Consider the following 57,671-nt stretch of genomic DNA (forward strand, 5'->3'; position numbering starts at 1 on the left):
TCGTCGGGCGTTACTACGAAGAGAGCGGCATCGGCTTCGTGGTCGCCGACAACCCGAAGATCCAGCAGGAAGTGCTGGTCACCCCGGGGCGCACCGCCGGCGCGCGCATCGGCCAGTTCGTCGAGATCAAGATCACCCATTGGCCGACGCCGCGCTTCCAGCCGCAGGGCGATATCGTCGAGGTGATCGGCAACTACATGGCGCCGGGCATGGAGATCGACGTCGCCCTGCGCAGCTACGATATCCCGCACGTCTGGCCCGAGGCGGTGATCAAGGAAGCGCGCAAGCTCAAGCCCGAGGTGGAGGAGAAGGACAAGGAGAAGCGCATCGACCTGCGCCACCTGCCCTTCGTCACCATCGATGGCGAGGACGCCCGCGACTTCGACGACGCGGTCTTTTGCGAGAAGAACAGCAGCCGCTGGAAGCTGTTCTCCGGCGGTTGGAAGCTCTATGTGGCGATCGCCGACGTGTCGCACTACGTCAAGGTCGGCTCGGCACTGGATGTCGAGGCCACCGAGCGCGGCAACTCGGTGTACTTCCCCGAGCGGGTGGTGCCGATGCTGCCGGAGGAGCTGTCCAACGGACTGTGCTCGCTCAACCCGCACGTCGACCGGTTGGCCATGGTCTGCGAGATGAGCATGTCCAAGAGCGGCCAGTTGGTGGACTACCAGTTCTACGAGGCGGTGATCCACTCCCATGCGCGGCTGACCTACAACAAGGTCAGCCTGATGCTGGAAGATCCCAAGAGCAGCGAGGGCAAGGCTCTGCGCGGCGAGTACAAGGAGGTCCTGCCGCACCTCAAGCAGCTCTACGCGCTGTACCAGGTGCTGCTGGCCGCCCGCCACGAGCGCGGCGCCATCGATTTCGAGACCCAGGAAACCCGCATCATCTTCGGCGAAGGGCGCAAGATCGCGGAGATTCGTCCGACCCAGCGCAACGATGCGCACAAGCTGATCGAGGAATGCATGCTGGCGGCCAACGTCGCCACCGCGCAGTTCATGCAGAAGCACGAGATTCCCTCGTTGTACCGGGTGCACGACCGTCCGCCGGAAGAGCGCCTGGAGAAGCTCAAGGCCTTCCTCGGCGAGCTGGGGCTGTCGCTGCAGCGTGGCAAGTCCAAGGAGGGGCCGTCGCCCAAGGACTACCAGAAACTGCTGGAGAGCATTCGCGAGCGGCCGGACTTCCACCTGATCCAGACCGTGATGCTGCGCTCGCTGAGTCAGGCGGTGTACAGCGCCGACAATCACGGCCACTTCGGTCTGAACTACGAGGCCTACACCCACTTCACCTCGCCGATTCGCCGCTATCCGGACCTGCTGGTGCACCGCGCCATCCGCAGCGTGATCCGCTCGAAGGTGGACACTCCGCACGTCAAGCGTGCCGGCGCGGTACCGATGCCGCGGGCGCGCATCTACCCCTACGATGAGGCGGCGCTGGAGCAGCTGGGCGAGCAGTGCTCGATGACCGAGCGGCGTGCCGACGAGGCTACCCGCGACGTGGTCAACTGGCTCAAGTGCGAGTTCATGAAGGACCGCGTCGGCGAGACCTTCGCCGGGGTGATCACCGCGGTGACCGGTTTCGGCATCTTCGTCGAGCTGCGCGACATCTATGTCGAAGGCCTGGTGCACGTCACCGCGCTGCCGGCCGATTACTACCACTTCGACCCGGTGCACCATCGCCTGTCCGGCGAGCGCAGCGGGCGCAGCTTCCGCCTCGGCGACAGCGTCGAGGTCAAGGTCATGCGCGTCGATCTCGACGAACGCAAGATCGACTTCGAACTGTCCCAGGCCGCCGAACGCGAGGCGGTGGGGCGTGCCGGGCGCACGGCCAAGGCGCCGGGCATGGGCAACACCGACGTGCAGAAGAGCCGCGAGGTGAAGAAGGCGCTGCTGGCCGGGGCCAAGGGTGGCAAGTCGGGCAAGGGCGCTGCCGCCAAGCCCGGCGGCAAGCCGCCTGCCGCGGCGCGCAAGGGCGCGGGGCGCAGCGACAGTGTGCCGAGCTCGGCCGGCAAGCCGCGCAAGCGTAAGGCCAAGCCATGAACCAGTTGGAAAAGGTCTACGGCGTGCATGCCGTCGAGGCGCTGCTGCGTCACCATCCCAAGCGGGTCAAGCAGCTGTGGCTCGCCGAGGGCCGCGGCGAGCCGCGCGTGCAGGCGCTGGTGGCCCTGGCCGAGCAGGCGCGGGTGAGCATCGGTCAGTGCGAACGGCGCGAGATGGATGCTTGGGTCGAAGGCGTGCACCAGGGCGTGGTGGCCGATGTCAGCCCCAGCCAGGTATGGGGCGAGGCCATGCTCGAGGAGCTGCTCGACCGTGCCGAGGGCCCGCCGCTGCTGTTGGTGCTCGACGGCGTCACCGATCCGCACAACCTCGGTGCCTGCCTGCGCACCGCCGATGCCGCCGGCGCGCTGGCGGTGATAGTGCCCAAGGACAAGTCGGCCACCCTCAACGCCACGGTGCGCAAGGTGGCCTGCGGCGCCGCCGAGGTGATCCCGCTGGTGGCGGTGACCAACCTTGCGCGCAGCCTGGAGAAGCTCCGGCAGCGCGGCCTGTGGCTGGTCGGCACCGCCGGCGAGGCCGAGCAGGAGCTGTACCAGCACGACCTGACCGGACCGACCGTGCTGGTCATGGGCGCCGAAGGCAGGGGCATGCGCCGCCTGACCCGCGAGCACTGCGATTACCTGGTCAGGCTGCCCATGGCCGGCAGCGTCAGCAGCCTCAACGTCTCGGTGGCCGCCGGGGTGTGCCTGTTCGAGGCGGTGCGCCAGCGGCGCGGCGGCAAGCGCTAAGCCATAAGCGGCGAGGCGTAGGTTGGGCTGAGCTCCGCGAAGCCCAACGCTGACGCAATGACCGTCGGGCGGAGCGCTATGCGCTCCCTGTTGGGCTTTGGCGCTGCGCGCCTCAGGCTGCGCGCCCAGCCCCAACCTGCCGCTGTTCAAATAATCGCCAGTCCGCCTTGCGCGCGGCAGGGGGCTTCTCTAGAATGGCGCCCCTTGCTGCGACGGCAGGCCTTTTCGCGCCTACCGCCCGGCAAGCTCATCACGAGAAAAACCCACTCCTTGCCTGACCACCTTAGTTGGCAGGCTACAACCCGTAAGGAGCATTTATGCGTCATTACGAAATCATCTTTCTGGTTCACCCGGACCAGAGCGAGCAAGTCGGCGGCATGGTCGAGCGTTACACCAAGCTGATCGAAGAAGACGGCGGCAAGATTCACCGCCTGGAAGACTGGGGCCGTCGTCAGCTGGCTTACGCCATCAACAACGTCCACAAGGCCCACTACGTGATGCTCAACGTAGAGTGCACCGGCAAGGCCCTGGCCGAGCTGGAAGACAACTTCCGCTACAACGACGCCGTGATCCGTAACCTGGTCATCCGCCGCGACGAAGCCGTTACCGGTCAGTCCGAGATGCTCAAGGCCGAAGAAAACCGCAGTGAGCGCCGTGAGCGTCGTGAACGTCCTGAAAACGCCGAGTCCAACGACGGCGATGACAGCGACAGCAACGACAGCGACAACGCTGACGAGTAATCCACGGATCTATTGAGGAGCCAATCACATGGCACGTTTCTTCCGTCGTCGTAAATTCTGCCGCTTCACCGCTGAAGACGTGAAAGAGATCGATTTCAAAGATCTCAACACCCTGAAGGCCTACATCTCGGAAACCGGCAAGATCGTTCCCAGCCGTATCACCGGTACCAAGGCCCGTTATCAGCGTCAGCTGGCCACCGCTATCAAGCGCGCCCGCTTCCTGGCCCTGCTGCCCTACACCGACAGCCACGGCCGCTGAGATCGGATAGTCGACAAAAGTTAAGGAATAGATCGCATGCGCGCCCTGGCTGAATTCATCATGCGCGGCCGTATGCAGGCCACCCTGGTGGTGGTGGGATCGGCAGCGATGCCGCTGTTGTTCTGGTTGAGTGCCGCCGCTGGCAGCCTGGTGCTGCTGCGGCGCGGAGCCAACGATGCCCTGGGCATCCTGGCCTGGGCCATGCTGCCGGCGATTGCCTGGTGGTATTTCGGCGAACCGCGCACCGCTCTGGTGCTGGTCGGTGCGCTGGGGCTGGCGTTGTTGTTGCGCGCCGGCTGGACCTGGAACCGCATACTGCTGTGCAGTGTGGCGCTGGGCCTGGTGTATGGCCTGGTTCTCGGGGCGGTGTTCCGCGAACCCATAGAGGCCATGGCCGGCGAGCTGCACAAGCTCTTGCCGACCATGCTCGATGGGGTTCACCAGCAGATGTCGGTGGACGAACGCGCGCGTCTCGAGGCCTTGATCGCACCGGTGCTGACCGGATTGCTGGCGGCCTTGCTGCAGATCCTCAGCTTGCTGAGCCTGATCCTTGGGCGTTACTGGCAGGCGCTGTTGTACAACCCCGGTGGTTTCGGTCGCGAGTTCCGCGCGCTGAGGCTGCCACTGCCGCAGGCGTTGTTGCTGCTGGCGGGCATGCTGCTCGGTCCCAACCTGGGCCCGCAGCTGGCCATGCTCACGCCGCTGTGCAGCGTGCCGCTGCTGTTCGCCGGGATCGCCCTGGTGCACGGCCTGGTGGAAAAGGGTGGGCTCGGCCGCTTCTGGCTGGTCGGGCTGTACATCACGCTGTTGCTGTTCATGCAGCTGATCTATCCGTTACTGGTGGTCTTGGCCATCGTCGACAGTCTGTTTGATTTTCGCGGTCGCCTGGTGCGCAAGAACGGCCCGGGCTCCGCGAACGGTGAAGGTTAAAAGTTAAGAGGTAAGACCCAAATGGAAGTCATCCTGCTGGAAAAAATCGCCAATCTGGGCAACCTGGGCGACAAAGTGAACGTCAAGGCCGGTTACGGCCGTAACTTCCTGCTGCCGCAGGGCAAAGCCACCGCCGCTACCGCTGCAAACGTGGCTGCGTTCGAAGCCCGCCGCGCCGAGCTGGAAAAAGCCGCTGCCGAGAAGAAGGCTGCTGCCGAAGCTCGCGCCGCTCAGCTGGCCGAGCTGGAAGTCACCATCACCGCCACCGCGGGCGATGAAGGCAAGCTGTTCGGTTCCATCGGCACCCACGACATCGCCGACGCCCTGACCGCCTCCGGCGTGGAAGTGGCCAAGGCAGAAGTGCGTCTGCCCAACGGCACCATTCGTCAGGTTGGCGAGTACGACGTTGCGCTGCACCTGCACACCGACGTCGAAGCCACCGTCAAGGTGGTCGTGGTCGCCGCCTAATCGGCAGCTGCCAGGCGGGCTTGCACTCCGGTGCGGGTCTGCTGACAATCGGGCACGGTATCGCCTCGGCGATCCGTGCCCTTTGTTTTTCTATCGCCGTATTTTTTCCCCGAGCCTATGAACGACATCAGCATCCCCGAACAATACGACCTGCAGACCGCCGCGCTGAAAGTGCCGCCGCACTCGATCGAGGCCGAACAGGCGGTGCTGGGCGGCCTGATGCTGGACAACAACGCCTGGGAGCGGGTGCTCGATGGGGTGTCCGACGGCGACTTCTACCGGCATGACCACCGGCTGATTTTCCGCGCCATCTTCAAGCTGGCCGAGCGCAACCAGCCCTTCGACGTGGTCACCCTGTCCGAGCAGTTGGACAAGGAAGGCCAGCTGTCTCAGGTCGGCGGCCTGGCTTACCTGGGTGAGCTGGCGAAGAACACCCCCTCGGTGGCCAACATCAAGGCCTACGCGCAGATCATTCGCGAGCGCGCCACGCTGCGCAAACTGATCGGCATCAGCAACGAGATCGCCGACAGCGCCTATGCCCCGGAAGGCCGTACCGGCGAGGAAATCCTCGACGAGGCCGAGCGCAAGATCTTCGAGATCGCCGAAGACCGGCCGAAGACCGGCGGCCCGGTGGGCATCAACGACATCCTGGTCAAGGCCATCGACCGTATCGACACGCTGTTCAACAACGGCGATGCGATCACCGGCCTGTCCACCGGCTTCGACGATCTGGACAACCTGACCAGCGGCCTACAGCCGGCCGACATGATCATCGTCGCCGGTCGTCCGTCGATGGGTAAGACCACTTTCGCCATGAACCTGGTGGAAAACGCGCTGATGCGCAGCGACAAGGCGATTCTGGTCTACTCGCTGGAAATGCCTTCGGAATCCATCGTCATTCGTATGCTCGCCTCGCTGGGGCGCATCGACCAGACCAAGGTGCGTGCCGGTCAGCTCGACGACGACGACTGGCCGCGGCTGACCAGCGCGGTCAACCTGCTCAACGACCGCAAGCTGTTTATCGACGATACCGCCGGTATTTCGCCGAGCGAGATGCGCGCGCGTACGCGGCGCCTGGCCCGCGAGCACGGCGAGATCGGCCTGATCATGGTCGACTACCTGCAGCTGATGCAGATTCCCGGCTCCAGCGGCGACAGCCGGGTCAACGAGATTTCCGAGATCTCGCGCTCGCTCAAGGGCCTGGCCAAGGAATTCAACTGCCCGGTGATCGCCCTGTCGCAGCTCAACCGTGGCCTGGAACAGCGCCCCAACAAGCGCCCGATCAACTCCGACCTGCGCGAATCCGGCGCGATCGAGCAGGACGCTGACATCATCCTGTTCGTCTACCGCGACGAGGTCTACCACCCGGAGACCGAGTACAAGGGCGTGGCCGAGATCATCATCGGCAAGCAGCGTAACGGTCCGCTGGGCACCGCCCGCCTGGCCTTCCTCGGCAAGTACTCGCGCTTCGAGAACCTGGCGCCGGGCAGCTACCAGTTCGACGACGAATAAGCCGGAGCTCTCGGGCCGATTTCCCGGATTGCATCCGGGCTACCTCGCGCGGCCAAGGCCTGGATCAATAAAAACGGGCGCCCAGCGGTTAAGATGGGCGCCCGTTTTCCGTTCAGGCCCTGCCATGCGTCCGCTTGCCGCCATCGTCGATCTCGCCGCCATCGTCCACAACTACCACCAGGCGAAGCGCTGCGCGCCGGGGCGCCAGGCCTTCGCGGTGGTCAAGGCCAACGCCTACGGGCATGGCGTGCGCGAGGTGGTCACCGCGCTGCACGAGGTCGCCGACGGCTTCGCCGTGGCCAGCCTGGAGGAGGCCGCCGAGGTGCGCGCCATGCACGGCGAGGCGCGCATCCTGTTGCTGGAGGGCTGCTTCGAGGCCAGCGAGTACCCCATCGCCGCCCAGCTCGGCCTGGATCTGGTGGTGCAGAGCGCGGCGCAGGCCGGCGCGCTGCTCACCAGCGAGCCGTCGCGGCCACTGAATGTCTGGCTCAAGCTGGACTCCGGCATGCATCGCCTGGGCTTCGCCGCCGCCGAGTTGCGCGGCTGGCATGGGCGTCTGCGCGCGGCGCCGCAGGTGGCCGAGCTCAACCTGCTCAGCCACTTCGCCTGCGCCGACGAGCGCGGCCACCCGCTCACCGAGCTGCAGGTCGAGTGCTTCCTCGAGTTGCTCGATCTGGATTTCGAGCAGCGCTCGCTGGCCAATTCGGCAGCGGTGCTGACCATTCCCGCCGCCCATATGGACTGGCTGCGCCCCGGTATCATGCTCTATGGCGCCAGCCCCTTCGCCGAGCTCGGCGCCGCTGAGCTGGGCCTGCAACCGGCCATGACCCTGGCCGCGCGGGTGATCGCCGTGCGCGAGGTGGCGGTGGGCGAGAGCGTCGGCTACGGCGCGACCTGGGTGGCCGAGCGACCCTCGCGCATCGCCACGGTCAGCTGCGGTTATGCCGACGGCTATCCGCGCCATGCCCCCAGCGGCACGCCGCTGCTGGTCGAAGGCCGGCGTGCGGCGCTGGCCGGCCGGGTGTCGATGGACATGCTGACGGTGGATATCACCGACTTGCCCGAGGCCGGTATCGATTCGCCGGTGGAGCTGTGGGGGGCGAACCTGCCGGTGGACGAGGTAGCGCAGGCCTGCGGCACCATCGGCTACGAGCTGCTGACCAAGGTCACCGCACGCGTGCCGCGGCGTTATATCGGCTGAGGGTCAGGCCAGGCCGCTGGGGATCTTGAGCACATCCAGCTGCAGGCAGGCCTGCTCGCTCAGCTCGCCGCCTTCGCCGTGCACCTGCGAGCCGGAGCGGCCCAGTTCCTTGGCCCGATACAGCGCCTGGTCGGCGGCCTTGTACAGCCCGGCGAAGTGGCGGGCGTGCAGCGGGTAGAGCGCCACGCCGATGCTGATGGTCACCCGCAGGCGCTCGGCGCCGTAGTGCACCGGCTCGGAGAGGTCGGCCAGCAGGCGCCCGGCGATGTCGCGGGCCTGGTTTTCTGCGTCCTGGCCGCAGATCAGCACGGCGAACTCGTCGCCACCCAGGCGCGCCACGGCATCGCCGGCGCGCACGTGTTCGCGTAGACGCTTGGCGATCACCTGCAGCATCAGGTCGCCGGCGGCATGGCCGAAGCGGTCGTTGATCGGCTTGAAGTGATCCAGGTCGATCAGCAGCAGCGCTACGCTTTCGCCGTGCCGCTCGGCATGGGCCAGCGCCGATTCGCAGCGCTCGACCAGGTAGCGGCGGTTGGGCAGCTCGGTCAGCGGATCGTGGAAGGCGGCGTGTTCCAGTTCGCGTTCGCGCAGGCACAGGCGCGCGTTGGCCGCGGCCAGTTCGGCGGTGCGCGCGGCTACCGCGGCCTGCAGCTCGTCGGCGCTGGCCTGCACCTGGGCCAGGCGTGCGGTCTTCTCGCGGTCGGCCTGCTGCAGCGCCTCGGCCTTTTCCTGCTTGAGCATCTGGATGCGGTAGGCCAGGGCGAAGGAGAACAGGATGGTCTCGGCCGCCACCGAAATGGGGAACAGGTAGGCGGTGAAGTTGCCCGGCTCGATCAGCCCGGCGGCGCGCATCACCAGCACCAGGGTACTGGCCAGCACGGCGCCGTAGCCGAGCAGGTAGAAGCGTGCCGGAAAGAAGCCCTGGTAGACGCGCATGGCGGCGCTGAACAGCGCGGCGGGCACGGTGACGATGGGAGTCAGGGCAATGATCAGCGCGCCTTCGGCGCGGTAGCCGAAGGCATTGACGAGGATGGCGACGACGTACAGCGCGCAGCCGGCATTCAGCAACTGGTGCGGCCAGCGCAGGCCCCGCTTGGTGTAGAGCAGCTCCTGGGTGAAGCGCATGACGAAGATGCCCCAGAGCGAGGGCAGGGTGATGCGATCCAGCCAGAACGGCACCGCGCTGCCGGGCCAGAGGTACTGGAAGCCGTGGCCGGTCATGCTGAGGATGAACACCAGCACGCAGGCGGTGGCCAGCACGTACCAGAGGTAGGCCTTGTCGTGCAGGGCGATGAGGATGAACAGGTTGTACAGCAGCAGGGCGAGGATCACCCCGTAGATCAGGCCGAAGCCGAGGTTCTCGCGGCTGGCCTGCTGCTCCAGGTCGGACAGCTGCCAGACCTTGAGCGGAAAGGAGTTGCCGCCGGGGTCGAGGCTGCGAAAGTACAGGGTCAGGGGCTGTTCGCCGAGCTCCGGCAGCTTGAACAGCATGCGCCGGTAGGGGTAATCGCGACCCTCCGCGTAGGGCACGGCGTCGCCGGTCTGGCGCTCGTGCCAGCCGCCCTGGCCGTCCGGCAGGTACAGCTGCAGGCGGTAGATGGTGATGCCGGCGTTTTCCAGCCACCATTGGCGCGGGGCGTCGGCGCTGCGCTGCAGGCTGACCTTGATCCACCAGGGGTTACGGCTCTGGCCGACGGTGGCGCGGCCCTCGGCGGGCACGAAGCGCGCCTGCACGGCGGGATCGGCCATGTCGGCTATGCTCAGCTGGCCGCCGACGTCTTCCAGCAGTTCGATCCGGTCGTTGAGCCACAGGCCGCTGCTGCCGGCGTCCAGGGTAATGGGCGCGGCAGTGGCCCAACCGCAGCAACAGGCCAGGATCAGGATCATCAGTCCCGGAGAGAGAAAACGCCCCACCCGCTTACCCCTTGTGCCGGGCCGTCTGGCGGCCGCCGGATTTGGTCTCTGGCTCCGAGTATAGCCATTGGCCAGGGTCGTGATCACAAAAGATTTGGCGCCGCCGGGGTGGGTGGGTTGATCACTTTTTATGCTATGATCCGCGCCCCTTCGAGAGCCCGATCGATCAAAAAACATGCAAGCCGCCAAGCCGCTGTTCGACTATCCCAAGTACTGGGCCGAGTGTTTCGGGCCCGCACCCTTCCTGCCGATGAGCCGGGAAGAGATGGATCAGCTCGGCTGGGACAGCTGCGACATCATCATCGTCACCGGTGATGCCTACGTCGACCATCCCTCGTTCGGCATGGCCATCATCGGCCGCCTGCTCGAGGCCCAGGGCTTTCGCGTCGGCATCATCGCGCAGCCGGACTGGCGCAGCAAAGACGACTTCATGAAGCTCGGCGAGCCGAACCTGTTCTTCGGCGTGGCGGCGGGCAATATGGACTCGATGATCAACCGCTACACCGCCGACAAGAAGGTCCGTAGCGACGACGCCTACACCCCCGGTGGCCTGGCCGGCAAGCGCCCGGATCGCGCCAGCCTGGTCTATAGCCAGCGCTGCAAGGAGGCCTTCAGCCATGTGCCGGTGGTGCTCGGCGGCATCGAGGCATCCCTGCGCCGCATCGCCCACTACGACTACTGGCAGGACAAGGTGCGCCGTTCGATCCTGATGGACGCCACCGCCGACATCCTGCTCTACGGCAACGCCGAGCGCGCGGTGGTCGAGGTGGCCCAGCGCCTGTCGCGCGGCGAGTCGATCGAGACCATCACCGATATCCGCGGCACTGCCTTCGTCCGTCGCGACACCCCCGCGGGTTGGTTCGAGGTCGACTCCACCCGCATCGACCGCCCGGGGCGCATCGACAAGATCATCAACCCCTACGTCAACACCCAGGACACCGCCGCCTGCGCCATCGAGCAGGAGAAGGGGCCTGTTGAAGACCCCAACGAAGCCAAGGTGGTGCAGATCCTCGAAAGCCCGCGCATGACCCGCGACAAGACGGTGATCCGCCTGCCGTCCTTCGAGAAGGTGCGCAACGACCCGGTGCTCTACGCCCACGCCAACCGCGTGCTGCACCTGGAGACCAACCCGGGCAACGCCCGCGCCCTGGTGCAGAAGCATGGCGAGGTGGACGTCTGGTTCAACCCGCCGCCCATCCCCATGACCACCGAGGAAATGGACTACGTGTTCGGCATGCCCTATGCGCGCGTGCCGCACCCGGCCTACGGCAAGGAGCGCATCCCGGCCTACGAGATGATCCGCTTCTCGGTGAACATCATGCGCGGCTGCTTCGGCGGCTGCACCTTCTGCTCGATCACCGAGCACGAGGGCCGCATCATTCAGAACCGCTCGCACGAGTCGATCATCCGCGAGATCGAGGAGATGCGCGACAAGGTGCCGGGCTTCACCGGCGTGGTCTCCGACCTCGGCGGGCCGACCGCCAACATGTACCGCATCGCCTGCAAGGACCCGGAGATCGAGAAGCACTGCCGCAAGCCGTCCTGCGTGTTCCCCGGCATCTGCGAGAACCTCAATACCGACCACAGCTCGTTGATCGAGCTGTACCGCAAGGCCCGCGCCCTGCCCGGGGTGAAGAAGATCCTGATCGCCTCCGGCCTGCGCTACGACCTGGCCGTGGAGTCGCCGGAGTACGTCAAGGAGCTGGTCACCCACCACGTCGGCGGTTACCTGAAGATCGCCCCGGAGCACACCGAGCGTGGCCCGCTGGACAAGATGATGAAGCCGGGCATCGGCAGCTACGACCGCTTCAAGCAGATGTTCGAGAAGTACTCGAAGGAGGCGGGCAAGGAGCAGTACCTGATCCCCTACTTTATCGCCGCGCACCCGGGCACCACCGACGAGGACATGCTCAACCTCGCCCTGTGGCTCAAGCGCAACGGTTTCCGCGCCGACCAGGTACAGGCCTTCTATCCCTCGCCGATGGCCACCGCCACCGCCATGTACCACTCGGGCAAGAACCCGCTGCGCAAGGTCACCTACAAGAGCGACGGCGTGACCATCGTCAAGAGCGAGCAGCAGCGCCGCCTGCACAAGGCCTTCCTGCGCTACCACGACCCCAAGGGCTGGCCGCTGCTGCGCGAGGCGCTGACCAGCATGGGGCGCAGCGACCTGATCGGTCCCGGCAAGCACCAGCTGATCCCGGCGCACCAGCCGCAGGTCGACGAGTACCACAGCGCGCGGCGCAAGAACTCGACGCCGGCCGGCAGCAAGAAGGTGGGGGCTGGCGGCAAGATGCTCACCCAGCACAACGGCCTGCCGCCGCGCGCCAGCGACGGCAGCAAGCCCTGGGACAAGCGCGAGCAGGCCAAGGCGGCGGCCTTCGCCAAGCTGCAGGAGCAGAAGAAGGGCGGCAAGGCCGCGGGCGGCGGCAAGAAGAAGCCGCGCCCGGTAGCGCCGCGCTAGCATCGCAACGCCAGCCTCGTGCTGGCGTTGTCCTATCTGCTGCCTGGGGTCTGGATTCGCGGCTAAAGCCGCTCCTGCCCCGCGACCGACTTGGTTTGCGCTCTATTTGGAACTATAGTTCCAAAATATAAGAACAACACCGGAGTCCGCCATGCGTAGCGCCGCGCCATCCCTGCTCGCCCTGTCCCTGCTGCTCGCCGCCTGCAGCGAGTCGCCGCCGCCCGCGGCCGATCTGGACTTCCAGAAGCAGCTGCAGACCCGGCTGATCAAGGCCAAGCCGGGCGAGGTGATCGAGATTCCCGCCGGTACCTTTCAGCTCGATCGCGGCTTGAGCCTCAAGGTCAGCGGCGTGACCCTGCGCGGCGCCGGCATGGATCGCACCATCCTCAACTTCAAGGGGCAGAAGTCCGGCGCCGAGGGGCTGCTGGTGAACGCCTCGGACTTCACCATCGAGGACCTGGCCCTGGAGGACAGCAAGGGCGACGCGCTCAAGGTGGTCGGCGGCCGGAACATCATCATCCGCCGCGTACGCACCGAGTGGACCAACGGCCCGGCCACCGAGAACGGCGCCTACGGCATCTACCCGGTGCAGACCGAGAACGTGCTGGTCGACGGCGTGGTGGCCATCGGCGCCTCGGACGCCGGCATCTACGTCGGTCAGTCGCGCAACGTGGTGGTGCGCAACAGCCGTGCCGAGCGCAACGTCGCCGGCATCGAGATCGAGAACACCATCGGCGCCGACGTCCATGACAACCTCGCCACCGGCAATACCGGCGGCATCCTGGTGTTCAACATGCCCAACCTGCCGCAGCCGGGACACACCACGCGGGTCTACCGCAACAGGGTCGAGGGCAACAACCACAAGAACTTCGGGCACAAGGGCACGCCGGTGGCGAGCATCCCGGCCGGCTCGGGGGTGGTGATCAACTCCAACGACCAGGTGGAGATTTTCGACAACGACATCGGCGAGCACCGCACCGCCAACGTCATCGTCAGCAGCTACTTCAGCACCGGCTACAGCGACCTCTCCACCGAGGCGGATTTCGATCCCTATCCGGAAGCCATCCATATCCACGGCAACCGCTTCGGCCCCGGCGGCGACAGCCCGGACAACCTCGAGCTGAAGGCGCTGAAGCTGGCCAAGTTCGGCCTCAACGGTCGCCTGCCCGACATCCTCTGGGACGGCTACGTCAACCCGGACAAGCTGGTGGACGGCAAGCTGCCGGCCCAGCTGGCGATCTGCATCGACAATGGCGAGGCCGGCATCGTCAACGTCGATGGCCCTGGCGGCTACAGCAACATCAGCACCGACATGGCGCCGCACCGCTGCGAACTGCCGCGCCTGCCGGCGGTGGAGTTGCAGGCGGCGCTGGCCGAGGCGGGCGAGGACGCATGATGCGTGGCTGGCTGGTGATCGCCGCACTGCTGCTCGGTGCCTGCGAGCAGCAGCGGGCTCCGCTGCACCTGCCCAGCGGCGAGGACTATCCCGAGCGACTCAGCGCCTGGGGCGTATTGGAGCAACGCGACGGCCGGCTGCAGCCGGCCGCCGGCGTGCTGCCCTACGACCTCAATACGCCGCTGTTCACCGACTACGCGCACAAGCTGCGCACCCTCTGGATGCCCGCGGGCAGCCAGGCGCAGTACGCCGAGGCGCGCTTCGACTATCCCGTCGGCACCGTGCTGAGCAAGACCTTCTACTACCCGCGCGACACCCAGGGCCGTCTGCTGCGCAGCGAGCAGCAGGGCGCCGAGGCGGTCGAGCTGAAGCGGGTGCGGCTGATCGAGACGCGCATCCTGCTGCGCCAGGAGCAGGGCTGGGTGGCGCTGCCCTATGTGTGGGACGCCGCCCAGCGCGAGGCGACCCTGGACTGGGCCGGCGCCAGCTTCGATCTGCAGCTGCATGACGAGCGCGGCGAGGTGCTGGCGGTCGACTACCAGGTGCCGGACGCCAATCAGTGCGCCGGCTGCCACGAGGAGCAGGCAGGCAAGGGCGTGGCGCCGCTGGGGCCGAAGGCGCGCCAGTTGAACAAGGATTTCGCCTACGCCGAGGGGCTGGCCAACCAGTTGCAGCGCTGGCAGGCCGCGGGCCTGTTGCAGGGGCTGCCGCGCGATCTGGCCGAGGTGCCGCAAAACGCCCTGTGGGGCAAGCCGCGTACGGGGGAGGGGGTGCAGGCGCAGGCGCGCAGCTATCTGGACGCCAACTGCGCGCACTGCCACAACCGCAAGGGGCCGGGGCGCACCTCCGGGCTCTATCTCGACCCGGATACACCGCTGGGCATCGCCTATGGCCTGTGCAAGCAACCGGTGGCGGCGGGCAAGGGCTCCGGCGACCGCCTGGTGGATATCCACCCCGGTGCGCCGGAGAAATCGGTGCTGAGTTTTCGCCTGCACAGCACCGACCCCAGCATCATGATGCCCGAGCTAGGCCGCTCCAGCGCCCATCGCGAGGGGCTGGAGCTGATCGACCGTTGGATCGCCAGCCTGGACGGCGAATGCTGAACCGCTACAGCTGGCCGGCCTGCCACTGCGCCTCGCGGCTGGCCAGGGCCGCGGCGATATCCTCGATGCGGTCGGAGGCGATGCTCTCCGGCAGCGGGTCGAGGCCGACGCTGGCGAACAGCTGACCATAGCTGTTGCGCAATTCGGCATAGGCCAGGTCGCGGCGCAGGTCGGCCTGCAGGGTGTTGAGCTCGCCCTGGATCAGCTCCAGCTCGCCGATGCCCTGAGCCTGGTAGCGGTTGCGCAACTGCTCGACGATCTGCCCGTCCAGGCCGGCCAACTGCTGGCTGGTCTGGAACTGGCGCTGGGCCTCGCGGAAATTGGCGTTGGCCACATGCAGTTGCGCCAGGATGGCCATCGACATCGCCTGGCGGCGGGCATCGGCCACGTCCTGACCGGCCTTGGCCACGTCGATGGCAGCCGGCGCGGAGAGCACGTTGAACAGGTTCCAGGTGACCTTGACGCCATAGTCGGCCCAGCTCTGGTTGACCAGGAAGGAGTTGCTGTCGTAGTGGCCGCCGGCGGAGAACTCCAGGCCCGGCAGCAGGCGCAGCATGGCCTTGCGCGTTTCCGCGGCGCTGATGCGTGCCTGGTAGTCCTGTTCGCGCAGCTCGGGGCGGCTGGCCAGGGCCTCCTGCTCGAGCAGGTCGAACTCGACCTTGAGCTCCGGCACCTGATAGCCGGCATCGGGGGCCAGTTCGACCTCGGTGCCCAGGGGCAGGTTGATCAGGGTGGCCAGTTCGGTCTTGGCCAGCGACAGCGCGCGGCGCTGCTCCTCCAGCTGGCGGGTGGCCTCGATCAGGGCGCGCTGGTAGCTCAGTGCCTGGATCGGATCGCCGATGCGCTGCTCGCTCAGGCGCTGGCTGTTGTCGCGGGCCTGGGCCACGCGGGTCATGAGGCTGTCGATCTGACTCAGCAGGCGGTCAGCGGCCACGGCGCGCCAGTAGGCGGAGCGCACGTCCTGGATGATGGTGTGCACCACCTTGCGCCGGCGCTCCTGCACGATCAGGCGCTGGTCGCCCTGCTGCTTGGCGCTGACGTAGCTGACGCCGAAGTCCAGCACGTTCCACACCATGGTCAGATCGGCGACGCCGCGGTCGCGATCCTGCGAGGTGGAGGGTTCCAGCGACTGGGTACCGGTCTCGACGCTCTGGCTGCTGGAGGCGCTGACGTTGCTGCGCCCGGCATAACCGGCCGACAGCGCCATGCGCGGCAGCATGTCGAAGCTGGCCAGGTCGACCTGGCGCTGGGCCATGGCTTCTTCCATCAGCTTCAGGCGCGCCTCGAGGTTGTACTTCACCGCGCGGGCCATGGCCTCGTGCAGGGTCAGTGGGCCGCTGAGCGGCTCCTGATCGGCGAACATGGCCTGTAGGTCGCTCTGCGCCCGCTGCTCGCTGGCACTGCGTTCGATGGGCTGGCTGGTCACTGCGCAACCGCTGATGGCCAGGCTCAGCAGGCTGACCGCGAATAGTGTGTGGCTCTTCTTCATCCTTGGGCCGCCCCCTTGTTACGGCACCGACTCACTGGTTTGTCGTTGTTATGCGTTGTGGATCAGGCCGGCGGCTGGGCCGCCGCGACCTCTTGCAGGGCATGGGCCAGTTCGCGCAGCTGACGCTGTTCGCCCTCGCGCAGGTCGTGCAGTTGCTGGCCCAGCGTCGGTGCGCCGAAGATGGCACCAGCGCTGCCGCCGCCCCATTTCTTGCCGTCGAAGACTTCCAGCGGCTCGCTCTCCTGCAAGGCGTCGCTGCCGAAGATGCTGGACAGGCTGCTGGAACCGAACACGCCGCCATCACCGCCGCCGAAGCCGAGGAAGCCTCTGCCCGAGCCGTCGCCGCCAGCATCGCTGGAACTGGCGAAGACCTGTGCGATGTAGCTGGGTGCCAGGACGTTCTGGTTGATGAAGATATTGCCCAGGGTCGGAATGCCGCTGCCCAGGGTCGGTACCTCGAACAGCGGCGGCGGCAGCAGCGGCGAGGTGCTCAGCGCCGGCGGCAGGCTCGGCAGGACGGGCTGCGGCGACGCGCTCGGGATATCGACGACGTTGCTCGGCGGATTGACGCGGAACTCCGGATCGCCTTCGCTTTGCGCCAGGCTGTAGGCCTGCCCGACCAGGCCGGTGACGAGCAGGTTGCCGGCGGCATCGGTGATGGCGCTGCCGTTGGCGTTCAAGGCCAGCGCCAGGGTGCCGCTGCCGGCCACGTTGGTGACGGTGATCTGGAAGGTACGGCTGTCGATCTGCACCAGGCTGCCCAGGGTACCGCTGGCGTTGCCGCTGGTGACCAGGCTGAAGTCGCCGAGATCCACGCCGCTTACGGCCTCGTTGAAGATGACGGTGTAGCGCAGGCTACCGGCATTGGTCGGCGCAGGGTCGACCGCGATGATGGCGCTGGGCGCGGTGGTGTCGACGATCACGCCGCTGCTGTCGCCGACATTGTTCAGCGCCAGGTTCAAGGTATTGCCGCTGGCGTCGCGCAGGGTCGCACCATTGCTGAGCAGGCCGCTGACGGCGATACCGTCGGCGTCGTTGTCCCCGGGCCGGACGCTGTACTGGAACACCAGGGTTGCGCTGCCTGAGCCGGCCACGTAATCGGCGAACACCGTGCTGCCGCCCATGTCGATGGCCAGGCGCGGGGTGCCGTTGACGATGACGGTTTCGCTGACGCTGACCACGAAGGTCAGGGTGTCGCCGGCGTTGTACTGCACCCCCACCGGCACGCTGACGCTGGCGACAGTGGGGACCACGCCGTCGACGACGATGTCGTGTTGCCCGGCGATGGAGTCGACACTGCCGGTGGCCGGCAGGCTGAGGATCGCGTCGCTGTTGCCGGCGTTGCGAATGCTGCCGCCGTTGAGCGTCAGGGCCGCACTGGACTGATAGTTCAGGTCGGCGCTGAGATTGCCGGCTTGCACGGTGTAGCGGAAGGTCAGGGTGTTGCTGCCGGAGCCGGAGACGAATACCGCGGTGCGGTCGATCAGACCGGTTTCCAGTAGCAGCGTGGGCACGCCCCCGGCAGTGTCGACGATCACCGCCTGGTCAAAGGTGACGGTCAGGTTGATGACATCGCCTAGCTTGTAGCTGCCGTTCGGGTTGAGCACGGCGATATCGGTGATCACCGGGTTGATCGGGGTGACGGTGATGGCCAGGGTGTCGGTATCCGTCTGGGCGCCACCTGCTCCGCTGTTGCCCAGGTCGCTGGTGCTGATCTGGATGCTGGCCGGACCGCTGAAGGCGGCGGTGGGGGTGAAGAGCAGGCCGTTCAGCGCATTGTTGATCGCCGTCAGGGTACCGGTGAACGTCAAGGTGGCATCGGCCGTACCGTCGCCAGCGGTGAAGCTGAGTCCGGCGAGGCTACCCAGGGTGAGCAGGCCATTGCTGGCGGTCAGGGTGACTTGCAGGTTGCCGCTGCCGGCGTCCACGTCGCCGATGCTGATGAGGTTGCCGTTGCCAGCGTTGAAGACCAGGCTGCCGCCCTGAGCGAGGCTCTGCGGAGCGGGCAGGTTGTTCACCGGCGCGTCGTTGCTCGCGGTTACCGCCAGGGTCAGCGTGGCGCTGTCGGTTTGCCCAGCGCCGCTGCCGCTGTTGCCGCCGTCGTCAATAGTGACGGTCAGGGTAACGTCGGCGGTGGCGTTGCCGGCCGTGGTGAAGCTGACGCCGGCGGCGGCGATGAAGGCATTGATATTGGCAATGCTGCCGGTCAGGGTCATGGCGCTGGCGGTACCGCCGACGCTGACGCCGCTGACGCCGCTGCCGCTGGTGGCGCTCAGGCTGCCGCTGGGGACCGACAGGGTGACCGTTACCGGCGAGGTGCCGGCATCGACGTCGCTGAAGCTGATGCCGGTCAGTGCGCTGGGTACGTCTTCGCTGATGGCGATGGAACCGGAAGCTGTGATCGTCGGTGCATCGTTTACCGCCACGACGGAGACGCTGGCCGCGATGTTGCTGGCGCTGGTGTCTACGCCGCCATTGGCGGTGCCGCCGCTATCGGTGATGCTGGTCAGGGTGACCACGCGGTTGCCGCCGCTGGGTGCCTCGCTGCCGTTGCGGTAGCTCATGCCATCGATCAGCGCCTGGGCGTTGGCCGCGCTCAGGCCGCCTGCCTGGATGAGGGTGAGGGTGGCGGTGCCACCGCTCAGGCTGACGCTGTAAGTGATCGAGTTGCCGCCGCTGGTGATGCCGCTGTTGCCATTGCTCAGGCTGATCGCGGTGCCGTCGATAATCAGGATCTCGCTGGCACCGTTGACCAGGTTGGCGACGGTCAGGGTCAGACCGGTGATGCTCTGGCCGGCCTCGATAGTGTCGATGATCACGCCGCTGAACAGGTCGACGGCGCTGCCGTTCTCGGTATAGGTGGGCGTACCACCGGTAGCGACGAGGCTGGGCGCGTCGTTGATCGCGGTGATATTGAGGCTGGCGGTCTGGGTGGCATTGGCGCCGGCGCCATCGTTGAAGCGGATGTCGAGGTCGACGCTACTGGTCGGGGCTTCGCTGGTCGAGCGGTAGGTCAGCTGGCGCAGTACTGCATTCACGTCGGCCCGGGTCGGAGTTTCGCCGTTGGCGTTGGTGAAGGCGATGGTCAACTGGCCGGCCGTGGCGGTATTGAAGCTGGCGATGATCTGGCCATTTTTCACCAGGTTGTTGCCGGAGAGGCTGATGCCGTTGCCAGCGTTGAAGCCGAAGCTGTCGCTGGCCAGGGCGCCGCCATTGCGCACGATCACCAGCGAGGCGCCGTGGTAATCGCCGTTGCCGCCATTGAGCAGGTCGAGGTCGTCATCGCTCATGCTGGCATCGCTATCGATCACGATGGCGCTACCGTTCTCGACAAAGGTGCCGCCGCCATTGACGCCCGTCAGCACCGGTACGGCATTACCTTCTACCGCGCCGATATCCACGGTAGCGCTGACGCGCTGATCGCCATTGGCATCGACTGGCAGTGCCTCGGTGGTATTGCCGTCGCCGTCCAGGTCGAAGGCATCGGCGGGCAAATTGGCATTGCTACCGGCTTCGAGCAGCGCACTGCCGGTTTGCGGACGGTGGGTTTGTATGGCACTGCCGTTGTAGTTGGCCAGGTTGCCCAGTAACAGGTTGCTGGTGCCCTGGTTGTTCAGGCTGCTGTTATTGGTAGCGATAGCAACGTTGCTACCAAAATAACTGTTGGTGGCAGTTTCGATAGTGCCGCCGACATCGTCTGCCGTGCCGCCAGTCGCCAGGGGTGAACCACTGGCACCTGCTGTCGCACCGGCGCCGGAGGTATTGCCCGCAACCACGGTATTCACAAAGGTATCGTTGCCATTGGCGTGGACACCGCCACCTGCGTCGGTTGATGCGTTTCCTACAATGGTGCTGTTGTAGACGAAGGCTGTGCCGGAGGTGATCCTGAGGCCGCCGCCGAGGGATGTTGCTCCTGTAGCGGCATTGCCGCTGATGGTGCTGTTGATAATGGTCAGGCTGCCAGTAGCGCCATACTGGATACCGCCGCCATGCGCGCTAGCACCGGTGGTGGTATTGCCACTGACAGTGCTATTGATGAGGTTAAGTGTGCCGCCGGAGCCCACAATGCGTATGCCGCCGCCGAAGGTGCTACTGGTGTTGCCGCTCACGGTACTGTTGATCATGGTGAGGGTTGCACTGGCACCATAAACACCGCCACCGCCCAGACCCGCATCGGTACTGTTGGTGAGGTTCGAGTCGCGCACGGTGACGCTGGAGCTGAAACCTATCTGGAGCGCTCCGCCACCGCCTGCGGTTGAACCCTGGGTCAGGGTCAGGCCCGTTATCTCAACACCACTCAGGCTGTTACTAATAGCCATCACCCGACTGGCGTTGTTGGCGGAGATGGTTACATCGGCCACGCCGTCATCATTCAGGTCGCCATCAAGCTTGATATTGGAATAGTTGATCTGGAGTTGGGTGCCATTGAGGGTGATGCTTCCACCCTGGTTACCGGCTGTGCCTGCGTCCAGGTCAAAGGTAATAGTGTCGCCTGCGCGTGCCCAATGCAGTGCCTCGCGCAGGCTCAGGCCGCCGCCGTCTGCCTGGTCGGCGGCAAAGCTGCCGCCTGCGCTTGCGTCGTCGCCGGTATCCAGGTTGGAGGTGACGAGCAAGGTGGCGTTGTTGACGGTGATCGCCAGGTTATCGCTATCCACATTGCCGACAGTGTCGGTGGTCTGGATGCTGAGGGTCTGGACGCCCGCGCCGTTGGGGGTGTAGGTCAGCCCTTGCAGAGCGGCATTCACTTCAGCCGCCGTGCCGGTGATGGTCACGGTGCCTGTGCCGTTGTTAATGATTCCCGCCGTGCCGCCGGAGGTGGCGGTCAAGGTGCCGCTGCCGACGGAGATGACGACCGTCAGGTTGCTGCCATCGCTCACCGTGATCGCATTGCCGTTGCCGCTACTGAATACCAGCGGGGTAACGGTATCGGTGATTTGCCCGACGGGCAGGCTGTTGACGGGGGCCAGGTTATCAATGGCGTAGTTGTTGGAATCGCTGGTGCCGCTGCCGGCGTTGCCTGCCGCATCCACCACGCCGGTTTTATTCAGGGTGATCAGGTTGCTGGCATTTTCCACACTGGCATTGGGGGTGAGGGTTGCAGTCCAGGTGATGCCGCCGTCGGCGCTGGTGAGGTTGCTCAGCACAGCGCTGGCGACGGTGAAATCATTCGCCGCAAGGCCGGTCACCGCTTCGCTGAAGGTGATGGTCACCGTAGCGGTTTCGCCCGCTGCCAGTGCGCTGTCGCTGACGACGATGCTGAGCGCATCGGGGCGCAGGGTATCGATCTGGTAGTTGTTGGAATCGCTGGAGCCGGTTCCGGCGTTGCCTGCCGCATCCTGCACGCCTGTGTTGTCCAGGGTGATCAGGTTGCTGGGGTCTTCCACAGCGGCATCGGGCGTCAGGGTGGCGGTATAGGTGATGTTGTCCGAAGTGAGCAGATTGCTGAGGCTGCCGTTGGCGACGATGAAGTCGGCCGTGGTCAGCCCGGTCACCGCTTCGCTGAAGACGATGGTCACCGTGGCGGTTTCACCGATGGAGAGCGCGGTGTCGCTGACCACGATGGTCGCCGTCGGGCGTTGGCTATCGATGGCGTAGTTGTTGGAGTCGGTGGTGCCGCTGCCGGTGTTGCCTGCCAGGTCGATTACCCCGGTGTTGTCCAGGGTGATCAGGTTGCTCGAGTCGGTGACGTTGGCGCTCGGCGTCAGGGTGGCGGTGTAGGTGATGTTGTCCGAGGTGAACAGATTGCTGAGGCTGCCGTTGGCGACGATGAAGTCGGCCGTGGTCAGCCCGGTCACCGCTTCGCTGAAGGTGATGGTCACCGTGGCGGTTTCGCCGACAGCCAGGGCAGTATCGTCCACCAGGATGCTGGCTGTCGGGCGTACGCCGTCTACCACCAGCGCCTTGTTGGCACTCAGGGAGCCAGCGGTGCCCTGGGTCGGCAGGGTCAGAACGGCATTGTCGGCGGTAGCGTTCCGGATGGTCGCGCCGTTGAGTGCCAGGGCTGCCGTGGACTGGTAATCCAGGTCGGCGCTGAGGTCGCCGGCCTGTACCGTGTAGCTGAAGGTCAGGGTGTTGCTGCCGGAGCCGGACACATAGGTCGCGATGCGGTCGATGAGACCTGTCTCCAGCAGCAATGTGGGCGTGCCGCCAGTGGTATCGACCGTCACCGCTTGGTTGAAGGTGGTGGTGATGGTGATGGTATCGCCCGCTTTGTAGCTGCCATCCGGCGTGGAGGCGCTGACATCGGTTATCCGCGGGTTGAGGCTGTTGACCGTGATAACGAGCGTGTCGCTGTCGCTCTGTGCACCGCCGCTGCCGCTCCAACCCTGGTCGTCAGTGGTGATCTGGAGGCTGGCGGCACCGTTGTAGCCTGTGGTGGGGCTGAAGGTCAGGCCGTTCAGGGCGTTGTTGATGTCGCTGATGCTGCCGCTAAAGGTCATGCTGGAGTCGGCAGTGCCATCACCGGTGGAGAATGACAGGCCAGTGGTGCCGCTGAGTGTCAGCAGACCATTGCTGGCGCTCAGCGTCACTTCGACGGTGTTGGAACCGGCATCCACGTCGCCGATGCTGATCAGGTTGCCGTTGCCGCTGCTGAAGACCAGGCTGGCATCCTGATCGACGTTCTGCGCGCCGGGCAGCGAGTTGACCGGGGCATCGTTCACCGCGCTGACATCCAGGGTCACCGTGGTGCTGTCGGTTTGTGCACCACCGCTGCCGGTGTTGCCGCCATCGTCGATCTCGATGGTCAGCGTGACGTCCGAGGTGGCGTTGCTGGCGGTGGTAAATACAACACCAGCAGCGGAGATAAACGTGTTGATATCGCTAATGCTGCCGGTCAGGGTCATGGCGCTGCTGGTGCCGCCGACGGTGACGCCAGCGGCGCTGGTAGCGCTCAGGCTGCCGCTGGGGACCGACAGGGTGACTGTCACCGGGGAGGTGCCGGCATCGACGTCGCTGAAGCTGATACCGGTCAACGCGGTTGGCATGTCTTCGCTGACGATTATGGAGGCTGGGGCCGTAACGGTCGGTGCATCGTTGACGGCGCTGACCACGATGTCGAAGGTATCGCTAACGCTGCCGCCATTGCCGTCGCTGGCGATCACCTCAATGCTCAGCGTGCCGGCATCGGCGTTGCCTGGCGTGCCGCTGAATGTCCGGGTGAGTGCATCGAAGCTGAGCCAGGCGGGCAGGGCGCCGCCGCCGACCAGTTGTACGCTGTAGCTCAGGGTGTCGCCGGCATCCATGTCGTTGAAGGTGTTGGCGGCAAACTGGAAATTGAAGGCCGTGTCTTCGCTGGCATTCTGGTTGGCAATGGCATTGGCCAGCGTGGGGGCGTCGTTGGTGTTGGCCACCAGGATACTGAAGGTGTCGGTAACGCTGCCGCCATTGCTGTCACTGGCGATGACATCGATGCTCAGCGTGCCGACATCGCCGTTGCCCGGCGTGCCGCTGAAGGTACGGGTGACTGGGTCGAAGCTGAGCCAGGCGGGCAGGGCGCCGCCACCGGCCAGTTGTGCGCTGTAGCTGAGGGTGTCGCCGGCATCCACGTCGTTGAAGGTGTTGGCGGCGAACTGGAAGCTGAAGGCCGCTTCCTCGGTGGCATTCTGATTGGGGATCGCGTTGGCCACGGTGGGTGCATCGTTGGTATTGGCCACGACGATGTCGAAGGTATCGGTAACGCTGCCGCCGTTGCCGTCGTTGGCGATGACATCGATGCTCAGCGTGCCGACATCGGCATTGCCCGGCGTGCCGCTGAAGGTGCGGGTGGCGGCATTGAAACTGAGCCAGGCGGGCAGAGCGCCGCCGCCAGCCAGTTGCGCGGTATAAGTCAGGGCACCGCTGACATCCACGTCGTTGAAGGTGTTGGCGGCGAACTGGAAATTGAAGGCCGCATCCTCGCTGGCATTCTGGTTGGGAATCGCATTGGCCACAGTTGGGAGATCGTTGACCGGAGTGACATTGACCGTGACATCGGCATTGTTGCTGGTACCACCATCGCCGTCGCTGACGGTGATCCGCACGGTACGTGCTGCGCTACTGGGGTTATCGTTATTGCTGTTGGAGTACGTCAGGTTGCGTACCAGCGCCTGAACGGCTGCGGGGGTGGCATCGCTGTCGAGTGTGATGACCAGGCTGTTGCCGGCAGTGCCACCTGTGTAGATACCGATCTGCGTGCCACCAAAGGTGATGGACGAGCCGGATACGCCGATCTGGCCGGCGCCGGTGCCCTGATTGCGGATGGACAGTACGTCCTCCGCTGCGACGCCGTTGCTGATGATCGAGACGGTGACATTACCCGTATCGAAGTTGGCCGAGTCGCTGTCGGTCACCGTGGCATCTGCGTTTTCGTCCAGCAGTACGGGGCTGCCACCTTCGACAAAGGTGGCGGAGTTGCCATTGAGGTTGTTGATGATTGGAGCGGAGTTTGGCGGATTGGTATCGCCAGTAAAATCGTCAATTGCCAAACCAAAGAAATCTGTGGAGGTAAGCCGTACCTCATCGACCCTGATTCCTCCAAAGTTCAGGGTTGTAGTGCCCGTTGTGAATACCTGAGCTGATCCTACAAGTACCCCATTCAGATAACCGCCTACGGTGACACTCTCGTTACCGCCCGGATTATCAATGTAGATACTGGTAAAGGTGAAATCTGCAAGGTCTGTGCGCGTAATGGTCACGCGCTCGGTAGTGCTGGTATTAAAGGCTGATGATAAAAGCGTCATGGCAGCAGAGCCGCCTGAGCCGAAATTATCAAATGCCAGTCCGCCCCCAGCAGCGCCACCGTCACCATCGGCAGTGAATGTATAGGTGTAAGACACACCGCCAAGCGTGCGGTCAAAGCTATTGCTGGTAGTGCCTGGGTTAGTAGTGAAATTATCACTGAAGGCTGCAAGTAAGCCCGAATATGAACCAATGTTCAGCGAGACAGTTTCCACACTTCCCCGAGTCGCTTCGAGTACCCAATCACCGCCTTTATCGGCGGCGCCAGTTGGGTCGGTCGAGGCGGCTATGTCGGCGCCGGTCGCCGCAGCCAGTGACTGGATGAAATTCACGCCACTGCCATCGGCCCCGACATGGCAGCCATACAACAAAATATCGCCGGAAGAGCTCAGGGCACTGCCAATATCTGCCAGCAGGGCGTTGTTGGCGGCGACGTAGGCAGTGTCGATCCAGACGTTACCCAACTGCACTTTGCCGGCATCGCCATGACTGAACACGTGTATGGCATCGATGTCGCGACGTCCGTCCAGGTAGTCGGCGATTTGTCGTAAACCATCCTGGCCGCCATCCAGTACCACGACCTCGGTACCGGGTTTCAAGGCGGACACCAATTGCTGGTAATCCTTGACGCTGCTGTCGACGAATACCACCTCCTGGCGGTTGTCCGTCGTGCCGGCCGGAGTGGCGGCGAGGTTTTCGCTGCCGGAGTGGGCGTCCTGGCCGGAGGCCGGGGCGTGGGCCGCATCGGCGGAGGGCACGGCAGTAGCCGTTTCTGCCACCGTGGCGGCGACTGCGCCGTCGAACAGCATGCGCGGTTCCAGCGCCATGGCCAGTGCGCTTCTGGCCGGCAGTTCGGCTGGTCGAGCGGTCGCAGTCTTTCTCCACCACATAGTGAACCTCCTACAGCATGCAAAATCGGGGAAAGCCGGGCTTTCCCCTTGTTCCTGTTACCGATCCACAGAAGGGATCAGTTGCGCGATGGGAAGATGCCTTCCAGTGCAATGACGAAGTTGGTGCCGAGAAACGGGTTCAGTACCGAGAACGGCATGCTCCCACCCGAGGCATTGACCGTGACGGTCGGCGCCGGAACGTTCACGGCGGTGTTGAACGGAGCCAGCGTGGTATCGGCTGCCCCGGTGCAATACAGCGTCCCGGCTCGGCCACCCGCTGCGATCGGTCCCAGCACGGTGGTCGTCCCCGGGGTGGATTGGGTGGTACCGGTGGTGGCGGCAGGGATAGCGACCTGCGCCGTAGCCGAACTCGCCGAGGCCGTCGCGACATGGTTGTGCATCGGCATCTGGTTGAGGGTCAGGGTGACGTTCTCGGTGCCCGCCATCTCTCCCTGGACGACCGTGCTCAGGCCCGGCCCCTGTCCCATGCCTACCGGGCTACGGCCGCGGTAGTCCGGCAGGCCGAAGGTGGTCTGGCCGTCGCCGCCGTAGAGGGTGCCCAGCAGTGCGAACAGCGCGTTGTTCTGCGCAATGCTCAGCAGCTGTCCTTGGCACATCGCCCAGCCCCTCGGCGCGAAGTTGAAACCGACCATGCGAATCTCGCCCAGAAATGGATCGCTCATTGCTGTATCTCTCCTTGATGAAGCCGCACTCGCGGCAGTGTTGTCGTGCTAGAGCTGGGTAGCGACGGTGCCATCGCGCTTCACATGAAAAATGGCCTGCAGCAGGTGGCGGTCGCCGTCCTCGTCCGGGCCGATGGGCGTCAGCATGACCTGCCACTCGGCGCCCTCAGGGCTGCAGAGCCGGTAACCGTGCTGGGGCAACTGGACGCCCGCGGGCTGGGCGAAGACGGCGTTGTAGCAGTGGTAGCGAGCGTTCATCGCGGCGCCTTCGGCCACTTCCAGCAAGGTGATGGCGAGCCCCTGACCCTCGTCCCAGCGCAGCCGCCAGTCCCGCTGGAGATGGCGCTCGAGCTCCGCGAAGCTCGGTACCAGGCTCATGCCGACACCGCCAGGGCAGGCGCTGGCGTGCGCTGCATCTGCAAGTAGATGTGATTGGAGCCGGTGACCCCGAATCCGCAACGCTCATACAGGCGTCTGGCTGGATTGGTCGGCTCGACGAAAAGACGGATGGTCTTCCCGGTGGCGTCCGCCTCGTCGGTCAAGGCGCGCAAGAAATGGCTGCCGATACCCTGGCCGCACCGTTCGGGCAGCAGGGAGATGTCGATGAGATTGAGCGTGGTCGGGCCACGGAAGATATACAGCCGACCGATGGCGCATTCGCCCATGCAGATCAGCGAGAGAGCCGCGCCCTGATAATGCGCCTTGTAGTACTGGTGCTGGGCGGTGAACTGCTGGGCGAGGAAGGCGTCTTTGCTGGCCTTGTCCCAGGGTAGCTGCGCCACTTCATCGGCGCGGGTGCTGGCATACAGCGCCTGCAAGAACGCCAGGTCGGCGTCGGCGATGGGGCGGAGGTTCAACTCGAAAGTCGGCATGAGGTGAGCGTCCCTGCGGGTTGCCCCGCGTCGGGGCGGCCATTTGTTATTCATTTATACGGCGCTAGTCCGGCCGAGGTTAGCGAAGCTGCAGGCGGATCGCCAGTATTTACTGCCCCGGGCCGGTACTTTTGCCAAACGCTTGTATGGCCCGCGCGCGTTACAAGTCTATGCATCGCGCAAGCGCAGGCGCTCCAGCCTTGCGTAGGGCTCGCCCGCCCAGCGCTCGATCGCCGCGCGCAATGCCGCGTCCGCCGACTCGCGCTTGCCTTGACTGTCGGCGCTGAAGGACAGGCTCGGCTGCTTGGCATCGAAGGCGGCGACTTCCTGCAGGCGCGGCAGATCCGCGGCGTTCACGCCGACCAGCGGCGCCAGGCGTCCCCAGAGGGCATCGGGCAGTTCGCTGTAGTTGACCGGCACGCCGCCCAGTTGCAGGCACAGCAGCAGCCCGCCCTGGAGAATCCGGCCGATCATCCGGCAGGTGTGTTCCTGTGGCGACAACGGCGGGTCGTCCGGCCGCTCCAGTCCCGAGGGTCCGAGCAGGCCGGGAACGCGCTGCAGGCCGGGTTGGCGTAGCTGGGACACGGCGATTTCCAATGGGTCGCGATAGAGGAACAGGCGCGGCACCTGTGGATAGAGTGCCTGCAGCAGCGGGGCCTCGAACAGATTCCAGGCATCCAGCTTGATCAGCAGGCGCTGCTCGTCGCCGCGCCGGCGCTGTCCGTAGGCCGACAGCAGGGCCGCGACCCAGCGTGGCTGATGCGCCGCCGCTTCGGGGGCGAGGTAATGGGCGCGCAGCAGGCGATCCAGCGGCGGCGGTTCGGACAGCACGATATTGGGCGCAAGCCCCGCCAGCATCTGCGCCAGCAGGGTGGAGCCGCAGCGCGAGGCATGGAAGATAAAGGCACTGGGCGCCAGCCCCGGGCTGATCGCCTGCCACGCCAGCAAGTCGTCCAGGCCGGTTTCGCGGCGTAGCGCCTGGTTGAAGGGCAGCCGCAGGGCCTGTTCGACATCGTCGCGAAAGAACGGACGGCTCAGCCGTTGCTCGCCGAACCAGCACCAGTCCACGCGCCACTGGCCGGCGCTCAGCCAGGTGCGGATCGGCAGCCAGCCGGCGAAGTCCACGGCGCGATTCATGCTCGCCATTGATCGTTCCATGTCTGTTTGCCCTGGCGCATGGCGCGGCGCACCTCGGCCTCGGAGAACGGCAGGCCGAGTTGCTCGCCCAGGCGCAGGGTGGCGTCGATGAAGTCCCGGGTATCGCTCAGGCTGCGCAGGTGTGCGGCCAGCTCCGGCTGCTGCGCCAGCCTCTCGCGCAAATCGGCGAAGGCCTGCTCCCCGCGGCTCGGGCGCAGCGCCGGGGTCTGCCCCAGGCCGCGCCCGATCGTCTCCAGCAGCCAGTCGCAGGGAGCGCAGTCGAGCACCAGGTGGATACGCGGCTGGCGGCTGGGGTTGTCCACCCGATGCGGCCGCGACAGGTCGAGGAACCAGCATTCGCCGGGCTGCATCGGCACCTGCAGGCCGTCGAGGAGAAATTCCACCCCGGGCGGGCTGAGCAGTGGCACGTGCAGGCGCAGGTCGGCGTCGGGCTGGCCCAGGTCGGGGTCGCAGTGTTCGTGGATGCGCGCACCGGGGCCCAGGCGCAACAGGCGCACGCTGCGCAGCGGGGCGCGGAAGGCGGCGAGCAGCTGGTGCCAGGCCGTGTCGTCCTGCCACCAGGCGCGGGCTTGCGCGGCGCCGCGGCCGGGGGCCAGCGGCAGCGGTGCGTCCGCGGCGCCGATCAGCGTCACACCGCTCCAGTCGCCCTGGTAGTAGTCGCGGTTGAAGTGCTGCTGCCAGGCGTCGGGCTGCACCCGCGCGAGGGCGGCGAGCAGCGCTGCCAGTTCGATCTGCAGGGGCAGGCGCGAGCAGGCGGGGAGTGCGTGGTGGGCCATGGTGCTGTTCTCTATCCCTTTGAACAGGTGCTTAAAAACCGCTTTCGCGCACCCCCAGGGCGGCGACCCGGCGCCAGACGGCGGCGAGGATGGATTCGCGGCGGCCGTCGAGTATGGCCACGCCCAGTTGCGGTTGCGTCGGCGCCGCCAGCGCCTGTTGTGCGGTCAGGCGCACGCCGTACTGGGCCTGCAGCGGCTGTGCGCGTTGCTGCTCGTCGCGGCGCACGGCAATCGGCCCGCCGTGGTCGGAGGCCAGCGCGGCCTGCTCGAGGTAGGCGGCACCGGTGGCATCCACCTCGCCGAGCGTCACCGCCAGCGCCGGGCGCAGCGGGTCGGCGCTGGCGATAAAGCGGCCGCTGCTGCCGGGTTCGAGGCGCCACAACGACTCTTCGGCCAGGTAGCCGCGCAGGCGCACCTGCTGTTCGACCACGCGCAGCAACGGCTGCTGCGGCGACAGCCAGAGCCCGGGCGCCAGGTCTGCCGGCAGGTCGCGTATCAGGCCGTCGTGCGGCGCGCGCAGCTGCAGGCGCTGGCGCTGGGCGGCCAGGCCGCGGTATTCGGCGACGGCGGCGGCCAGGTTCCGTTCGAGGATGGCGCTGTCGGCCGCCGTCTCGCTACGCCCCGCCTGGCGTTTGAGCTGCAGCTGGAGAATCGCGATTTCGCTGCGGACGATGGCCTGGCGCGAGTCCAGGTCGGGGGACTCCAGCTCCAGCAGCAGCTCGCCGCTGCGCACCGCCTGGCCGTTGCCGGCGTGTAGCTGCTTGAGGCGCGTCGCCAGTGGCGCATGCAGCGCGCTGACCCGGCTGGCTTCGAGCAGCGCCGGTACTTCCACGGCGCTGCGCCAAGGCACCAGCAGCACCGCCAGCAGGCCGAGCAGGACGGCGCCGACGCGCAGCGTCTTGCCCGGCTGCGCCTGCCCGCGGCGTTGCCACCACTCCTGCCACTCGCGCCAGATCGGCAGGCCGATGAACCAGGCCAGTTCCACCAGCATCAGGAAGATGCCCAGCAGCTTGAAGAACATGTGGTACACCGCCAGGGCGATGCCGAGGAACAGCGCCGCGCGCCACAGCCAGGCGCCATAGCCCCAGAACAGCAGCCGGCGCTGCATGGCCGGCGACCAGGGTTCCGGTGCGGGCTCGCCGTAGCCGAACAGCGCCTCGCGCAGACGCCAGCGGCACAGGGCGAAGGCGCGCCCCTGCAGGTTGTCCACGCCCCACAGGTCGCTGAGCAGGAAGTAGCCGTCGAAGCGCATGAAGGGGTTGAGGTTGATGATCAGCGTGGTGATCCAGGTGGCGCTGGCGAGCATGAAGGCGGCAGTGCGCAGCGGCCCGTCCGGCAGCAGCGACCAGGCCAGCAGGGCGAGTGCCGCCAGCAGCAGTTCGGCGAGCACGCCGCCGGCGCCGATCAGCAGGCGCGAGCGCCGCTGGTTGACCCGCCAGGCATCGCTGACATCGGTGTAGAACATCGGCAGCAGCACCATGAACGCCAGGCCCATGCTCTGCACCCGGCAGCCGGCGCGCTTGGCCATGTAGGCGTGGCCGAATTCGTGGCACAGCTTGGCGAAGGTCAGGGCGACGCCGAAGGCCAGCGCCCCGCCCAGGCTGAACAGGTGCGGGAAGGTGGCGATGAAACGATCCCAGTCGCGTGCCACCAGGAACAGGCCGAGGCCCAGCAGCAGCGGCAGGCCGATGCGCAGCAGGTTCGGACCATGGCGCTTCAGCCAGGGCCAGGTGCGGTCGAGGAAGGCGTCCGGGCGCCACAGCGGGATGCGGAAGAACAGGTACTGGTGCAGCAGGCTCTGCCACCAGCCCTGGCGCTGCTGCGCCGCCTTCTGTGCGTAGCTGCCGCGCTGCTGCGCGTCGGCGGCGCTGAGCAGGTCGTGGCCGGCGAGAAAGCGCAGCATCTCCTGCAGCTCGGCCTCGTCCAGTGGCGGGCCGGGTTCGGCGTTGGCCGCCGCGAGCACCCGTTCGGGATCGCCCAGCGGCCAGTGACGCAGCAGGCGAATGGCTGCGGCGCCGAGTTTGAAGTAGCGGCCGCGCAGCGGATCGGCCAGGGTCCATTGCGGCGCGCCGTCCAGCGCCGGGGCGGCGCTGGACAGCTGCAGGTCGGGGCGCAGCGCCGGCAGGGCCATCTACAGGCCCAGCGTCTGGCGCAGCGCGGCCAGCGGCCGGCGCAGCAGGTAGAACGCCAGCGGCGCGCGTGCGCCATAGAGCTTGGCGGTGCCGCGCAGGCCGATGCGCGGCGGCCCTGCGTTGAATTCGGCGTCCAGGCGGTAGGCCAGCTGGCCGCCGGGCAGCGGCTGCGCCTCGTAGGCCTGGCGTTGCAGGCGCGCCTGGTGACGGTGCAGCGGGTCGCTGTCGAGGAACAGGGCGATGGCGGCGCCGGGCTGGAAGTCCAGCGCGTCGGCCACCGCCAGGTCGATGCGCAGTTCGGCCTGGGTCGGGTCGGCGATCTGCATCAGCCGCTCGCCGGTCTGCACCGGCTTGCCGGTCCAGCGCTGGGCGTCGGCGAACACCGCGATGCCGTCGCGTTCGGCACGTACCTCGGTGCGCGCCAGCAACTCCCGGGCGTAGTCGCGCTCGGCGCGTTTCTGTTCGACACGGGCGGCAAACAGGTCGATGCGCGCGCTCGATTCGGCGTCGCTGAAGGCGCGCTGGGCGTTGGCCTTGAGCTCGGCCTCGGCCACCTGCAGGCTGCGCTCGGCGACGTCGGCCTGGGCGCGAATGGCAGTGGCGTCGAAGCGCAGCAGCACCTCGCCCGTGCTCACCGCCTGGTTGGGCTTGACCAGAAACTCCGCAATCACGCCGTCCAGCGGCGCGGCCACCACCTGGCCGCCGAGCGGCACCACCTCGGCCGGCGCCAGCACCGACTGGCGCACCGGCAGCAGCAAGAGCAGCAGCACGGCGGCGGCCACGCCGAGCACCTTGCGCCGCGGCCAGCGCAGGCGCCACGGCTGACGCGGTTGCAGGGCCAGCCAGGCGTGGCCGTAGCAGTCGCCGAGCTGGCCGAGCAGGGCCTGTTCGGCCTCGCTCCAGGGCTGCTCGCGGGCGATCCACAGGCCGCCGAAGACCTGGCCCTGGCGATCCAGCAGCGGCAGCCAGAACACCGCGGCGGCCGACAGGCTCTGCCAGTCGGCGCGCAGCGCGGCGCTCAGCGAGTCCGTTGCGACCACCTGGGCCTGGGTCGCGCGCCCCTGCTTGTGCAGCTGCGCGGCGGCGTTCTCGACGAAGGCGACGAAGGGCGCGTTGGCCTCCACCACGCTGATGGCGGTCAGCGCGCGCACCTTGCCGGCGATCAGCAGGGCGGCGTGGCGGTAACCGAACAGCGGCTGGGCATCGTTGACCAGGGCGTAGGCCAGTTGGTCGAGGGTGGCGGCGCCGCGGGCCTGGCGCTCCAGGCTGAGCAACTGGGCGACGATTCGCTCGGCCAGGCCCGGCGCCTGCGCGGTCATGGTGCCTCCGCGAAGCGCGCGCTGCCGCTCATGCCGGCCAGCAGGCCCTGGGCATCCGCCGGCAGGCTGCCGATCAGCAGCAGGGTCTGGCTGCCTTCGTCTATGCGCGCGCCGAGGCGTTTGACGGCCGCCTGCAGCGGCTCGCCGGTCTCGTCCGGGACGAATGCGAAGGGCTGGCCGGGGGCGAGCCGGCCGAGCCAGGCCGAGGGCACCAGCAGGTGCACCTCCAGGGTGCGGTTGTCGACTATCTCCAGCAGCGGCGTGCCGCTGGCCACGCTCTCGTGCGGCTGGGCGCGGCGCTGCACCACGCGGCCGTTGAACGGGGCGACGACGCTGCAGCGCTTGACCTGCACCTGGTACACCTGGGCCTCGGCCAGCGCCTGCGCCTGGCGCGCCTCGGCCAGCGCCACCTCGAAGCGGCCGACCGAGTTGAGCGCGGCCAGCTGCTTCTTGTGGCTCAGTTCCTCGCGGGCGGCGCGGGCGGCGGCCTGGGCGGCATTGAGCTGGGCCTGGTAGGCGCTGCAATCGAAGCGCACCAGCACGTCGCCCTTGGTGAAGTCCTGGCCGTCGGCGAACGGCATCTCGACGATGCGCCCGGGCAGCTCGCTGGACAGCACGGCCTGATCGCGCGCCCGCAGCACGCCGCGCACCTGGCGTTCGCCGGCGTCCGGCGCAGCCGCGACGAAGGACTCCAGCAGCGGGTCTTCGGCCCAGAGCGGCGGGCTGAGCAGCAGGGCGAGCAGGCCGAGCAGGGGCAGGCGGGGCGAGTGGTGGCGCATTGGGCACGTCCTTGCGAAGAAGTGCTGGGAGTCTAAGGCAGAAGTCGTTTGCGGCAAATTGGCCGTGGCGGCGCGCCATTGTGGTGCGCGATGTCGGCGCTGGTGCGCGGGCGGGCCTGTCGTTGGTGCGCGAGCCCTGCGACGCGGCCCGCGCGGGCGCGCGCCCCGTTCCCTGGCATAAGTCTTGCGCGGCTTGGCAGGTCGTCCAGGCTTGCAGGAGGCCGCCGTGTCGATCCATGTCGCGCTGCACCATGTCACCCACTACCGCTACGACCGTGCGGTGAACCTCGGCCCGCAGCTGGTACGCCTGCGCCCGGCGCCGCACAGCCGCACGCGCATCCTCTCCTACGGGCTGAAGGTCGAGCCGGGCGAGCACTTCGTCAACTGGCAGCAGGACCCGCAGGGCAACTACCTGGCGCGCCTGGTGTTCCCCGAGAAGACCCGCGAGCTCAGGGTGGAGGTGGATCTGGTCGCCGAGATGGCGGTGTTCAACCCCTTCGACTTCTTTCTCGAGCCTTATGCCGAGCGCATTCCCTTTGCCTACACCGAGGGCGAGCAGCGCGAGCTGGCGCCCTACCTGGTCAAGCTGGCGGCCACGCCGAAGTTCGCCGAGTATCTGGCCAGCATCGACCGCGCGCCCACGGCCAGCGTGGATTTCCTGGTGGCGCTGAACCAGCGGCTGTCCGGCGATATCCGCTACCTGATCCGTCTGGAGCCGGGCGTGCAGACGCCCGAGCAGAGCCTGGAGAAGGCCTCCGGCTCCTGCCGCGACTCGGCCTGGCTGCTGGTGCAGCTGCTGCGCCACCTGGGCCTGGCGGCGCGCTTCGTCTCCGGCTACCTGATCCAGCTGACCGCCGACGTCAAAGCCCTCGACGGCCCCTCCGGCACCGACCAGGACTTCACCGACCTGCACGCCTGGTGCGAGGTGTACCTACCCGGCGCCGGCTGGATCGGCCTCGACCCCACCAGCGGGCTGTTCGCCGGCGAGGGCCATATCCCGCTGGCCTGCAGCCCCGAGCCGTCCTCGGCGGCGCCGATTTCCGGCGCGCTGGACGAGTGCGAATGCGAGTTCGAGCACCAGATGCAGGTGGAGCGCATCTGGGAGGCGCCGCGGGTCAGCAAGCCCTACAGCGCGGCGCAGTGGCAGGCGATCGATGCCCTCGGCCGGCAGATCGACGAGGACCTGCAGCGCCACGACGTGCGCCTGACCATGGGCGGCGAGCCGACCTTCGTCGCCCTCGACTACCCCGACGACGAGGAGTGGAACACCGCCGCGCTGGGGCCGAACAAGCGGCGCCTGGCCGCCGAGCTGTTCCACCGCCTGCGCGCGCACTATGCGCCCAAGGCCCTGGTGCACTTCGGCCAGGGCAAGTGGTACCCGGGCGAGCAGCTGCCGCGCTGGTCGCTGAACTGTTTCTGGCGCCAGGACGGCGAGCCGATCTGGCACGAACCCAGGCTGCTGGCCGACGAGACGCGCGGCTACGGCGCCGACGCCGACACCGCCGCGCACTTTCTCGCGGCCCTGGCGGCGCGCCTGGATGTGGACGGCGAGTGCGTCTTCCCGGCCTACGAGGACTGGTTCTATTACCTGTGGCGCGAGCGCAAGCTGCCGGACAACGTCACCCCGGACGATTCGCGGCTGAGCGATGCGCTGGAGCGCGAGCGCCTGCGCAAGGTGTTCGACCAGGGCCTCGATGCCGTGGTCGGCCAGGTGCTGCCGTTGGCGCGGCGGGTGGACGGCGCCGGCTGGCAGAGCGGCCGCTGGTTCCTGCGCGACGAGCACTGCCGCCTGCTGCCGGGCGACTCGCCCTTAGGCTACCGCCTGCCGCTGGACTCGCTGCCCTGGGTCAGCCAGGCCGACTACCCCTATATCAACCCGGCCGATCCGGGCCAGCGCTTCGCCCCGCTGCCCAGCCCGGCGCAGATCCAGCGCCAGCTGCGCGGCGTCTGGCGCGGCGCCGGCGGCAACGGCCAGGCGCCGCGCCCGGCGGTCGGCCAGTCGGCGCCCGGTATCGTGCGCACCGCGCTGTGCGCCGAGCCGCGCGAGGGGCGGCTGTATCTGTTTATGCCGCCGCTCAGCCATCTCGAAGAGTACCTGGAGCTGGTCGCGGCGATCGAGGCGGTGGCCGCCGAACTCAACTGCCCGGTGCTGCTGGAGGGCTACGAGCCGCCGCAGGACCCGCGTCTGCAGTATTTCCGCGTCACCCCCGACCCCGGGGTGATCGAGGTCAATATCCACCCGGCGGCCAGCTGGAGCGAGCTGGTCGAGCGCGGCGAGTTTCTCTACGAGGCGGCGCGGCAGTCACGCCTGTCCAGCGAAAAGTTCATGCTCGACGGCCGCCACACCGGCACCGGTGGCGGCAACCACTTCGTCCTCGGCGGCGCCACGCCGGCGGACTCCCCCTTCCTGCGCCGCCCCGATCTGCTGCGCAGCCTGATCGGCTACTGGCACAACCACCCGTCGCTGTCCTACCTGTTTTCCGGCCTGTTTATCGGCCCCACCTCGCAGGCGCCGCGTGTGGATGAGGCGCGCAACGACGCGCTGTACGAGCTGGAGATCGCCTTCGCGCAGATGCCCGAGCCGGGTCGCGACTGCCCGCCCTGGCTGGTCGACCGGCTGCTGCGCAACCTGCTGGTGGACGTCACCGGCAATACTCACCGCGCCGAGTTCTGCATCGACAAGCTGTACTCGCCGGATTCGGCCAGCGGCCGCCTCGGCCTGCTCGAGCTGCGCGCCTTCGAGATGCCGCCGCACGCGCAGATGAGCCTGGCCCAGCAACTGCTGCTGCGCGCACTGATCGCGCGCTTCTGGCAGGAGCCCTACCGCCCGGCGAAGCTGGTGCGCTGGGGCACCGAGCTGCACGACCGTTTCCTCCTGCCGCACTTCGTCGAGCAGGACTTCGCCGACGTGCTGCAGGAGCTGGGCAGCTTTGGCTATCGCCTGCGCGGCGAGTGGTTCGCCCCGCATTTCGAGTTCCGTTTCCCCAAGGCCGGCGACTTCGCCGTCAAGGGCATCGAGCTGGAGCTGCGCCAGGCGCTGGAGCCCTGGCACGTGCTGGGCGAGGAGGGCGCCAGCGGCGGCACCGTGCGCTACGTCGACTCGTCGCTGGAGCGCATGCAGGTCAAGCTCGGCGGCATGGCGCCGGATCGCTACGTGCTGACCTGCAACGGCGTGCCGGTGCCGCTGCGGCCCACCGGCAAGGTCGGCGAGTTTGTCGGCGGCGTGCGCTTTCGCGCCTGGCAGCCGGCCAGCTGCCTGCAGCCGACCATCGGCGTGCACGCGCCGCTGGTGTTCGACCTGGTCGACACCTGGATGCAGCGCTCGCTGGGCGGTTGCCAGTACCATGTGGCCCATCCCGGCGGGCGCAACTACGACAGCCTGCCGGTCAACGCCTACGAGGCCGAGAGCCGGCGCCTGGCGCGCTTCTTCCGCCTTGGCCACAGCCCGGGCAAGCGCCCTGTCATGCAGCCGATCGACAATAATGAACTGCCGATGACCCTGGATCTGCGCCGCGCCTGACGTCGACTCCATTCGTGGGCGGGGCTTTAGCCGGAATCGTCGCCGCTAAAGCGCCTCCCACGGAGGGGCATCATCAACCTGCGTCACGCTGCACCGCCCTGCCACTGCCGAGCCTGCCATGCCCGACCTGCTAGCCGACTACCCGCCGCCTGCCGGCGCCTACCACGAACTGCTCGACGCCCAGGGCAAGGTGCGCCCGCACTGGCGCCGGCTGTACGAGCAGCTCTCGCGCAGCCGCCCGGAGCAGCTGGCGCAACGCGAGGCCATGCTGGCGCGGCAGATCCAGGAAAACGGCGTGACCTACAACGTCTACGCCGACCCCGACGGCGCCGACCGCCCCTGGGAGCTGGACCTGCTGCCCAACCTGATCCCGGCCGAGGAGTGGCAGCAGATCGCCGCCGGCGTGGCCCAGCGCGCGACGCTGCTCAACCGCGTGCTGGCCGATATCTACGGCCCGCAGAAGCTGATCGCCGACGGCCTGCTGCCGGCCGAGCTGGTGTTCGGCCACAACAACTTCCTCTGGCCCTGCCAGGGCCTGCAGGTGCCCGGCGGCACCTGGCTGCACCTCTATGCGGTGGACCTGGCGCGTGCGCCGGACGGACGCTGGTGGGTCACCGCCGACCGCACCCAGGCGCCGTCGGGCGCCGGCTATGCGCTGGAGAACCGGCAGATCGTCTCGCGCGCCTTCCCCGAGCTGTACCGCGATCTGCGCGTGCAGTACCTGGCCGGCTTCTTCCGCACCCTGCAGGACAGCCTGGCACGCCAGGCGCCGAGCGGCGGCGAGACGCCGCTGGTGGTGCTGCTGACCCCCGGGCGCTTCAACGAGAGCTATTTCGAGCACCTGTACCTGGCGCGCCAGCTCGGCTACCCGCTGGTCGAGGGCAGCGACCTGACCGTGCGCGACGCCACCCTCTACCTCAAGACCCTGGCCGGCCTGCGCCGGGTGCACGCGGTGCTGCGCCGCCTCGACGACGACTACTGCGACCCGCTGGAGCTGCGCACCGACTCGGCCCTCGGCGTGCCCGGCCTGCTCGAGGCGGTGCGCCGTGGCCGGGTGCTGGTGGCCAATGCCCTGGGCAGCGGCGTGCTGGAGTCGCCCGGCCTGCCGGGCTTTCTGCCCGCCATCAGCGAGCAGCTGCTGGGCGAGGAACTGCTGTTGCCGTCCATCGCCAGCTGGTGGTGCGGCGAGCCGCCGGTGCTGGACGAGGCGCTGGAAAAACTCGAGCAGCTGCTGGTGCGCCCGGCCTTCCCCTCGCAGAGCTTCGCCCCGCTGTTCGGCCGCGATCTGGACGCCGCGCAGCGCGCCGCCCTGGCCGAACGGCTGAAGGCGCGCCCCTACGCCTACGTCGCCCAGGCGCGCGCCCAGCTGTCACAGGCGCCGGTGTGGGACGGCCGCGGCCTGCAGCCGCGCGCCATCGGCATGCGCGTGTTCGCCGTGGCCAGCGCCGAGGGCTACCGGGTGATGCCCGGCGGCCTGACCCGGGTGGCCGCCGACGCCGACGCTGAGGTGGTGTCGATGCAGCGCGGCGGCGCGAGCAAGGACACCTGGGTGCTCGGCGCGCGGCAGAGCGGCGGCGAACCCTGGCAGTGGCTGCGCCCGCTGGGCAGCGCCGACCTGGTGCGCAGCGACCCCTTCCTGCCCTCGCGGGTGGTGGAGAACCTGTTCTGGTTCGGCCGTTACGGCGAGCGTTGCGAGGGCAGCGCGCGCCTGCTGCGCATCCTGCTGGCGCGCTACGTCGACGATGACGACGACCCGCAGGCGCTGCACAGCGCCCTGGCCCTGGCGCAGCAGCTGGGCCTGCTGGCCGAGGCACAGACCGGCGAACTGGAGGCGCGCCTGCTGCAGGCGCTGCTCGGCGCCGACTGGCCGGCCAGCCTGCGCGCCAACCTGCAGCGCCTGCAGTGGGCCGCCGGCAGCGTGCGCGGCAAGCTGTCCCAGGCCAACTGGCAGGCGCTGGTCGAGCTGCAGCGCGAGGCGCAGGCGCTGGAAGGCCAGCCGGCCGACTTCGGCGAGCTGCTGGATTTCCTCAACCGCCTGCTGATGTCGCTGGCGGCGCTGTCCGGCTTCGCCCTCGACGACATGACCCGCGACGACGGCTGGCGCTTTCTCATGCTCGGTCGCTGCATCGAGCGCCTGCAGTTTCTCTGCGACGCCTTCGCCGGCTTCCTGCGCAGCGGCGCCGCCACCGACCAGTCGGCGCTGGAATGGCTGCTGGAGCTGGGCAACAGCAGCATCACCTACCGCACCCGCTACCTGGCATCGGCGCAGCTGATCCCGGTACTCGACCTGCTGCTGCTGGACGAACAGAACCCGCATGCGGTGATCTTCCAGTTGCGCACGCTGCTGCGTTCGCTGCAGCGCCTCGACGAGCGCTTCGAACTGCCGGCGCAGCTGCCGCTGCAGGAACTGGAGGCGCAGCTGGCCGGCTTCGACCTGGCCAGCCTGGAGAACCCCTTGTTCGGTCCCGGCAGCATTCGCGCCGTGCTCGAAGGCCTGGCCGATCTGCTTGCCGCCATCAGCCAGGCCGCCGGCACGGTGTCCGATCAGCTCGGCCTGCGCTTCTTCGTCCACGTCGACGCCAGCCAGCGGACGCAATCCTCATGAGCAGCGCGCTGTACCAGATTCTCCACGACACCCATTACCGCTACTCGGCGCCGGTCTCGCTGGCCCAGCAGCTGGCGCACCTGTGGCCGCGCGACTGCCCCTGGCAGCGCTGCCACGAGCGCGAGCTGCGCATCGCGCCGCAGCCCTGCCAGCGTCGCGACGGCCTCGACGTGTTCGGCAATCCGCTGACCCGCCTGGTGTTCGAGCGCCCGCATCAGGCACTCAGCGTCGGCGCGCGGCTGCGCGTCGAGGTGCTGGCGCGCGCGCCGCTGGAGCTGCACGACTCGCCCGCCTGGGAGGCCGCCTGCGCGGCGCTCAGCTACAGCGGCCAGGCGCTGGCGCCGGCGCTGCTGGAGGCGGCGCGCTACCGTTTCGAGTCGCCCTACGTGCGTCTCAAGCAGGCCTTCGTCGACTACGCCGCCGACTGCTTCGTCGCCGGCCGGCCGCTGCTGCAGGCCGGGCAGGCGCTGATGGAGAAGATCTTCCGCGAGTTCAGCTTCGATGCCGGCGCCACCCAGGTGGCCACCCCGCTGCTGCAGGTGCTGGAGGAGCGCCGCGGCGTGTGCCAGGACTTCGCTCACCTGATGCTCGCCTGCCTGCGCTCGCGCGGCCTGGCGGCGCGCTACGTCAGCGGCTACCTGCTGACCCAGCCGCCGCCCGGCCAGCCGCGACTGATCGGCGCCGACGCCTCGCACGCCTGGGTGTCGCTGTACTGCCCGCGCCAGGGCTGGGTGGATTTCGACCCGACCAACAACCTGCGTCCGGCGCTGGAGCACATCACCCTGGCCTGGGGGCGCGATTTCGCCGACGTCTCGCCGCTGCGCGGGGTGATCCTCGGCGGCGGCAGCCACGATCCGGAGGTGCAGGTGACGGTACTGCCGCTGGACGCCTGAGAACGACGCGGGCGGCTCTGCCACGGCGCCGGCGCGCCGTTGGTCGGCTGCCTGGCGGCCGGCCGGGGCGCTGCTAGCGTTGAGGGGGTTACCCCTCATCTTGGAGCACCGCCATGGACGAAACCTCGCAACTGGTTAGCGCCGGCACGGAAAAACTCACCGCCCTCTATGACCTGGTCGTGCAATACGGCGCGGCCTTCGCCATCAAGATCCTCTCCGCCATCGCCTTCTGGGTCATCGGCCGCTGGCTGATCGGCGTCGCCGTCGGCCTGGTGCAGAAGGCCCTGAGCCAGCAGAAGGTCGACCCGACCGTGCTGCGCTACGTCGGCAACTTCATCTCGGTGACCCTCAACATCATCCTGGTGATCGGCATCCTCGGTTACTTCGGCGTGCAGACCACCAGCCTGGCGGCGCTGATCGCCGCGGTCGGCCTGGCCATCGGCATGGCCTGGTCGGGGCTGCTGGCCAACCTCGCCGCCGGCGGCTTTATCATCGTCCTGCGGCCGTTCAAGGTCGGCGACTTCATCAGCGCCGGCGGGGTGGTCGGTACGGTCACCGAGATCGGCCTGTTCGTCACCGCGATCAACACCCCGGACAACGTGCTGACCCTGGTCGGCAACAACAAGATCTTCTCCGACAACATCCAGAACTTCACCCACAACCCCTTCCGCCGCGTCGAGCTCAAGGCGCAGCTGTCCGGCGCCGCCGACTGGAAGGCCGCCGCCGCCTTGCTCAAGGAGCGGGTCGGCGCGATCGCCAATGTGCTCGCCGAGCCGGCGGTGGACGTGGAAATCCTCGAGTTCAACCTGGTCGGGCCGGTGCTGGCGGTGCGCCCTTACTGCCACAACGACCATTACTGGCAGGTGTATTTCGACACCAACAAGACCATCAAGGACGCCCTCGGCGAGGGCGGTTTCCCGGCGCCGATGCCGGCGCAGACGGTGATCATGCAGCAGGCCGGCTAGGCCGCGGGGCGCGGCGAGTTGTGCACGGAATCTGTGGGTAAGTCTGTACACAAGTTCTGCAGCAAAGCCGCCGCGCCAGGCGCCATCGGCCCTGCGCGGGGCTGTTCAGCTTTTCGCCAGGGCCGCCCTTGGCAGCCTCGCCCAGGGTAAAACTTCAACGAATCCGAAGACTTGCAAGCAGTGCCGGGAGGCGCGGGCGGGCTGCGCCAGGCGGCTCGCGGTTATCCCCGGAAAGCGTGGAGCAAGCTGTGGATAAGCTTGGGGGAAGTCATGCCAGACGGCGCCGGGCAAGGGCTGCCGGCGCCTGCTCGGCAAATGATCGGTCAGGCCGTTTTGGTCGGCCGTACGGCTTGCCACAGACGCACGCCAAGGCTCGCCAGCGGCAGGGCGAGGAGGCCGGCGAGGATGCCGAGCAGCGCATTGAGCAGGGTCGGGGTCAGCGCGGCGAGCAGCGGGCCGGCCGCGCCCAGCGCGGCGGCGCCCTGCGCCATCTGCTGCACCCAGGCCTCCACCGGCGGCAGGCCGTGGACCAGGATGCCGCCGCCGACCATGAACATAGCGGCGGTGCCCAGGACCGACAGGCTCTTCATCAGCCAGGGCGCCAGGCGCAGGATGCCGCGTCCCAGCGCCTGGGCGGCGTGGCTGGCGCGCTGGCTGAGGTAGAGGCCGGCGTCGTCCAGTTTGACGATGGCGGCGACCAGGCCGTAGACGCCGACGGTCATCAGCACGGCGATGCCGCTGAGCACCGCCACCTGCTTGGCGAAGCTGGCGGCGGCGACGGTGCCGAGGGTGATGGCGATGATCTCGGCGGAGAGGATGAAGTCGGTGCGCACCGCGCCACGGATCTTGTCGCGCTCGAAGGCGACCAGGTCGACCTGCGGGTCGGCCACCGCCTCCAGCAGTTCCTGCTGCTGGGCCTGCGCCTGCGGCTTGTGCAGCAGCTTGTGCGCCAGCTTCTCGCAGCCCTCGTAGCAGAGGAACAGGCCGCCGAACATCAGCAGCGGCACCACCGCCCAGGGCGCGAAGGCGCTGATCAGCAGGGCCGCCGGCACCAGGATCAGCTTGTTCTTGAACGAGCCCTTGGCCACCGCCCAGACCACCGGCAGCTCGCGCTCGGCGCGCACGCCCGTGACCTGCTGGGCATTCAGGGCGAGGTCGTCGCCGAGCACGCCGGCGGTCTTCTTCGCGGCGACCTTGGTCATCACCGCGACGTCGTCGAGTACCGCGGCGATATCGTCGAGCAGGGCGAGCAGGCTGGTTCCGGCCATGGGGCAATCCTTGAGGGGAGGGAATGAGCGGCGCCTATCATCGCGCCAGCGTCGGGTCTTGCCCAGTGCCCGGGCCGTGCCGGCCGTCTCCGACGGCGGTGATCAGTCGAGACGGCCCCCGTCGGTGCTGCCGCTGGCGCCGCAGGCATAGGCGGCGAGGAGGTTGCGTAACAGGCTGTGCAGGGGCATGGCGTTTCTCCCGTGTGCTCCAGGGGTGGATAGGCTGGAGTCTAGACGCGTTCGCCGGCGCCTCCGGTTGATTGTCTGGATGGGGGCGATAGCCGCGCGCTTGCCGTTGGGCTTCGCTGCGCTCAGCGCCAGCCGACGGTAGGGGAGGCCGTAGGTTGGGCTGAGGAGCCCGCGACGAAGCCCAACGAAGCCAGCCTACAACAGCTCGGCCAGGGTCATCCCGGACAGCCCGAGCAGGGCCAGGCCGCAGGCCAGGTAGGTGAGGCGGTGCCAGAGCCGCGAGGCGGCGCGGCGGAACCAGTCCACCAGGCCGGCGCAGATGAAGCACCAGAGCAGTGAAGAAACCATGAAGCCGGCGAAGAATACCGCCAGGTGCGTCGGCGTTGGCTGGGCAACGCCGATGGCAGCCATCGCCCCGCCCATGGCGGCCCAGTAGACGATGTTCTGAGGGTTGGTCAGCGACAGCGTAGCGCCCGCAGCGAATGCGCTACCGGCGGCGACCTGACCATCGTCGCTGGGTTGCGTCGGGCGATGGGCGTCGCGCAGTGACTGATAACCGAGCCAGGCCAGGTAGAGCGCGCTGGCCAGCGTCAGCGGATAGCGAATCTGCGCGCTGTCGAGCAGCAGAGCCAGGCCGGTCAGGCCCAGGGCGGCCCAGGTGGCATCGCCCACAAGCGAGCCGATCTGCACCAGCAGGGCCGGGCGGTAGCCGTCGCGCAGGCCGCGCCGCAGGGTTTCGCTGAACACCGCGCCGGGCGCGGCGTTGAACACGAAGCCGAGGAGCATGGCGGCGAGAAAGAAGCTGAACATGACGAATCCTTGCGAAGGGAGGCTTGCTGGTGTTTAGCAGATGGCGTGCCAGGCCATCGTAAAAAAGTTTTCCACGGCTGCTGTGGGCATTTCTGTGGATAAGCTGAGGGTGGTGGCCCGACGAGCCGATTCTGCGCCCTCTGCAGGCTGTCGGTGGAATTTTGAGCAGGAGGGTTTTTCCTTTGTGCACAACCACTTGACAGTGATTGGGGAATATAGCGGGGTGGTCGCGCAGTTGTCCCCGGGTTCTGTGGGACGATCTGTGGATAAGCTCTGTGCGCTTGTTTGCAGACCAAGGATAGCGCTGCTTGCAGGGCGTTGTACGGTTTTTGAGCGGCGCTGCCGGTCGCTCGCAAGCGCCCGGGTAACGCGGGTTTTGTCCAGTCCTTTCCACAGCGCTCGAGTGCGTCGGCGCAGTTATCCCGGGAAACTGTGGAGGTTTCTGTGAATAAGCTGCGGGCGGCTGTCGCCAGCCCGCCAGGGCCGCGGGGTGGCATGGCCTGGCGAATAAATCGCCAGGCCGGCTGCGCCCGATGGGCGGCGCCGCTTGGGAGGGGGCGCCTCAGTCGGGCAACGCGCCGAGCTGGGTGGAGCGGCCCAGCAGCTGCAGGGCGCGATCCGGGTAGTCGGTGATCAGGCCGCCGGCGCCCATCTCCAGCAGGCGACGCATGGCCGGCTGTTCGTTGATGGTCCACAGCTGCACGTGCAGGCCGCGGCTCTGGGCGTTGCGCAGCAGGCGCGGGGTGGCCAGGGTCAGGCCGCTGTGCCGCTGGGGAATCTGCAGGGCCTGGTAGGACGGCGACAGCAGGTCGCTCAGGCCCAGCCAGTTGAGCGCCAGCAGCAGGCGTACCGAGACCGGCCCGGCGGAGGTGGCCACCTCCGGGCAGACCTCGCGAAAGCGCTTGAGGCTGCGTTCGTGGAAGCTGCCGACTATCACCCGGTCGAGCTGGTCGTAGCTGGCGAGGGTCTCGCACAGCAGGGCTTCCATGCCGACGTCCGCCACCTTGATCTCGACCACCTTGGGCACCAGCGGGAAGCGTTCCAGCACCTCTGCGAAACTGGCGATGCGCGTGCCCTGGCCGCGGTAGGGATGGCTCTGGCCGCCGTCGGCGCTCCAGTGGTAGCCGGCGTCCAGGGCCTGCAGCTCGGCCAGGCTGTAGTGGGCGACCGGGCCCTGGCCATTGGTGGTGCGCTCCAGGGTGTCGTCGTGGATCACCACCAGTTCGGCGTCCTGGCTCAGGTGCAGGTCCATCTCCAGCATGTCGACGCCCAGGGCCACGGCGCGCTCGAAGGCGAACAGGGTGTTCTCCGGCCACAGTCCCTTGCCGCCGCGGTGGGCGATCACCAGCGGGCGCTGGCCGAGGTCGGCGAGCACCTCGGGCACGGCGGCCGGGCGGCTGGTCAGCGCCAGCACCAGCAGCGCCACGGCGAGCAGTAGCAGGGGGGCGAGCAGGAAGCGGGCGAAGCGCAACATGGGCTGGGGTCTCGAAACCGGTTCAGGGCTTTGTGCCCCAGCGGCGGGGGTGTTGGCAAGTGCAGGAGGGCGAAGCCGGGAGCGCCGTCCCCTCTCCCCGCGGGCAGAGGGGGCTCGCTAGCCCGGATGCAATCCGGGAGCTGTTTCGGGCGAGCTGTGCTCAGCTTGCCAGCAGCCACACTCCGGCCAGTGCCGAGGCGGCGCCGGTCAGGCGCACCAGCGGCGCGGCAGCCTGCGGCAGCAGGCGCACCAGGGCGTAGCCGCAGCCGTGCAGGGCGGCGGTGGCGACGACGAAGCCGGCAGCGTAGCCGAACGGGCTGGCCAGCGCCGGCAGCTCCAGGCCGTGGGCGACGCCGTGGGTCAGGGCGAACAGGGCGGTGAGGGCGATGGACAGGGCCATCGGCAGGCGCACGGCCACCGCCACCAGCAGGCCGAAGGCCAGTACCGAGCCGGCGATGCCGGTTTCCATCAGCGGGATGGTCACGCCGGCAAAACCGAGCAGGCCGCCGAACAGCATGCTGGCGACGAAGGTGGCCGGCAGCGCCCAGCGCGCCGCACCGCTCTGCTGCGCGGCCCACAGACCGACGGCGAGCATTGCCAGGAGGTGATCGAGGCCCAGCAGCGGGTGCGCCAGGCCGGCCAGCACGCCGGAGTGGTCGTGGCCGGCGTGGGCGAAGGCCAGGCCCGGGGTGCAGAACAGGGCGAGGGCATAGAGGGTTTTGCGCAGATTCATGTGGATCTCCTTGAGGTGGAATCAGGTCGCCGTGAGCATGCCCTGGCGTTCGATAAAGGCGATGATCTCGTCGAGGCCCTGGCCGATTTTCTGGTTGCTGAAGACGAAGGGCTTGTCGCCGCGCATCTTCAGGGTGTCGCGCTGCATCACCTCCAGCGAGGCGCCGACCAGCGGCGCCAGGTCGACCTTGTTGATCACCAAGAGGTCGGATTTGCAGATGCCCGGGCCGCCCTTGCGCGGCAGCTTGTCGCCGGCGGAGACGTCGATCACGTACAGGGTCAGGTCGGACAGCTCGGGGCTGAAGGTGGCCGAGAGGTTGTCGCCGCCGGATTCGACGATGATCAGGTCGAGGCCGGGGAAACGCCGGTTGAGCTGCTCCACCGCCTCCAGGTTGATCGAGGCGTCCTCGCGGATCGCCGTGTGCGGGCAGCCGCCGGTTTCCACGCCGATGATGCGCTCGGGCTCCAGGGCCTCGTTGCGCACCAGGAACTGGGCGTCTTCCTGGGTGTAGATGTCGTTGGTGACCACGGCGATGTTGTAGCGCTCGCGCAGGGCACGGCACAGGGCCAGGGTCAGGGCGGTCTTGCCGGAACCGACCGGGCCGCCGATGCCGACGCGCAGGGGTTGGCTGTTCATCTGTTGTTCCTCGTCAGGAGCGGAAGAGACGCGAGTACTGGCGTTCGTGCGCCATGCTCGCCAGGGCCAGGCCGAAGGCGGCACTGCCCCAGTGTTCGGGGGTTAGGGTTTCGGCCTGGCGCTGCGCCGCCTCGAGCTGCGGCAGCAGGTGGCTGGTCAGGCGCTGAGCGGCCTGCTGGCCCAGCGGCAGGGTCTTCATCAGCACCGCCAGCTGGTTCTCCAGCCAGCCCCAGAGCCAGGCGGCCAGGGCCTCGTCGGGGGCGATGCGCCAGGCACGCGCGGCCAGCGCCCAGGCCAGGGCCAGGCCCGGCTCGCGCTGCCCGGTGAGAAAGGCGCGCGCCGCGTCGTCCAGCTCCGGCAGGCCGTCGAGCAGTTGCCGCAGCGAATAGCCCATCTGCCGGCTTTCCAGCGCCAGTTCGCGGGTTTCGCGGCTGGCGCGGTGCCGCTCGGCCAGTGCCTGCAGCTGCGCCCAGTCGCCGTCCTGCGCGGCTTGGCAGTGGGCCAGCAGCAGCGGCGCCTCGAAGCGGGCGAGGTTAAGCGCGAGCTGATCGGCCAGCCAGCGTTCGGCGCCATCGGCATCGGTGATCAGGCCACTGTCCACCGCCCATTCCAGGCCCTGGGAGTAGCTGTAGCCGCCGATCGGCAGCTGCGGGCTGGCCAGGCGCAGCAGGGCCCAGGCCGGGTTCATGGCGCAACCTTGGTGCGCACGGCGCACCCCAGGCGAAATGACGCGTTCGGGGTCACGTGCGCACCCCGAACTGGTGCAGGCGTGGGCCGTAGTTGAACTCGGCGTCGCCCTGGTGCGAATGATGGTGGCCGCCGCCATAGGCGCCCTGTTCCGGCTGGTAGGGCGCCTCCACGGCTTCGACCGTTGCGCCGAGCTGTTCGAGCATGGCCCTGAGCACGTAGTCGTCGGGCAGGCGCAGCCAGCCGTCGCCCAGTTGCAGGGCGACGTGGCGGTTGCCCAGGTGATAGGCGGCGCGCATCAGCTCGAAGGGGCTGGCGCAGGTCACGTGCAGCAGCGGCTCGGGCCTGGCCCGCACGCGCACCACGCGGCCGTCCTCGGCCTGCAGGCAGTCGCCGTCGGCCAGCGCCGGCTGGCCGCGTTCGAGAAACAGGCCGACCTCCTCGCCCGCGGTGGTGAAGCAGCGCAGACGGCTCTTGCTGCGCGCCTCGAAGCTCAGCTGCAGTTCGGCATCGGGGGCCTGCTGCGGCGCGATTCGGCGGTGGATCACCAGCATATGCATCGATTCCGGAAAGGGGATGCCCGGAAATAGTGCAAGGGCCTTGCCAAGGCGCCGCCAGGCCGCATTGCTGTGGGTTGTGGATAACTTGGCGAGGCAGTCAGGTTTTATTTGGTGCATGCCGGTCTTGGCGTGCACCTTGGTGGTGCGCTCAGCCGGCGGGTTTGCCCAGACCCTGCCAGTGCTTGCCGCCGATCATCACGAAGCGCAGTTGCTGGATGATCTTGGCTTCGGCGCTGAGGTGCGCCGGCAGGTTGTCCGCCGGCGGGTCGATGAGTTCCGGCAGGGTGGCGAACACGGTTTTCACCACCAGGTCGGAGACCACCTCGCGCGCTGCGTCGTCGAGGTGCGGCATGCGGTTCATCAGCTTGAGGTCGGCGGCCAGGTCGCCGGTGATGCGCTCGCGCAGCGCGGCGATGGCCTGGCGCACCGGCTGCGAGCCGCCGTACTGCTCGCGGGCGAGGAACAGGAACTGGGCGCGGTTGGCCGTCACCTCGGCGAGGAAGATGCGCACCGAGGCGTCGATCATCCCGCGTACCTCGAACTCGTGGCGGCGCACGCGGCGAATGGCGGCGCGGAAGGTCTCGCCGACCTCCGCCACCAGGGCCAGGCCGAGCTCGTCCATGTCGGCGAAGTGGCGGTAGAAACCGGTGGGCACTATGCCGGCGACCCGGGTGACTTCGCGCAGGCTCAGGCTGCCGAAACCACGCCCGCTCTCCATCAGGCTCAGGGCGGCGTCCATCAGGGCCTGGCGGGTCTGCTGCTTCTGTTCGGCGCGTGGCGTCATGCGGAGTCTGGGTCGGTGAGCGATGCCGCACTCTAGCAAATGCGCGTGGCGAGCGTCGAACCAGGATGGTGCGGGCGTTTAAGTGTACAAGTGTTGACTGAACTGGGCGGCGTCTGACAGCCTTGTGTGCAACTGTTTACTGGAACTGCGTCGATGGCCCTGATTCCCCTGTCCCTGGCGCGCCGCCTGGCCCGCCCGCTGCAGCCGTTGCGCGCGCTGTGCGCCGGCGGCTGGCTGCGCGAGGCGGACGTCGACTGCTGGCTGCGCCTGCTGCACCCGGCGCTGCGCCTGAACCGGGTGTGCGCCCGGGTCGAGGCGCGCCAGTGGGTCGCCGACGACATGCTCGCCCTGCGCCTGCGCTGCAACGGCAACGCCCGCGGCTGGCGCGTCGGCCAGCATGTGCAGCTGTACCTGGCGCAGGACGGCGTGCGCCATGGGCGCAGCTACAGCCTGACAGCGGTGGCGGCGGACGGGCGTGTCGAGCTGGCGATCAAGCGTCAGCCGGGCGGACGCCTGTCCAGCCTGTTGCTGGAGCGCGTCGAGGTCGGCCAGGTGGTGGAGCTGGGCGCGGCCTTTGGCGAGATGCGCTGGCCGGCGGATGGCCGGCCGGTGCTGCTGCTGGCCGCCGGCAGCGGCATCACGCCGCTGCTCGGGCTGCTGCGCGAGGCGCTGGCGCGCGGCTACGCCGCCCCGGTGACGCTGCTGCACCAGGTGCGCCGCCGCGCCCAGCGCGCCTTCGTCGACGAGCTGCAGGCGCTGGCCGCCCGCCACCCGAATCTGCAGCTGCGCTGGGCGCTTAGCGGCGAGCCGGCGCTGCCGGGGGAGTTCGCCGGTCGACTGAGCGATGAGCGCCTGGCCGAGCTGCCCGGCGAGCATCTGCTGGTCTGCGGGCCGCGTGGCTTCGTCGAGCAGGCGCAGGCCGGGTGGCAGGCGGCGGGGCGCGGCGCCAGCCTGCAGTGGGAAAGCTTCAGTCCGCCGGCGCCGCTCGACGGCACCGGCACGGTGCGCCTGGGCTTTGCCCGCAGTCGTCAGCAGGCCGCCGGCAACACTGGCCAGAGCCTGCTGGAGCAGGCCGAGGCCAACGGCCTGCGGCCGGCCCATGGCTGCCGCCAGGGCATCTGCGCCAGTTGCACCTGCACCCTGCTCGCCGGCGCGGTGCGCGACCTGCGCAGCGGCGCGCTGTTCGCCGAGCCGGGGCAGCCCATTCGTCTATGCATCAGCGCCCCCCATGGGGATGTGGAGATCGACCTGTGAACAACCGCCCCGACCGCGAGCTGAGTCCGGCCGAGCTGCAGGCCTTCGGCGCCGAACTGGACGCCCTGCGCCGGCGTACCCTGGACGATCTGGGCGAGGCGGATGCGCGCTATATCCGCCGGGTGCGCGGCGCCGTGCGCCTGTGCTGCTGGAGCGGGCGCGCGCTGCTGATGTTCGGCTGGTTTCCGCCGACCTGGCTGCTCGGCAGCCTGCTGCTGGGCCTGGGCAAGATCCTCGAGAACATGGAGCTGGGCCACAACGTCATGCACGGCCAGTACGACTGGATGAACGACCCGGAATTCGCCGGTCGCCAGTACGAGTGGGACATAGTCGGCCCGGCCGATTTCTGGCGGCACACTCATAATCACGTCCATCACACTTACACCAATGTGCTGGGCATGGACGACGATGTCGGTTACGGCGTGGTGCGGCTGTTTCCCGAGCAGCGCTGGAAGCCCTTCTACCGCTGGCAGCCGCTGTGGGTGACGATCCAGGCGCTGCTGTTCCAGTACGCCGTGGCCATCCAGCATCTGCGCCTGGACCAACTGCTCAAGGGCCGTATCGGCCAGGACGAGGTGCGCCCGCTGGCGCGCCGCTTCGGCGCCAAGCTGGCGCGCCAGTGGGGCAAGGACTACCTGGCGTTTCCGCTGCTGGCCTTGCTGCTCGGCGCCAATGCCCTGGCCGTGCTGGCGGGCAATCTGCTGGCCAACCTGCTGCGCAACCTGTGGACCTTCCTGGTGATCTTCTGCGGCCACTTCACCGAGCAGGCGGCGGTGTTTGCGCCGGCAGTGCTGCAGGGCGAGACGCGTGGCCACTGGTACCTGCGCCAGCTGCGCGGCTCGAGCAACCTGAGCGGCGGGCCGCTGCTGCACATTCTCACCGGCAACCTCAGCCACCAGATCGAGCACCACCTGTTCCCCGACCTGCCGGCGCGGCGCTATGCCGAACTGGCGCGCGAGGTGCGCCAGATCGCCGCGCGCTACGGCCAGCATTACAACTGCGGCAGCCTGTGGGCTCAGTTCGGAACCGTGCTGCGGCGCATCTGGATCTACCGTTTGCCCGCTGCAGGAAGGGCGTGACTCGCCATTTGCACGCGTGGCTCGCGCGAAAGGGCATAAAAAAGCCCGGCATGCGCCGGGCTTGGGGATGTTGCGATAGGGCTCAGGCCGTGCGCCCGCGTTGCTCGATCAGACGATCGGCGCCGCCTTCGGCCAACTGCACGCGTTGGGCGCCCGGGGTGCGCTCGTAGCCGCCTTCTACCAGCTGGATGCGCTGGCTGCCGGGGGTGCGGTCGGAGCCGTCCTCGGCCAGCTGGATGCGCTGGCTGCCGGGGATGCGGTTGGAGCCGTCTTCGGCCAGTTGGATACGTTGTGCGCCCGGCGTGCGCTCGGCACCGTTCTCGGCCAGCGGCGCGACGGGTTGCTGTTGCACTTGGCTGTCCTTGGCTTCGCCCACCAGAGGGAAGGGCGCGCTGCTCGGCGCGGCGAAAACGCTGGTGGTCAGCAGGCTAAGGGCCAGGGCGGCGAGGGTCAGTTGGCTTTTCATGTCGATGTCTCCGTAGGGAGTGATAAGTGACTTCGGGGCCAATTGTTCGGGACATGCGCGCAGATAAGAACTTGACTGGCCTGATAGTGACCATCGACCCTGTTGATGCAGGCTGCAAAGGCTCTGCAACGCGGCTTTCAGCTCGTGTCCAAGGCACCGTCCGGAGGTTTTGCGGGGTGTTCGGCGCGCGCTCGCCGGGTCGCATCGGCGGCCTGCCGCGCGTATGCTTGGCGCCCCTTGCGCGGGCCGCTTCCGGTAGACGCGATTTTCTGGAGGCAGGTGCACCCATGCTCGCGGTACAGGCGATACTGCCGATCTTCGCCCTGATCGTTCTCGGCTATCTGTTGGGCTGGCGCCAGTGGCTCACCAGCGAGTCGGCGGCCGGGTTGGCCAATATCACCTTCAAGCTGTTCATGCCGACGCTGCTGTTCGCCGGCATCGCCAAGGCGTCGCTGGCCGAGGGCCTGTCGCCGATGCTGCTGCTGGCCTACTACCTGCCGGTGCTGCTGGTGTTCGCCGCGGTCAACGCACTGGCCCACTGGCGCCGCGGCACGGCGTCGCCGCTGGGGCTGGTGGCGGCCTTCTCCAACAACGTGCTGGTGGGCATCCCGCTGATCGCCAGCCTGATGGGCAACGACGGTCTGCTCTACGTCTTCGCCATCCTGGTGTTCCACAGCCTTACGCTGTTTTCCCTGCACAGCTTCTACGCCGCCTTCGGCAGTCAGGAGCGGGTCGACGGCCGCGCGCTGCTGAACAACCTGGCCAACCCGATGATCATCGGCCTGGCGCTCGGCGCCTTGCTCAACCTGTCCGGGCTGGTGGTGCCGGAGAGCCTGTGGCGGGCGGTGACCTGGCTGGGCCAGGCCGCCTTGCCCTGCGCGCTGATCGTGCTCGGCGCCAGCCTGTCGCGCTACCGCTTGCGCCCCACCGGCGAGGCCTGGGGCGTGGCGCTGGCCAAGCTGGCGCTGTTCCCGGCGCTGGTCTGGTGGCTCAGCGGCCAGCTGCCGGGGCTGAACGACACGGCGCGCACGGTGCTGGTGCTGCTCGCCGCCTGCCCCAGCGGGGTCAACGTGATGGCCTTTGCCCGCAACGCCGAGGACAGCCGCAGCGTCAGCGCGGCGATTTCGCTGTCGACCCTGCTGGCGGCGATCAGCTTGCCGCTGTGGATGCTGGCGGTGGGCTTCTGATAACCGGCGGCTGTGTGCCGATCATGGCCAGATGCCCCCGGAATAGGAACCGGCGCGCACCGCCTCGGTGCTCGCCGCCTTCCTGGCGCGCTGAGGCTCTAGCCCGGTAGTTTTCAAGCCGTTGATTTTGTTCGAGGAAGGGCGCGGCCAGGGTGGCTGGCGCGTTTCCTGCTATGGCCAGGCGGGGCGGTTGGCTTTGGCGAATCTTCGTCTAGGCTGACGAGATAACGAACAAAAAAGCAGGAAACTGCATGCGCAAGGGCATTCGAGCTTTCGTCCGGGTCGTGGACGCATTCAACCGGAGGGTCGGGCGTTTCGCCATGTACCTGATCTTCGCCATGCTGGCGGTGCTGCTGTATTCCTCGATCAGCAAGACCTTCTTCACCCCCTCGATCTGGACCCTGGAAAGCGCCCAGTTCCTCATGGTCGCCTACTTCCTGCTCGGCGGCGCCTACTCGATGCAGCTCGACGCCCACGTACGCATGGACCTGGCCTACAGCCACTGGTCGCCGCGCACCCGCGCCGTGGTCGATGCGATCACCGTGTTCATGCTGATCTTCTACCTGGTGCTGCTGCTGATCGGCGGCATCTCCTCCACCGAATACGCCCTGGAATACCAGGAAACCAGCTACTCGGCCTGGTCGCCCTATATGGCGCCGATCAAACTGGTGATGTGCTTCGGCATCTTGCTGATGTTGCTGCAGGCCATCGCCACCTTCTTCAAGGACCTCTACGCGGCCCGCGGGGAGACGCTGTGATGAGCTACGAGCTGATCGCACTGCTGATGTTCTCCTCGATGATGCTACTGCTGCTCACCGGCAAGCGCGTGTTCGGCGCCATCGGCTTCGTCGCCGCCGCCGCGGCGCTGCTGCTGTGGGGCGACGGCGGCTCGGAGATGGCCTTCAGCGCGGCGATGAAACTGATGAAGTGGTACCCGCTGCTGACCCTGCCGATGTTCGTGTTCATGGGCTACATGCTCTCCGAGTCCGGCCTGGCCGAAGACCTGTACAAGATGTTCCACGTGTGGATGGGGCCGCTGCCGGGCGGGCTGGCCATCGGCACCATCGGCCTGATGGTGGTGATCTCGGCGATGAACGGGCTGAGCGTGGCCGGCATGGCCATCGGCGCCAGCATCGCCCTGCCCGAGCTGCTGCGCCGCGGCTACGACAAGATCATGGTCACCGGGGTGATCCAGGCCGGCAGCTCGCTGGGCATCCTCATTCCGCCCAGCGTGGTGCTGGTGCTGTACGGCATGATCGCCCGTCAGCCGGTCGGCCAGCTATGGCTGGCCGGGGCCATTCCCGGCCTGCTGATGGCGTGCCTGTTCGTGCTCTATATCGTCGTGCGCTGCCGTCTGCAGCCACAGCTCGGCCCGCCCTTGGCCGAGGCCGAGCGGCTGCAGGTCAGCCGCCGGGAAAAGCTGTTGCTGCTGCGCGCCGGGCTGGCGCCACTGTTCATCTTCTTCGCCATGACCGGGCTGTTCCTGCTGGGCTACACCAGCCTGGTGGAAAGCTCCGCGGTGGGCGCCGCCGCGGCCATGCTGATGGCGCTGGTCAAGCGCCGGCTGAACCGCCAGGTGCTGGAGGAGACGCTGCGCAAGACCCTGGCCATCAGCTGCATGTTCATGTGGATCATCCTCGCCGCGCTGTGTTTCGGCGCGGTGTTCGACGGCCTCGGCGCGGTGCGGGCGATCGAGACCTTCTTCGTCGACAGCCTGCACCTGGGGCCCTGGCAGATCCTCATCATGATGCAGCTGTCGTTCATCATCATGGGCATGTTCCTCGACGACACTGCCATGCTGGTCATAGTCGCGCCGCTCTACATCCCGCTGGTCGGCGCGCTGGGCTTCGATCTGGTGTGGTACGGCGTGCTCTACACCATCACCTGCCAGATCGCCTACATGACCCCGCCGTTCGGCTACAACCTGTTCCTCATGCGCGCCATGGCCCCGCCCGAGGTGAGCCTGCGCGACATCTACGTCTCGGTCACCCCCTTCGTGCTGGTGATGGTCCTGACCCTGATCCTGGTGATGGTTTTCCCGCAGCTGGCGCTGTGGTTGCCGCAGCTGCACTACGGCGGCTGAGCTTCGGAAATCGGCGCGCCTGGCGCGCCAGCAGTCGAGCCGGCGCCTGCCGGTCACTGGCAAGGCCGCTGCGGCTGCGGCGGCAATGAGCGGTTGTATTGCATCTGCATCGACACTATAGGAGAGAACAGCATGAGTACGAGACGCGATTTCCTGAAAACCGCCGCGGTCGGCACCGCCGCCCTGGGTTCGGCGCACATCTACGCGCAGGAGCCGAAGAAGATCACCTGGCGCCTGCAGACCTACGCCGGCCCGGCGCTGGCCGAGCACGTGATCAAGCCGTCGATCGACGCCTTCAACAAGGCCGCCAACGGCCAGATGGAGATCCAGCTGTACTTCGCTGACCAGCTGGTACCCACCGGCGAGCTGTTCCGCGCCATGCAGCGCGGCACCATCGACGCGGTGCAGAGCGATGACGACTCCATCGCCGCGCCGGTGGACGTCTCGGTGTTCGGCGGCTACTTCCCCTTCGCCACCCGCTACAGCCTCGACGTGCCGGTGCTGTTCGAGCAGTACGGCCTCAACGACATCTGGGCCGAGGCCTACGGCGAGGTCAAGGGCGTCACCTGGCTCGGCGCCGGCGCCTGGGACCCCTGCCACTTCGCCACGGTGCAGCCGATCACCAAGCTCGACGACCTCAAGGGCAAGCGCATCTTCACCTTCCCCACCGCCGGCAAGTTCCTCGCCCGCTTCGGCGTGATCCCGGTGACCCTGCCCTGGGAAGATGTCGAGGTGGCGGTGCAGACCGGCGAGCTGGACGGCATCGCCTGGTCCGGCATCACCGAGGACTACACCGTCGGCTGGGCCAACGTCACCAAGTACTTCCTCACCAACAACATCTCCGGCGCCTGGATCGGTTCCTACTTCGCCAACTCGGACAAGTGGGCCGAGGTGCCCGAACACCTCAAGACCCTGTTCAAGCTGTGCATGGACAGCTCCAACTACTACCGCCAGCACTGGTACTGGGGCGGCGAGGCGCAACTGCGCGTCGAAGGCGGCAAGCTGCAGCTGACCTCCATCCCGGCCGAGGAATGGGCCACGGTGGAGGCCGAGGCGCTGAAGTTCTGGGACGAGATCGCCAAGACCAGCCCGCGCTGCGCCAAGGTGGTGGACATCTTCAAGAAGTACAACGCGCTGATGGCCAAGGCGGGGGCGCCTTATCGCGGTTGAATCCGGCGGCTCGTCAGGTGAGGCCATGCGCCCGTGCCGCGAGGTACGGGCGCGGTTTTTTATGGCGATGACCGCTGCCATCGACGCCTGTGCCGCGGGCTGTCCGTAGTTTCTGGCCTGCCTTGTCGTCCTCGCGCTGCGGTCGTCCGGTAGGGAACTGATTGGCACTATGCGCTTCAAAGTGAACGCTCGCACGATGCGAGCAAAAGTTCTGCGCTAGCATTCGACTCTCTCCATACAAGGACGTATCCCATGACCAAGCCGGCGTCGCGCCTGAGTGATCTCAACGCCTGCCCATTGCCCGGGCACGGCACCAATCCCACCACCAGTGGCTCTCCTGACGTGCTGTTCAACGGTTTGCCCGCCTTGCGGGTCGGCGATGGCACCGCCTGCGGCGACGCGGTTACGGAAGGGATCGGCAGCATCCTGATCAATGGTAAGGCCGTTGCCTTCCTCGGTAGCGCCACCAGCCACGGTGGAGTGATCGTCACCGGTTCGGGCGATGTGCTGGTGGGCACCGAAGTGGGGGCCGCGCCTTTCACGCCGCCGCAAATCCTGCCCCGTCACAGCGAGCAGTATCAGCTGTTCGACGAGCACAGCGGGCAGCCGGTGGAGGGCATGCTGTATTGCGTGGAGTGCGCCGATGGTCAGCGCCTGGTCGGCTACACCAATGCCTATGGCAATACCCCGCGCGTCTTTACCGAGCAACCCGCCTCGGTGGTGGTGCGCTGGGGGCGGGAGGCCGCCGGCTATCTCGATGCCCTGGGCATCGGTTACTGAGAGGTCGGGGCTATGACTCAGCAGCAGCGCATTCAGGGCAACACCACCGAGCAGCATGGCACGACCCGCGTTCCGGTCTCCTTGCAGCAGGACCACATCACGGTGGTCGGCGCCTCGCATATGACCCTGATGGAGCGAATGCGTGGTCAGAAGGGCAACAAGATGCGCTTCATCAATCAGGGCATACGGCAAATCCGCCTTTATCCCGAAGCCACGCCCAATCACTCCACCCAGCGCATCTTCCTGATCTTTATCGAGGACTACGAGCGGCGACTGCTCGACCGGGTGAAAAGAGTAGTTGAGACGCGCTATGGCGCTCGCTACCAGGAACTGGACTCCATCTCCCATCTGCTCGACTTCATCAACCTGCGCATCTCCAAGCAGCGCCACATCAAGCAAATGGACTTCTTCTCCCATGGCCTGGTAGGTAGCGTCGAGTTCGGCTACGAGCTGGATAAAGTCGATAGCTACCGGCTGCGCGATGCCCAGGCGAACATGCTCAAACCCGAGGCCTTCGAATTCGGGGCCAAGATCTATTCCTACGCCTGCCGTACCGGCCTGGGCATCGACGCTCACCTGCGCGTGGCAGCGGGTGAAGACCCCCAGTACGACAAGAGCCTGGCGCAACTTATCGCCAATGCCAGCAAAACGACGGTCTGGGCCTATCCCCGGCGCAGTAACTACGACCAGACCTACGGCAACGCCAACGATCGTGCGGCCATCGCCGGGGCCCGGCAGCGGATCCAGGCAGATAGGGAGGCCCAGGAGCGGTACATGCAACAGCGGAGGGCATATCGCCAGCGGTTGAGTGCATATCGTGCCACTCAAGGTAGCCAGAGTGCCCAGCTCCCCGATGAACACGAGCCTACTCCCCCGATCGCGACGGCTACAGCACAAGACAAGAAGCTGCTGTTGCATGCGGACAGTCGTGACGAAAATG

General features: G+C 67.5%; 43 protein-coding genes (2 of these 43 running past the window's edge). 23 read left to right on the forward strand and 20 right to left on the reverse strand.

Annotated features, from left to right (window positions below):
• The 8 genes from rnr to alr all read left to right on the forward strand — a co-directional run.
• Positions 1 to 2,039, forward strand: partial view of a ribonuclease R gene (gene rnr / locus ACW9UL_RS02810; RefSeq protein ID WP_457788777.1) — the 3' portion only. It extends 466 nt beyond the left edge of the window; the window shows 2,039 of its 2,505 coding nt (coding positions 467-2,505); its start codon lies beyond the left edge, outside the window; its stop codon occupies positions 2,037 to 2,039.
• On the forward strand, positions 2,036 to 2,785 hold the full coding sequence (gene rlmB / locus ACW9UL_RS02815) for a 23S rRNA (guanosine(2251)-2'-O)-methyltransferase RlmB (protein WP_021442791.1): 750 nt from the start codon (positions 2,036 to 2,038) through the stop codon (positions 2,783 to 2,785). The genes rnr and rlmB overlap by 4 nt, the downstream gene beginning before the upstream one ends.
• 317 nt (positions 2,786 to 3,102) lie before the next feature.
• On the forward strand, positions 3,103 to 3,525 hold the full coding sequence (gene rpsF, locus ACW9UL_RS02820; protein ID WP_003246846.1) for a 30S ribosomal protein S6: 423 nt from the start codon (positions 3,103 to 3,105) through the stop codon (positions 3,523 to 3,525).
• A gap of 28 nt (positions 3,526 to 3,553) precedes the next feature.
• Positions 3,554 to 3,784 carry a 30S ribosomal protein S18 gene (rpsR, locus tag ACW9UL_RS02825; protein ID WP_003246847.1) on the forward strand — a complete coding sequence of 77 codons (231 nt, stop codon included), beginning with the start codon at positions 3,554 to 3,556 and terminating at the stop codon, positions 3,782 to 3,784.
• 36 nt (positions 3,785 to 3,820) lie between these two features.
• Positions 3,821 to 4,714, forward strand: coding sequence for a YybS family protein (locus ACW9UL_RS02830; protein WP_021442792.1), 894 nt, complete (start codon positions 3,821 to 3,823; stop codon positions 4,712 to 4,714).
• Between the two features lie 21 nt (positions 4,715 to 4,735).
• On the forward strand, positions 4,736 to 5,182 hold the full coding sequence (gene rplI / locus ACW9UL_RS02835; protein WP_021442793.1) for a 50S ribosomal protein L9: 447 nt from the start codon (positions 4,736 to 4,738) through the stop codon (positions 5,180 to 5,182).
• A 117-nt stretch (positions 5,183 to 5,299) separates the two neighbouring features.
• Positions 5,300 to 6,694: a replicative DNA helicase gene (dnaB, locus tag ACW9UL_RS02840; protein WP_021442794.1), complete on the forward strand. Its 1,395-nt coding sequence runs from the start codon at positions 5,300 to 5,302 to the stop codon at positions 6,692 to 6,694.
• 124 nt (positions 6,695 to 6,818) lie between these two features.
• Positions 6,819 to 7,895, forward strand: a complete 1,077-nt coding sequence (alr, locus tag ACW9UL_RS02845; protein ID WP_457788778.1) for an alanine racemase — start codon at positions 6,819 to 6,821, stop codon at positions 7,893 to 7,895.
• Between the two features lie 3 nt (positions 7,896 to 7,898).
• Here the strand turns inward: alr and ACW9UL_RS02850 are convergent, their stop codons facing one another.
• Positions 7,899 to 9,782 carry a diguanylate cyclase domain-containing protein gene (locus ACW9UL_RS02850; RefSeq protein ID WP_457788779.1) on the reverse strand — a complete coding sequence of 628 codons (1,884 nt, stop codon included), beginning with the start codon at positions 9,780 to 9,782 and terminating at the stop codon, positions 7,899 to 7,901.
• 202 nt (positions 9,783 to 9,984) lie between these two features.
• On the opposite strand from ACW9UL_RS02850, the gene ACW9UL_RS02855 reads away from it, so the two are divergent.
• From ACW9UL_RS02855 to ACW9UL_RS02865, 3 genes are all read left to right on the forward strand, one after another.
• Complete coding sequence (locus ACW9UL_RS02855) at positions 9,985 to 12,273, forward strand: YgiQ family radical SAM protein (protein WP_457788780.1); 2,289 nt, start codon at positions 9,985 to 9,987, stop codon at positions 12,271 to 12,273.
• A gap of 151 nt (positions 12,274 to 12,424) precedes the next feature.
• Positions 12,425 to 13,669, forward strand: a complete 1,245-nt coding sequence (locus ACW9UL_RS02860; protein WP_457788781.1) for a parallel beta-helix domain-containing protein — start codon at positions 12,425 to 12,427, stop codon at positions 13,667 to 13,669.
• Positions 13,666 to 14,772 carry an SO2930 family diheme c-type cytochrome gene (locus ACW9UL_RS02865; RefSeq protein ID WP_457788782.1) on the forward strand — a complete coding sequence of 369 codons (1,107 nt, stop codon included), beginning with the start codon at positions 13,666 to 13,668 and terminating at the stop codon, positions 14,770 to 14,772. Before ACW9UL_RS02860 ends, ACW9UL_RS02865 begins: the two co-directional genes overlap by 4 nt.
• 4 nt (positions 14,773 to 14,776) lie before the next feature.
• On the opposite strand, the gene ACW9UL_RS02870 is transcribed toward ACW9UL_RS02865, so the two are convergent.
• From ACW9UL_RS02870 to ACW9UL_RS02915, 10 genes are all read right to left on the reverse strand, one after another.
• Positions 14,777 to 16,261 (reverse strand): TolC family protein, encoded by a 1,485-nt coding sequence (locus tag ACW9UL_RS02870; RefSeq protein WP_457788783.1) that lies wholly within the window; start codon positions 16,259 to 16,261, stop codon positions 14,777 to 14,779.
• Positions 16,262 to 16,323: 62 nt separating this feature from the next.
• Complete coding sequence (locus ACW9UL_RS02875) at positions 16,324 to 25,806, reverse strand: Ig-like domain-containing protein (RefSeq protein WP_457788784.1); 9,483 nt, start codon at positions 25,804 to 25,806, stop codon at positions 16,324 to 16,326.
• Positions 25,807 to 25,946: 140 nt separating this feature from the next.
• The gene (locus tag ACW9UL_RS02880; RefSeq protein WP_457788785.1) at positions 25,947 to 26,552 is read right to left on the reverse strand and encodes a phage tail protein; all 606 of its coding nucleotides are present in this window, start codon (positions 26,550 to 26,552) and stop codon (positions 25,947 to 25,949) included.
• Positions 26,553 to 26,600: 48 nt separating this feature from the next.
• Positions 26,601 to 26,930, reverse strand: coding sequence for a DUF6916 family protein (locus tag ACW9UL_RS02885; protein ID WP_122109146.1), 330 nt, complete (start codon positions 26,928 to 26,930; stop codon positions 26,601 to 26,603).
• A complete protein-coding gene (locus tag ACW9UL_RS02890) occupies positions 26,927 to 27,424 on the reverse strand; it encodes a GNAT family N-acetyltransferase (protein ID WP_457788786.1) in 498 nt (165 codons plus the stop codon). The genes ACW9UL_RS02885 and ACW9UL_RS02890 overlap by 4 nt, the downstream gene beginning before the upstream one ends.
• Positions 27,425 to 27,592: 168 nt before the next feature.
• The gene (locus ACW9UL_RS02895; protein ID WP_457788787.1) at positions 27,593 to 28,570 is read right to left on the reverse strand and encodes a sulfotransferase family protein; all 978 of its coding nucleotides are present in this window, start codon (positions 28,568 to 28,570) and stop codon (positions 27,593 to 27,595) included.
• Entirely contained in the window at positions 28,558 to 29,358 is an 801-nt protein-coding gene (locus ACW9UL_RS02900; protein ID WP_457788788.1) for an aspartyl/asparaginyl beta-hydroxylase domain-containing protein, read from the reverse strand. The genes ACW9UL_RS02895 and ACW9UL_RS02900 overlap by 13 nt, the downstream gene beginning before the upstream one ends.
• 31 nt (positions 29,359 to 29,389) lie before the next feature.
• Complete coding sequence (locus tag ACW9UL_RS02905) at positions 29,390 to 31,489, reverse strand: efflux RND transporter periplasmic adaptor subunit (RefSeq protein ID WP_457788789.1); 2,100 nt, start codon at positions 31,487 to 31,489, stop codon at positions 29,390 to 29,392.
• Positions 31,490 to 32,809 (reverse strand): efflux RND transporter periplasmic adaptor subunit, encoded by a 1,320-nt coding sequence (locus ACW9UL_RS02910; protein ID WP_457788790.1) that lies wholly within the window; start codon positions 32,807 to 32,809, stop codon positions 31,490 to 31,492.
• Entirely contained in the window at positions 32,806 to 33,588 is a 783-nt protein-coding gene (locus ACW9UL_RS02915; protein ID WP_122109140.1) for an efflux RND transporter periplasmic adaptor subunit, read from the reverse strand. The genes ACW9UL_RS02910 and ACW9UL_RS02915 overlap by 4 nt, the downstream gene beginning before the upstream one ends.
• Before the next feature lie 226 nt (positions 33,589 to 33,814).
• Between ACW9UL_RS02915 and ACW9UL_RS02920 the strand changes: the two genes are divergently transcribed.
• From ACW9UL_RS02920 to ACW9UL_RS02935, 4 genes are all read left to right on the forward strand, one after another.
• A complete protein-coding gene (locus tag ACW9UL_RS02920) occupies positions 33,815 to 37,108 on the forward strand; it encodes a transglutaminase family protein (RefSeq protein WP_457788791.1) in 3,294 nt (1,097 codons plus the stop codon).
• Between the two features lie 118 nt (positions 37,109 to 37,226).
• Entirely contained in the window at positions 37,227 to 39,713 is a 2,487-nt protein-coding gene (locus ACW9UL_RS02925; protein WP_457788792.1) for a circularly permuted type 2 ATP-grasp protein, read from the forward strand.
• Positions 39,710 to 40,606, forward strand: coding sequence for a transglutaminase family protein (locus tag ACW9UL_RS02930; RefSeq protein WP_397495910.1), 897 nt, complete (start codon positions 39,710 to 39,712; stop codon positions 40,604 to 40,606). The genes ACW9UL_RS02925 and ACW9UL_RS02930 overlap by 4 nt, the downstream gene beginning before the upstream one ends.
• Before the next feature lie 113 nt (positions 40,607 to 40,719).
• Entirely contained in the window at positions 40,720 to 41,571 is an 852-nt protein-coding gene (locus ACW9UL_RS02935) for a mechanosensitive ion channel family protein (protein WP_021445282.1), read from the forward strand.
• Between the two features lie 323 nt (positions 41,572 to 41,894).
• Here ACW9UL_RS02935 and ACW9UL_RS02940 read toward each other — a convergent pair whose 3' ends face one another.
• From ACW9UL_RS02940 to ACW9UL_RS02975, 8 genes are all read right to left on the reverse strand, one after another.
• Positions 41,895 to 42,839 carry a DUF808 domain-containing protein gene (locus tag ACW9UL_RS02940; protein ID WP_397495911.1) on the reverse strand — a complete coding sequence of 315 codons (945 nt, stop codon included), beginning with the start codon at positions 42,837 to 42,839 and terminating at the stop codon, positions 41,895 to 41,897.
• A gap of 384 nt (positions 42,840 to 43,223) precedes the next feature.
• Positions 43,224 to 43,838: a LysE family transporter gene (locus tag ACW9UL_RS02945; protein ID WP_457788793.1), complete on the reverse strand. Its 615-nt coding sequence runs from the start codon at positions 43,836 to 43,838 to the stop codon at positions 43,224 to 43,226.
• 562 nt (positions 43,839 to 44,400) lie between these two features.
• Positions 44,401 to 45,312: a glycerophosphodiester phosphodiesterase family protein gene (locus ACW9UL_RS02950; RefSeq protein ID WP_122109134.1), complete on the reverse strand. Its 912-nt coding sequence runs from the start codon at positions 45,310 to 45,312 to the stop codon at positions 44,401 to 44,403.
• 160 nt (positions 45,313 to 45,472) lie between these two features.
• A complete protein-coding gene (locus tag ACW9UL_RS02955; protein ID WP_457788794.1) occupies positions 45,473 to 46,045 on the reverse strand; it encodes a HupE/UreJ family protein in 573 nt (190 codons plus the stop codon).
• A gap of 21 nt (positions 46,046 to 46,066) precedes the next feature.
• Entirely contained in the window at positions 46,067 to 46,681 is a 615-nt protein-coding gene (ureG, locus tag ACW9UL_RS02960; protein ID WP_457788795.1) for an urease accessory protein UreG, read from the reverse strand.
• A 13-nt stretch (positions 46,682 to 46,694) separates the two neighbouring features.
• Positions 46,695 to 47,369, reverse strand: coding sequence for an urease accessory protein UreF (locus ACW9UL_RS02965; protein WP_457788797.1), 675 nt, complete (start codon positions 47,367 to 47,369; stop codon positions 46,695 to 46,697).
• 52 nt (positions 47,370 to 47,421) lie between these two features.
• Entirely contained in the window at positions 47,422 to 47,922 is a 501-nt protein-coding gene (ureE, locus tag ACW9UL_RS02970; protein WP_457788798.1) for an urease accessory protein UreE, read from the reverse strand.
• 154 nt (positions 47,923 to 48,076) lie between these two features.
• Positions 48,077 to 48,712 (reverse strand): TetR family transcriptional regulator, encoded by a 636-nt coding sequence (locus ACW9UL_RS02975; RefSeq protein ID WP_457788800.1) that lies wholly within the window; start codon positions 48,710 to 48,712, stop codon positions 48,077 to 48,079.
• A gap of 153 nt (positions 48,713 to 48,865) precedes the next feature.
• Between ACW9UL_RS02975 and ACW9UL_RS02980 the strand changes: the two genes are divergently transcribed.
• Positions 48,866 to 49,966 (forward strand): ferredoxin reductase, encoded by a 1,101-nt coding sequence (locus tag ACW9UL_RS02980; protein WP_457788801.1) that lies wholly within the window; start codon positions 48,866 to 48,868, stop codon positions 49,964 to 49,966.
• Positions 49,924 to 51,045 (forward strand): fatty acid desaturase family protein, encoded by a 1,122-nt coding sequence (locus ACW9UL_RS02985; RefSeq protein WP_457788802.1) that lies wholly within the window; start codon positions 49,924 to 49,926, stop codon positions 51,043 to 51,045. Before ACW9UL_RS02980 ends, ACW9UL_RS02985 begins: the two co-directional genes overlap by 43 nt.
• A gap of 82 nt (positions 51,046 to 51,127) precedes the next feature.
• Here the strand turns inward: ACW9UL_RS02985 and ACW9UL_RS02990 are convergent, their stop codons facing one another.
• Positions 51,128 to 51,511 (reverse strand): hypothetical protein, encoded by a 384-nt coding sequence (locus tag ACW9UL_RS02990; protein ID WP_457788803.1) that lies wholly within the window; start codon positions 51,509 to 51,511, stop codon positions 51,128 to 51,130.
• A gap of 287 nt (positions 51,512 to 51,798) precedes the next feature.
• On the opposite strand from ACW9UL_RS02990, the gene ACW9UL_RS02995 reads away from it, so the two are divergent.
• From ACW9UL_RS02995 to ACW9UL_RS03020, 6 genes are all read left to right on the forward strand, one after another.
• Entirely contained in the window at positions 51,799 to 52,698 is a 900-nt protein-coding gene (locus ACW9UL_RS02995) for an AEC family transporter (protein ID WP_122109127.1), read from the forward strand.
• A 251-nt stretch (positions 52,699 to 52,949) separates the two neighbouring features.
• The gene (locus tag ACW9UL_RS03000; RefSeq protein WP_122109126.1) at positions 52,950 to 53,456 is read left to right on the forward strand and encodes a TRAP transporter small permease subunit; all 507 of its coding nucleotides are present in this window, start codon (positions 52,950 to 52,952) and stop codon (positions 53,454 to 53,456) included.
• Complete coding sequence (locus ACW9UL_RS03005) at positions 53,456 to 54,781, forward strand: TRAP transporter large permease (protein WP_021441905.1); 1,326 nt, start codon at positions 53,456 to 53,458, stop codon at positions 54,779 to 54,781. The genes ACW9UL_RS03000 and ACW9UL_RS03005 overlap by 1 nt, the downstream gene beginning before the upstream one ends.
• A gap of 132 nt (positions 54,782 to 54,913) precedes the next feature.
• Positions 54,914 to 55,951 carry a TRAP transporter substrate-binding protein gene (locus tag ACW9UL_RS03010; RefSeq protein ID WP_021441904.1) on the forward strand — a complete coding sequence of 346 codons (1,038 nt, stop codon included), beginning with the start codon at positions 54,914 to 54,916 and terminating at the stop codon, positions 55,949 to 55,951.
• Between the two features lie 252 nt (positions 55,952 to 56,203).
• Complete coding sequence (locus ACW9UL_RS03015; protein WP_457788804.1) at positions 56,204 to 56,731, forward strand: PAAR domain-containing protein; 528 nt, start codon at positions 56,204 to 56,206, stop codon at positions 56,729 to 56,731.
• A gap of 12 nt (positions 56,732 to 56,743) precedes the next feature.
• On the forward strand, positions 56,744 to 57,671 hold the 5' portion of the coding sequence (locus ACW9UL_RS03020; RefSeq protein WP_457788805.1) for a hypothetical protein. Its footprint extends 110 nt past the window's final position; the window shows 928 of its 1,038 coding nt (coding positions 1-928); it begins with the start codon at positions 56,744 to 56,746; the stop codon falls past the right edge of the window.

This window comes from Pseudomonas sp. PL-6, from assembly GCF_054110165.1.

Coding starts and splice junctions, on each gene's coding strand:
- rlmB (WP_021442791.1), top strand. CDS start 2,036: ATGAACCAGTTGGAAAAGGTCTACGGCGTGCATGCCGTCGAGGCGCTG.
- rpsF (WP_003246846.1), top strand. CDS start 3,103: ATGCGTCATTACGAAATCATCTTTCTGGTTCACCCGGACCAGAGCGAG.
- rpsR (WP_003246847.1), top strand. CDS start 3,554: ATGGCACGTTTCTTCCGTCGTCGTAAATTCTGCCGCTTCACCGCTGAA.
- ACW9UL_RS02830 (WP_021442792.1), top strand. CDS start 3,821: ATGCGCGCCCTGGCTGAATTCATCATGCGCGGCCGTATGCAGGCCACC.
- rplI (WP_021442793.1), top strand. CDS start 4,736: ATGGAAGTCATCCTGCTGGAAAAAATCGCCAATCTGGGCAACCTGGGC.
- dnaB (WP_021442794.1), top strand. CDS start 5,300: ATGAACGACATCAGCATCCCCGAACAATACGACCTGCAGACCGCCGCG.
- alr (WP_457788778.1), top strand. CDS start 6,819: ATGCGTCCGCTTGCCGCCATCGTCGATCTCGCCGCCATCGTCCACAAC.
- ACW9UL_RS02850 (WP_457788779.1), bottom strand. CDS start 9,782: ATGATCCTGATCCTGGCCTGTTGCTGCGGTTGGGCCACTGCCGCGCCC.
- ACW9UL_RS02855 (WP_457788780.1), top strand. CDS start 9,985: ATGCAAGCCGCCAAGCCGCTGTTCGACTATCCCAAGTACTGGGCCGAG.
- ACW9UL_RS02860 (WP_457788781.1), top strand. CDS start 12,425: ATGCGTAGCGCCGCGCCATCCCTGCTCGCCCTGTCCCTGCTGCTCGCC.
- ACW9UL_RS02865 (WP_457788782.1), top strand. CDS start 13,666: ATGATGCGTGGCTGGCTGGTGATCGCCGCACTGCTGCTCGGTGCCTGC.
- ACW9UL_RS02870 (WP_457788783.1), bottom strand. CDS start 16,261: ATGAAGAAGAGCCACACACTATTCGCGGTCAGCCTGCTGAGCCTGGCC.
- ACW9UL_RS02875 (WP_457788784.1), bottom strand. CDS start 25,806: ATGGCGCTGGAACCGCGCATGCTGTTCGACGGCGCAGTCGCCGCCACG.
- ACW9UL_RS02880 (WP_457788785.1), bottom strand. CDS start 26,552: ATGAGCGATCCATTTCTGGGCGAGATTCGCATGGTCGGTTTCAACTTC.
- ACW9UL_RS02885 (WP_122109146.1), bottom strand. CDS start 26,930: ATGAGCCTGGTACCGAGCTTCGCGGAGCTCGAGCGCCATCTCCAGCGG.
- ACW9UL_RS02890 (WP_457788786.1), bottom strand. CDS start 27,424: ATGCCGACTTTCGAGTTGAACCTCCGCCCCATCGCCGACGCCGACCTG.
- ACW9UL_RS02895 (WP_457788787.1), bottom strand. CDS start 28,570: ATGGCGAGCATGAATCGCGCCGTGGACTTCGCCGGCTGGCTGCCGATC.
- ACW9UL_RS02900 (WP_457788788.1), bottom strand. CDS start 29,358: ATGGCCCACCACGCACTCCCCGCCTGCTCGCGCCTGCCCCTGCAGATC.
- ACW9UL_RS02905 (WP_457788789.1), bottom strand. CDS start 31,489: ATGGCCCTGCCGGCGCTGCGCCCCGACCTGCAGCTGTCCAGCGCCGCC.
- ACW9UL_RS02910 (WP_457788790.1), bottom strand. CDS start 32,809: ATGACCGCGCAGGCGCCGGGCCTGGCCGAGCGAATCGTCGCCCAGTTG.
- ACW9UL_RS02915 (WP_122109140.1), bottom strand. CDS start 33,588: ATGCGCCACCACTCGCCCCGCCTGCCCCTGCTCGGCCTGCTCGCCCTG.
- ACW9UL_RS02925 (WP_457788792.1), top strand. CDS start 37,227: ATGCCCGACCTGCTAGCCGACTACCCGCCGCCTGCCGGCGCCTACCAC.
- ACW9UL_RS02930 (WP_397495910.1), top strand. CDS start 39,710: ATGAGCAGCGCGCTGTACCAGATTCTCCACGACACCCATTACCGCTAC.
- ACW9UL_RS02935 (WP_021445282.1), top strand. CDS start 40,720: ATGGACGAAACCTCGCAACTGGTTAGCGCCGGCACGGAAAAACTCACC.
- ACW9UL_RS02940 (WP_397495911.1), bottom strand. CDS start 42,839: ATGGCCGGAACCAGCCTGCTCGCCCTGCTCGACGATATCGCCGCGGTA.
- ACW9UL_RS02945 (WP_457788793.1), bottom strand. CDS start 43,838: ATGTTCAGCTTCTTTCTCGCCGCCATGCTCCTCGGCTTCGTGTTCAAC.
- ACW9UL_RS02950 (WP_122109134.1), bottom strand. CDS start 45,312: ATGTTGCGCTTCGCCCGCTTCCTGCTCGCCCCCCTGCTACTGCTCGCC.
- ACW9UL_RS02955 (WP_457788794.1), bottom strand. CDS start 46,045: ATGAATCTGCGCAAAACCCTCTATGCCCTCGCCCTGTTCTGCACCCCG.
- ureG (WP_457788795.1), bottom strand. CDS start 46,681: ATGAACAGCCAACCCCTGCGCGTCGGCATCGGCGGCCCGGTCGGTTCC.
- ACW9UL_RS02965 (WP_457788797.1), bottom strand. CDS start 47,369: ATGAACCCGGCCTGGGCCCTGCTGCGCCTGGCCAGCCCGCAGCTGCCG.
- ureE (WP_457788798.1), bottom strand. CDS start 47,922: ATGCTGGTGATCCACCGCCGAATCGCGCCGCAGCAGGCCCCCGATGCC.
- ACW9UL_RS02975 (WP_457788800.1), bottom strand. CDS start 48,712: ATGACGCCACGCGCCGAACAGAAGCAGCAGACCCGCCAGGCCCTGATG.
- ACW9UL_RS02980 (WP_457788801.1), top strand. CDS start 48,866: ATGGCCCTGATTCCCCTGTCCCTGGCGCGCCGCCTGGCCCGCCCGCTG.
- ACW9UL_RS02985 (WP_457788802.1), top strand. CDS start 49,924: ATGCATCAGCGCCCCCCATGGGGATGTGGAGATCGACCTGTGAACAAC.
- ACW9UL_RS02990 (WP_457788803.1), bottom strand. CDS start 51,511: ATGAAAAGCCAACTGACCCTCGCCGCCCTGGCCCTTAGCCTGCTGACC.
- ACW9UL_RS02995 (WP_122109127.1), top strand. CDS start 51,799: ATGCTCGCGGTACAGGCGATACTGCCGATCTTCGCCCTGATCGTTCTC.
- ACW9UL_RS03000 (WP_122109126.1), top strand. CDS start 52,950: ATGCGCAAGGGCATTCGAGCTTTCGTCCGGGTCGTGGACGCATTCAAC.
- ACW9UL_RS03005 (WP_021441905.1), top strand. CDS start 53,456: ATGAGCTACGAGCTGATCGCACTGCTGATGTTCTCCTCGATGATGCTA.
- ACW9UL_RS03010 (WP_021441904.1), top strand. CDS start 54,914: ATGAGTACGAGACGCGATTTCCTGAAAACCGCCGCGGTCGGCACCGCC.
- ACW9UL_RS03015 (WP_457788804.1), top strand. CDS start 56,204: ATGACCAAGCCGGCGTCGCGCCTGAGTGATCTCAACGCCTGCCCATTG.